The sequence below is a fragment of the Chromatiales bacterium genome, from assembly GCA_014762505.1.
Lineage (GTDB): Bacteria > Pseudomonadota > Gammaproteobacteria > SpSt-1174 > SpSt-1174 > SpSt-1174.
This window is the reverse complement of sequence record JABURS010000041.1, coordinates 107,843-153,855: the sequence shown is the minus strand read 5'-3', so window position 1 is coordinate 153,855 and position 46,013 is coordinate 107,843. Positions and strand designations below refer to the sequence as shown.

44 protein-coding genes and 1 other RNA gene (1 of these 45 cut by a window edge) are annotated in these 46,013 nt (G+C 68.2%); 6 read left to right on the top strand and 39 right to left on the bottom strand.

The window, feature by feature from the left end; all coding sequences use genetic code 11:
- Window positions 1–51 precede the first annotated feature (51 nt).
- The 4 genes from HUJ28_10380 to HUJ28_10365 all read right to left on the bottom strand — a co-directional run bounded on the left by HUJ28_10380 (window position 52) and on the right by HUJ28_10365 (window position 6,243).
- A complete protein-coding gene (locus HUJ28_10380) occupies window positions 52–1,017 on the bottom strand; it encodes a Nudix family hydrolase (protein MBD3619870.1) in 966 nt (321 codons plus the stop codon).
- Between the two features lie 19 nt (window positions 1,018–1,036).
- Window positions 1,037–2,248 carry a bifunctional glutamate N-acetyltransferase/amino-acid acetyltransferase ArgJ gene (gene argJ, locus HUJ28_10375; GenBank protein MBD3619869.1) on the bottom strand — a complete coding sequence of 404 codons (1,212 nt, stop codon included), beginning with the start codon at window positions 2,246–2,248 and terminating at the stop codon, window positions 1,037–1,039.
- A gap of 67 nt (window positions 2,249–2,315) precedes the next feature.
- The gene (secA, locus tag HUJ28_10370) at window positions 2,316–5,030 is read right to left on the bottom strand and encodes a preprotein translocase subunit SecA (protein ID MBD3619868.1); all 2,715 of its coding nucleotides are present in this window, start codon (window positions 5,028–5,030) and stop codon (window positions 2,316–2,318) included.
- Window positions 5,031–5,334: 304 nt separating this feature from the next.
- Window positions 5,335–6,243: a peptidoglycan DD-metalloendopeptidase family protein gene (locus HUJ28_10365; protein ID MBD3619867.1), complete on the bottom strand. Its 909-nt coding sequence runs from the start codon at window positions 6,241–6,243 to the stop codon at window positions 5,335–5,337.
- Between the two features lie 163 nt (window positions 6,244–6,406).
- Here HUJ28_10365 and HUJ28_10360 point away from each other — a divergent pair, with 163 nt between their 5' ends.
- On the top strand, window positions 6,407–6,838 hold the full coding sequence (locus HUJ28_10360; protein MBD3619866.1) for a DUF721 domain-containing protein: 432 nt from the start codon (window positions 6,407–6,409) through the stop codon (window positions 6,836–6,838).
- An 18-nt stretch (window positions 6,839–6,856) separates the two neighbouring features.
- Here HUJ28_10360 and HUJ28_10355 read toward each other — a convergent pair whose 3' ends face one another.
- The 20 genes from HUJ28_10355 to rsmI form a co-directional block, all read right to left on the bottom strand.
- Window positions 6,857–7,777 (bottom strand): UDP-3-O-acyl-N-acetylglucosamine deacetylase, encoded by a 921-nt coding sequence (locus HUJ28_10355; GenBank protein MBD3619865.1) that lies wholly within the window; start codon window positions 7,775–7,777, stop codon window positions 6,857–6,859.
- A 246-nt stretch (window positions 7,778–8,023) separates the two neighbouring features.
- Entirely contained in the window at window positions 8,024–9,187 is a 1,164-nt protein-coding gene (gene ftsZ, locus HUJ28_10350) for a cell division protein FtsZ (protein ID MBD3619864.1), read from the bottom strand.
- A gap of 72 nt (window positions 9,188–9,259) precedes the next feature.
- On the bottom strand, window positions 9,260–10,495 hold the full coding sequence (ftsA, locus tag HUJ28_10345) for a cell division protein FtsA (protein MBD3619863.1): 1,236 nt from the start codon (window positions 10,493–10,495) through the stop codon (window positions 9,260–9,262).
- 20 nt (window positions 10,496–10,515) lie between these two features.
- Window positions 10,516–11,313, bottom strand: a complete 798-nt coding sequence (locus HUJ28_10340) for an FtsQ-type POTRA domain-containing protein (protein MBD3619862.1) — start codon at window positions 11,311–11,313, stop codon at window positions 10,516–10,518.
- Complete coding sequence (locus tag HUJ28_10335; GenBank protein MBD3619861.1) at window positions 11,306–12,238, bottom strand: D-alanine--D-alanine ligase; 933 nt, start codon at window positions 12,236–12,238, stop codon at window positions 11,306–11,308. The genes HUJ28_10340 and HUJ28_10335 overlap by 8 nt, the downstream gene beginning before the upstream one ends.
- On the bottom strand, window positions 12,235–13,140 hold the full coding sequence (gene murB, locus HUJ28_10330) for a UDP-N-acetylmuramate dehydrogenase (protein MBD3619860.1): 906 nt from the start codon (window positions 13,138–13,140) through the stop codon (window positions 12,235–12,237). Before murB ends, HUJ28_10335 begins: the two co-directional genes overlap by 4 nt.
- Window positions 13,140–14,567: a UDP-N-acetylmuramate--L-alanine ligase gene (murC, locus tag HUJ28_10325; protein MBD3619859.1), complete on the bottom strand. Its 1,428-nt coding sequence runs from the start codon at window positions 14,565–14,567 to the stop codon at window positions 13,140–13,142. The genes murB and murC overlap by 1 nt, the downstream gene beginning before the upstream one ends.
- Window positions 14,564–15,661 (bottom strand): undecaprenyldiphospho-muramoylpentapeptide beta-N-acetylglucosaminyltransferase, encoded by a 1,098-nt coding sequence (gene murG, locus HUJ28_10320; protein MBD3619858.1) that lies wholly within the window; start codon window positions 15,659–15,661, stop codon window positions 14,564–14,566. The genes murC and murG overlap by 4 nt, the downstream gene beginning before the upstream one ends.
- Complete coding sequence (ftsW, locus tag HUJ28_10315; GenBank protein ID MBD3619857.1) at window positions 15,661–16,899, bottom strand: putative lipid II flippase FtsW; 1,239 nt, start codon at window positions 16,897–16,899, stop codon at window positions 15,661–15,663. The genes murG and ftsW overlap by 1 nt, the downstream gene beginning before the upstream one ends.
- Window positions 16,896–18,239, bottom strand: coding sequence for a UDP-N-acetylmuramoyl-L-alanine--D-glutamate ligase (locus HUJ28_10310; protein ID MBD3619856.1), 1,344 nt, complete (start codon window positions 18,237–18,239; stop codon window positions 16,896–16,898). Before HUJ28_10310 ends, ftsW begins: the two co-directional genes overlap by 4 nt.
- Before the next feature lie 34 nt (window positions 18,240–18,273).
- Entirely contained in the window at window positions 18,274–19,356 is a 1,083-nt protein-coding gene (locus HUJ28_10305) for a phospho-N-acetylmuramoyl-pentapeptide-transferase (protein ID MBD3619855.1), read from the bottom strand.
- The gene (locus HUJ28_10300; protein ID MBD3619854.1) at window positions 19,346–20,701 is read right to left on the bottom strand and encodes a UDP-N-acetylmuramoyl-tripeptide--D-alanyl-D-alanine ligase; all 1,356 of its coding nucleotides are present in this window, start codon (window positions 20,699–20,701) and stop codon (window positions 19,346–19,348) included. Before HUJ28_10300 ends, HUJ28_10305 begins: the two co-directional genes overlap by 11 nt.
- The gene (locus HUJ28_10295; protein MBD3619853.1) at window positions 20,698–22,203 is read right to left on the bottom strand and encodes a UDP-N-acetylmuramoyl-L-alanyl-D-glutamate--2,6-diaminopimelate ligase; all 1,506 of its coding nucleotides are present in this window, start codon (window positions 22,201–22,203) and stop codon (window positions 20,698–20,700) included. The genes HUJ28_10300 and HUJ28_10295 overlap by 4 nt, the downstream gene beginning before the upstream one ends.
- Window positions 22,200–23,879: a penicillin-binding protein 2 gene (locus HUJ28_10290; GenBank protein MBD3619852.1), complete on the bottom strand. Its 1,680-nt coding sequence runs from the start codon at window positions 23,877–23,879 to the stop codon at window positions 22,200–22,202. Before HUJ28_10290 ends, HUJ28_10295 begins: the two co-directional genes overlap by 4 nt.
- 30 nt (window positions 23,880–23,909) lie before the next feature.
- Window positions 23,910–24,191, bottom strand: a complete 282-nt coding sequence (ftsL, locus tag HUJ28_10285) for a cell division protein FtsL (protein ID MBD3619851.1) — start codon at window positions 24,189–24,191, stop codon at window positions 23,910–23,912.
- Window positions 24,188–25,123: a 16S rRNA (cytosine(1402)-N(4))-methyltransferase RsmH gene (gene rsmH / locus HUJ28_10280; GenBank protein MBD3619850.1), complete on the bottom strand. Its 936-nt coding sequence runs from the start codon at window positions 25,121–25,123 to the stop codon at window positions 24,188–24,190. The genes ftsL and rsmH overlap by 4 nt, the downstream gene beginning before the upstream one ends.
- 1 nt (window position 25,124) lies before the next feature.
- Entirely contained in the window at window positions 25,125–25,577 is a 453-nt protein-coding gene (mraZ, locus tag HUJ28_10275) for a division/cell wall cluster transcriptional repressor MraZ (GenBank protein MBD3619849.1), read from the bottom strand.
- Between the two features lie 323 nt (window positions 25,578–25,900).
- An RNA gene (gene rnpB, locus HUJ28_10270) (RNase P RNA component class A) lies at window positions 25,901–26,249 on the bottom strand.
- A 20-nt stretch (window positions 26,250–26,269) separates the two neighbouring features.
- Window positions 26,270–26,758, bottom strand: a complete 489-nt coding sequence (locus HUJ28_10265) for a hypothetical protein (protein ID MBD3619848.1) — start codon at window positions 26,756–26,758, stop codon at window positions 26,270–26,272.
- Window positions 26,759–26,933: 175 nt separating this feature from the next.
- The gene (rsmI, locus tag HUJ28_10260) at window positions 26,934–27,821 is read right to left on the bottom strand and encodes a 16S rRNA (cytidine(1402)-2'-O)-methyltransferase (protein ID MBD3619847.1); all 888 of its coding nucleotides are present in this window, start codon (window positions 27,819–27,821) and stop codon (window positions 26,934–26,936) included.
- A gap of 80 nt (window positions 27,822–27,901) precedes the next feature.
- On the opposite strand from rsmI, the gene HUJ28_10255 reads away from it, so the two are divergent.
- The 4 genes from HUJ28_10255 (at window position 27,902) to HUJ28_10240 (ending at window position 32,184) form a co-directional block, all read left to right on the top strand.
- Window positions 27,902–29,773, top strand: a complete 1,872-nt coding sequence (locus HUJ28_10255) for a penicillin-binding protein activator (protein MBD3619846.1) — start codon at window positions 27,902–27,904, stop codon at window positions 29,771–29,773.
- A gap of 1 nt (window position 29,774) precedes the next feature.
- Window positions 29,775–30,119: a YraN family protein gene (locus HUJ28_10250; protein MBD3619845.1), complete on the top strand. Its 345-nt coding sequence runs from the start codon at window positions 29,775–29,777 to the stop codon at window positions 30,117–30,119.
- 27 nt (window positions 30,120–30,146) lie between these two features.
- Window positions 30,147–30,734 carry a phosphoheptose isomerase gene (locus HUJ28_10245; protein ID MBD3619844.1) on the top strand — a complete coding sequence of 196 codons (588 nt, stop codon included), beginning with the start codon at window positions 30,147–30,149 and terminating at the stop codon, window positions 30,732–30,734.
- A gap of 70 nt (window positions 30,735–30,804) precedes the next feature.
- A complete protein-coding gene (locus tag HUJ28_10240) occupies window positions 30,805–32,184 on the top strand; it encodes an FAD-binding protein (protein MBD3619843.1) in 1,380 nt (459 codons plus the stop codon).
- A gap of 7 nt (window positions 32,185–32,191) precedes the next feature.
- Here HUJ28_10240 and HUJ28_10235 read toward each other — a convergent pair whose 3' ends face one another.
- The 8 genes from HUJ28_10235 to HUJ28_10200 all read right to left on the bottom strand — a co-directional run bounded on the left by HUJ28_10235 (window position 32,192) and on the right by HUJ28_10200 (window position 38,187).
- The gene (locus HUJ28_10235; GenBank protein ID MBD3619842.1) at window positions 32,192–32,740 is read right to left on the bottom strand and encodes a hypothetical protein; all 549 of its coding nucleotides are present in this window, start codon (window positions 32,738–32,740) and stop codon (window positions 32,192–32,194) included.
- A gap of 5 nt (window positions 32,741–32,745) precedes the next feature.
- On the bottom strand, window positions 32,746–33,237 hold the full coding sequence (locus tag HUJ28_10230; protein ID MBD3619841.1) for an O-acetyl-ADP-ribose deacetylase: 492 nt from the start codon (window positions 33,235–33,237) through the stop codon (window positions 32,746–32,748).
- A gap of 119 nt (window positions 33,238–33,356) precedes the next feature.
- Window positions 33,357–33,746 (bottom strand): ClpXP protease specificity-enhancing factor, encoded by a 390-nt coding sequence (locus HUJ28_10225; protein ID MBD3619840.1) that lies wholly within the window; start codon window positions 33,744–33,746, stop codon window positions 33,357–33,359.
- Between the two features lie 45 nt (window positions 33,747–33,791).
- Window positions 33,792–34,418, bottom strand: a complete 627-nt coding sequence (locus HUJ28_10220) for a glutathione S-transferase N-terminal domain-containing protein (protein ID MBD3619839.1) — start codon at window positions 34,416–34,418, stop codon at window positions 33,792–33,794.
- A gap of 80 nt (window positions 34,419–34,498) precedes the next feature.
- Complete coding sequence (locus tag HUJ28_10215; GenBank protein MBD3619838.1) at window positions 34,499–35,221, bottom strand: cytochrome c1; 723 nt, start codon at window positions 35,219–35,221, stop codon at window positions 34,499–34,501.
- 29 nt (window positions 35,222–35,250) lie between these two features.
- Window positions 35,251–36,645, bottom strand: coding sequence for a cytochrome b N-terminal domain-containing protein (locus HUJ28_10210; GenBank protein ID MBD3619837.1), 1,395 nt, complete (start codon window positions 36,643–36,645; stop codon window positions 35,251–35,253).
- The gene (gene petA, locus HUJ28_10205) at window positions 36,645–37,232 is read right to left on the bottom strand and encodes a ubiquinol-cytochrome c reductase iron-sulfur subunit (protein MBD3619836.1); all 588 of its coding nucleotides are present in this window, start codon (window positions 37,230–37,232) and stop codon (window positions 36,645–36,647) included. Before petA ends, HUJ28_10210 begins: the two co-directional genes overlap by 1 nt.
- A 205-nt stretch (window positions 37,233–37,437) precedes the next feature.
- On the bottom strand, window positions 37,438–38,187 hold the full coding sequence (locus tag HUJ28_10200; protein ID MBD3619835.1) for a Nif3-like dinuclear metal center hexameric protein: 750 nt from the start codon (window positions 38,185–38,187) through the stop codon (window positions 37,438–37,440).
- Window positions 38,188–38,333: 146 nt separating this feature from the next.
- On the opposite strand from HUJ28_10200, the gene HUJ28_10195 reads away from it, so the two are divergent.
- Window positions 38,334–39,479: a Do family serine endopeptidase gene (locus HUJ28_10195; protein MBD3619834.1), complete on the top strand. Its 1,146-nt coding sequence runs from the start codon at window positions 38,334–38,336 to the stop codon at window positions 39,477–39,479.
- 9 nt (window positions 39,480–39,488) lie between these two features.
- Here the strand turns inward: HUJ28_10195 and HUJ28_10190 are convergent, their stop codons facing one another.
- The 7 genes from HUJ28_10190 to HUJ28_10160 form a co-directional block, all read right to left on the bottom strand.
- Window positions 39,489–40,574 (bottom strand): histidinol-phosphate transaminase, encoded by a 1,086-nt coding sequence (locus tag HUJ28_10190; GenBank protein MBD3619833.1) that lies wholly within the window; start codon window positions 40,572–40,574, stop codon window positions 39,489–39,491.
- A 7-nt stretch (window positions 40,575–40,581) separates the two neighbouring features.
- A complete protein-coding gene (gene hisD / locus HUJ28_10185) occupies window positions 40,582–41,883 on the bottom strand; it encodes a histidinol dehydrogenase (GenBank protein ID MBD3619832.1) in 1,302 nt (433 codons plus the stop codon).
- A gap of 97 nt (window positions 41,884–41,980) precedes the next feature.
- Window positions 41,981–43,048 (bottom strand): 3-deoxy-7-phosphoheptulonate synthase AroG, encoded by a 1,068-nt coding sequence (gene aroG, locus HUJ28_10180; protein ID MBD3619831.1) that lies wholly within the window; start codon window positions 43,046–43,048, stop codon window positions 41,981–41,983.
- A 39-nt stretch (window positions 43,049–43,087) separates the two neighbouring features.
- On the bottom strand, window positions 43,088–43,720 hold the full coding sequence (locus HUJ28_10175) for an ATP phosphoribosyltransferase (protein MBD3619830.1): 633 nt from the start codon (window positions 43,718–43,720) through the stop codon (window positions 43,088–43,090).
- 27 nt (window positions 43,721–43,747) lie between these two features.
- Window positions 43,748–45,007 carry a UDP-N-acetylglucosamine 1-carboxyvinyltransferase gene (gene murA, locus HUJ28_10170; GenBank protein ID MBD3619829.1) on the bottom strand — a complete coding sequence of 420 codons (1,260 nt, stop codon included), beginning with the start codon at window positions 45,005–45,007 and terminating at the stop codon, window positions 43,748–43,750.
- A gap of 136 nt (window positions 45,008–45,143) precedes the next feature.
- Window positions 45,144–45,443, bottom strand: a complete 300-nt coding sequence (locus tag HUJ28_10165; GenBank protein MBD3619828.1) for an STAS domain-containing protein — start codon at window positions 45,441–45,443, stop codon at window positions 45,144–45,146.
- Window positions 45,440–46,013 carry the 3' portion of an ABC transporter substrate-binding protein gene (locus HUJ28_10160; protein ID MBD3619827.1) on the bottom strand. Its footprint extends 56 nt past the window's final position, so the window shows 574 of its 630 coding nt (coding positions 57–630); its start codon lies beyond the right edge, outside the window; it ends in the stop codon at window positions 45,440–45,442. The genes HUJ28_10165 and HUJ28_10160 overlap by 4 nt, the downstream gene beginning before the upstream one ends.

Below are 46,013 nucleotides of genomic sequence, written 5' to 3'. Positions count from 1 at the left end.
CCATCATCTGGGAGTCAGGGCGCCCGAAGTGGTGGGTTTTTCAACGGCCTGCTAGACCGCGCCGGGCCACAGCGCCCGGATCGCGGCAATCCCCTGCGCGCCATGCGCCTGCGCTACGGCCAGATCCGCCTCGCCCATGCCGCCCAGGGCATAGACCGGCAGCGGGGTGCCGCGGGCCAGGTCCGCGAAGGCATCCCAGCCCAGCGGGCGGGCCTCCGGATGCGTGCGGGTGGTGGCCACCGGCGCCAGCACGGCGAAGTCGGCACCGATGGCGGCAGCCCGTGCAAGCTCTGCTGCGTCGTGGCAGGACGCGGCGACCAGGAAATCATCCGACCCGGCGCGCAGCGACGACACGGCCTCGGGACCCAGGGAGCGCAACCGGGCCGCGCTCAGGTGGACACCGTCGGCGCCCACCCGCCGGGCCAGTGCCGGGTCGCTGTTCAGCAGCAGGCGGCCGCCATGGCGATGCACCAGCGCGAGTGCGCGTGCGGCAAGCGCTTCCAGCGCGGCCTCCGGCAAGGTGTGGCTGCGCAGCTGTACCAGGTGTATGCCCGTGGCCAGCGCCTGTTCCAGGTGGTCGAGAAACACCGCATCCGCTTCCGGTTCGGGCGTGATCAGGTAACGCGCCGGGAGGGCCAGGGCGGTGAGGATGGGACGATTGGCGGCCGGAAACGCGAGCTGCGACAGCTCGGCCCCTGGCACCCAGCGCATGGGCTGCCCCTCGTGCGGATGCGGCTCGCCGTCGAAGGCCTCCACCAGCCAGACATCAAGAAACACCCGCTTGTCGGCATAGGCATGGGGAATACCGATCAACGGGCGGGCCTGTCGGGGGGCGATGCCCAGCTCTTCCTGCAGCTCCCGCGCTAGAGCGGCCTCGCGCGTCTCGCCGGGCTCGACCTTGCCGCCCGGGAACTCCCACAGGCCACCCTGATGCTGATGGTCGCCGCGCCGGGTGAGCAGGTACTCGCCGGCCGCGTTGCGGATCGCGGCGGCGACGACGTGAAGATGCTCGGGCATCACGGGCGATGCGCCCTGCTCAGCTGCGGTACTCGGCGTTGATGCGCACGTACTCATGGGAAAGGTCCGTCGTCCAGATGCGCGCACAGGCCTCGCCCCGGTTGAGCTCGACACGGATCGGGATCTCGGCCTGCGCCATCACCGACTGCCCCTGGGCCTCGGTGTAGTCCGGGTCGCGCCCGCCGCCGCGCACGATGCGCACCTCGCCCAGGTGGATGTCGATGCGGTTCACGTCCAGGTCGTCCAGGCCGGCCCGGCCCACGGCGGCGAGGATGCGCCCCCAGTTGGGATCGCTGGCGAACAGCGCGGTCTTCACCAGCGGCGAGTGCGCGATGGTAAAGCCCACCTGCCGCGCCTCCGCCTCGCTGGTGGCACCCAGGACGTCGATGGTGACGAACTTGGTCGCCCCCTCGCCATCGCGCACGATGGCCTGGGCCAGCTGCATGCAGACGGCGTCCAGCGCCGCCTGGAAGGCATCCAGCCCAGCCCCCTCGTCGATCGTCACACCCGCCTTGCCGGTGGCGGCGAGCACGCAGGCGTCGTTGGTGGAGGTGTCGCCGTCCACGGTCACGGCATTGAAGGAGCGGTCGGCGGCCAGGCGCAGACACTGCCCGAGCACGTCGGCCGGCAGGGCCGCGTCGGTGGCCACATAGGCCAGCATGGTGGCCATGTCCGGATGGATCATGCCAGAGCCCTTGGCGATCCCGGTGAGGGTCACGGTACGGCCGTCGATCTCGACCTGGCGCGAGACGCCCTTGGGCAGGGTGTCGGTGGTCATGATGCCGCGGGCCGCATCCATCCACGCATCCTCGGCCAGGGCCGCGACCGCCGATGGCAGGGCCTGGGCGATGCGTTCCACCGGCAGGGGTTCGCCGATCACGCCCGTGGAGAACGGCAGCACCTCCTCGGCCCGGCACCCGGCCGCCTCGGCCAGGGCCTGGCAGGAGGCCTTTGCGGCATCCAGCCCCGGCTGGCCGGTGCCGGCATTGGCGTTGCCCGAGTTGATGAGCAGGTAGCGCGGCGCGGCGGCGGCCAGATGCGCCTCGGCCACCAGCACGGGAGCGGCGCGAAAGGCATTGCGCGTGAACACCGCGGCCGCCGTACTCCCCTCGGCCAGTTCCAGCAGCACCAGGTCGCGCCGGTTGCGATAACGGATGCCCGCCTCCACCGCGGCCAGGCGCACGCCGGCCACCGGCAGCAGCGACGGGGGAGCCTCAAGCCCAACTGCCATAGGACACCTCAGAGAACCAGAACAAATAATGCCCGGCCGCGGGCGGCGGCCGGGGCGAACGCTGCGCTCAGCTCAGCTTGCCGTGGCAATGCTTGAACTTCTTGCCCGAGCCGCACCAGCAGGGGTCGTTGCGACCGACCTTGCGGCCCTCGCGGCGATAGGGCTGGTCCGGAGTCTCTTCCTCGCCTCCCGGCCCGCCGGCCAGGGCGCTCTGCGCCTCGGCGTGCTGGAATTCCATCTCGCGAGCCTTCTGGGCCTCGCGCTGGCGCGCCTCATAGGCGGCCAGCTCCTCGGCACTGGGGATGTGAATGCGCATGAGCATGGCGATCACGTCGTGCTTGATGCGCTCCAGCATGGCCTGGAACATCTCGAAGGCCTCGCGCTTGTACTCCTGCTTCGGGTTCTTCTGCGCATAACCGCGCAGACCGATACCCTGGCGCAGGTAGTCCATGGCGGCCAGATGTTCCTTCCAGTGGTTGTCGAGCACCTGCAGCATCAGGTCCTTCTCGATGCGACGCATGGTCTCGGCACCGAGCCGTTCCTCCTTGGCGGACAGCACGCCCTCCGCCTCGGCCTGGATGCGCTCGCGCAGAGCCTCCTCATGCAGGTCGGCCTCCTGGTCCAGCCACTCCTGGATGGGCAGGTCGAGCCCGAAGTCGTCGTTGAGCACCGCGCTCAGGCCCGGGATGTCCCACTGCTCGTCCATGCTGCCCGGGGCGATGTACAGGCTGATGGTCTCGTCGATCACGTCCAGGCGGATGGCGACGATGGCCTCGTGGATATCCTCGGATTCCAGCAGCTCGGCGCGCTGCTGGTAGACCACCTTGCGCTGGTCGTTGGCCACGTCGTCGTATTCGAGCAGCTGCTTGCGGATGTCGAAGTTGTGGGCCTCGACCTTGCGCTGTGCGTTCTCGATCGCCCGGGTCACCCACTTGTTCTCGATCGCCTCGCCTTCCTGCATGCCGAGGCGCTGCATCAGCTGCTTGACGCGATCCGAGGCGAAGATGCGCATCAGGCTGTCTTCCAGCGACAGGTAGAAACGCGAGGAACCCGGATCACCCTGACGGCCGGCACGGCCGCGGAGCTGGTTGTCGATGCGCCGCGACTCGTGACGCTCGGTGCCGATGATGTGCAGACCACCGGCCTCCAGCACCGCATCGTGACGCTTCTGCCACTCGGTCTTCACCGCCTCGACCTTCGCCGGGTCCGGATTCTCGCCCAGTGCCTCCAGCTCGGCCTCCAGACTGCCGCCCAGCACGATGTCGGTACCACGACCGGCCATGTTGGTGGCCAGTGTCACGGCCGACGGGCGCCCGGCCTGGGCCACGATATGCGCCTCGCGCTCGTGCTGCTTGGCGTTGAGCACCTCGTGCTTGATGCCAGCCTTCTTCAGCAGGTTGGAGAGGTATTCGGAGTTCTCGATCGAGGTGGTGCCGACCAGCACCGGCCGACCGTGCTCCACGCACCACTCGATGTCCTTGCGGATGGCCTCGTACTTGTCCTTGAAGTTCAGGAACACGAGGTCGTTCATGTCGTTGCGGACCATGGGCCTGTGGGTGGGGATCACCACCACTTCCAGGGCATAGATCTGCTGGAACTCGAAGGCCTCGGTGTCGGCCGTACCGGTCATCCCGGAGAGCGTCTCGTACAGGCGGAAATAGTTCTGGAAGGTGATCGAGGCGAGCGTCTGGTTCTCGTTCTGGATCTTCACCCCTTCCTTCGCCTCGATGGCCTGGTGCAGGCCCTCGGACCAGCGGCGACCCGGCATGGTGCGGCCGGTGAATTCATCCACGATCACGATCTGGCCGTCACGCACGATGTATTCGACATCGCGGTGATAGAGCGCATGTGCGCGCAGGGCGGCATTGAGGTGATGTATCAGGTTCATATTGCCGGCGTCGTAGAGGCTCTCCCCCTCCCGCAGCAGCCCCGTCTCGGTCATCAGCGCCTCGACGTGCTCGTGACCGTCCTCCGTGAGGTGCACCTGCTTGGTCTTCTCGTCGACGCTGTAATCGCCCGGGCCATCCTCTTCCTCCTGGCGGACGAGCTTGGGCACCAGGGCATTCATGGCCAGGTACAGTTCGGAGTTCTCCCCGGTCGGGCCCGAGATGATGAGCGGAGTACGTGCCTCGTCGATGAGGATGGAGTCGACCTCATCGACCACGGCGTAGTGGAGGCCGCGCTGCACGCGATCATCGGCCGAGAAGGCCATGTTGTCGCGCAGGTAGTCGAAGCCGAATTCGTTGTTGGTGCCGTAGGTGATGTCCGAGGCATAGGCCGCACGCCGCTCGGCCGGGTCCAGTCCGTTCACGATCACCCCCGTGGAGAGCCCGAGGAAGCCGTAGAGCTTGCTCATCCAGGCCGCGTCACGGCGTGCCAGGTAGTCGTTGACCGTGACCACGTGAACGCCCTTGCCGGTGAGCGCATTCAGGTAGGTCGGCAGGGTGGCGACCAGGGTCTTGCCCTCGCCGGTACGCATCTCGGCGATCTTGCCATCGTGCAGCACCATCCCGCCGATGAGCTGCACATCGAAGTGGCGCATGCCGAGCACGCGGCGACTGGCCTCGCGCACGGTGGCGAAGGCCTCGGGCAGCAGGGCGTCCAGATTCTCGCCGCGATCCAGCCGCTCGCGGAACTCCGCGGTCTTGGCCTGCAGCTCGGCGTCACTCAGGGCCTTGAAGCCCTCCTCGAGGGCGTTGATCTGGTTGGCTGTCTTGCGATATCGACGCACCAGCCGTTCATTGCGGCTGCCGAAGACCTTGGTGAAGAGTTGCGCGACCATAAATAAAGTGGCTTCCTGATGCTTGTCTGTGTTTGGTTATGTCTGGGCGGGAAGACGCAGAGGCACCGAATCATCCGCACGGGCGGCCGTGCCAATGGCACCGGCAGCCGTCGCACCCGGGTGGTGGCGGGTGGCCGGCTCGCCCTGCTGCGCGGTGATGGCCGCCAGGGCAGGCGAAGCGCGGACTATTTTACCGGCTTCACCCCCGCTATCAAGGCATGTGGGCTGGCGGTAGGCAGGGCCCCTCCCGGCGCGCAGGCTGGCAGCCCATCGCACCCATCGGGGGAATGTCCGCAACCGGACATCAGTTCAGGAACTTGGCAGGATCGACATGCCGGCCGTTGTGCAGCACCTCGAAGTGCACATGCGGGCCGGTGGAGCGGCCACTGGTGCCCATTCTGGCGACGACCTGCCCCTTCTTCACCGCCTCGCCCACCTCGACCAGGTGTTCGGAATTGTGCGCGTAGCGGGTGACATAGCCGTTACCGTGATTGATCTCGACCAGATTGCCGTAGCCCCAGCGCTTGCCGGACCAGGTCACGACTCCGCCGGCCACTGCGACCACGTCGGAGCCGTGCTTGCCGGCGAAATCCATGCCGTTGTGCATGGCGGGCTTGCCGGTGAAGGGATCGGATCGTACACCGTAGTAGGAGGAGGTCCAGCCCTTCACGATCGGGCGTCCCTTGGGGTAGACCTCTTTCTGCAGCGACCGGGTCATGATGACCTGGTCCAGTACCTGCAACTGCTGCTCGCGGTCCTGGATCTGGGCCGCCAGCTGGTCGATGGCCGCAACGAGGTCCGGGGCATTGAGGCCGCCATCGGCCAGGGCCTCCTCGGGACCGCCCAGCGCCGGCGGGCTGCCGAAGTCGAATTCCGATGCATCGATATCGGCCATCTTCACCAGCTTGCTGCCCAGGGCGTTGAGGCGGGTGACGTGCCCCTGTAGCTGCCCGAGACGCTGGGTGAGCGCATCGATGTTCGCCTGGGTGAGGTTACGGGCCTCCTCGATCTGCAGGCGCTGCTGCTTGAGCTCGACCTCCCAGCGGGCGACCCGCTCGGTCGGGGCCTTGCTGCTACCCAGGTAGTACCCGAGCCCCAGCAGGCCACCGGCAAACAGCGAGACCATCACCACCGGGATCAGGAAATGGGCCCAGTGCGTGAAATGGACGCTGCGCGGCGCGGCCCCCTTCTTGGAGCAGAAAATGATATTCATCGATCCATCCAGTGAAACTGCAGCTTTCTCCGCATGGGGCTAGAATACCCGTATCATCCGCCCGGGGAAACCTTCGGCGGCGCCCCCCTGCGTGATGCAGAACACGATTCTAACCCCGTTTGCGGGCCACCGGCCCGCCTGATCCAGGTCATTCGTCAGCCCGATGCACCCACTCAACCGACTTCTCGCCCCCAGACTGCTCGAGCAGGCCCGCCTGCTGGAACGGCTGAACTTCAGCCTGCGCGGCCTGCTGCCGGCGCCGCTCGGGGAGCATTGCTGGGCGGCCGGCATACGCGATCAGGAACTCACCCTGGTCACCGATGCCAGCACCTGGGCCTCGCAGCTGCGCTATCTGCAGCGCGAGATCCTCAAGCAGATCAACGCCGAATACGGTGCCGAGTACGGCCTGGCCCTGAAAAAATGCCGTGTGCGCATCGCCGCCCCGCGCGTCACCCGCGACCCCCCGCGCCGCCGACTGAGCCTCAGCCGCGAAAGCGGCCGGGCGCTGGAACGCGCCGCCGGCGCCACCGACGACCCGGAACTCCGGGCCGCCCTACAGAAACTCGCCCGCCGCGCCCCGCGCGGCGATGACTGACGGGACTGCCGCCCGGCTTCAGGCCGGGGCCGCCACCCCGATGCCCTGGCGATAGGAACGCGGGGTGTGCCGCACGTCCTCGAAGCTCACCTGCTCCCAGGCCGTTTCATCCGCCAGCAACGTGCGCAGCAACCGGTGGTTGAGGGCACTGCCGGCCTTGTGGCCGCCATAGGCGCCGATCAGGCTGTGTCCCAGCAGATAGAGATCGCCGATGGCATCGAGGATCTTGTGCTTGACGAACTCGTCCTCGTAACGCAGCCCATCCTCGTTGAGCACGCGCTGATCGTCCAGCATCACGGCATTCTCGAGACTGCCACCCAGGGCCAGCTGGCGCTCGCGCAGCTGCTCGATGTCGCGCATGAAACCAAAGGTGCGGGCCCGGCTGATCTCGCGGACGAAGGAGGTGGCGGCAAAATCCAGCTCGGCCTGCTGGCCGCTCTGGCGAAACACCGGATGATCGAAATCGATGGTGAAGCCGACCTTGAAGCCGTCGAAGGGCTCGAGCTGGGCCCAGCAGTCCCCGTCCTCCACCCGCAGGCGACGTTTGATGCGGATGAAATGCTTGGGTGCAGACTGCTCCTGGATGCCGGCGGACTGGATGAGAAAGACGAAGGGGCTGGCGCTGCCGTCCATGATGGGCACCTCCCCCGCGCTGAGATCGACGTAGAGATTGTCGATCCCCAGGCCGGAGAGCGCCGAGAGCAGGTGCTCGACCGTGGAAACCCGGGCGCCGCCCGCCCCCAGGGTGGTGGACAGCGGCGTGTCGCAGACATTGTCGGGATGCGCGGGGATCGCCACCGGCACCTCGAGATCGACGCGCCGGAACACGATACCGGTATCCACCGGTGCCGGCCTCAGGGTCAGGACAATCTGTTCCCCGGTGTGCAGGCCGACGCCGGTCGCCCGGATCGTGTTCTTCAGTGTGCGCTGGCTAATCAATCTCTCGCATCCCGCTGCAGGTGTCTTGGTCTTGTCGCAATAAGCGGGCCAGTCCGCCATGCGGCGAAATGGCGCCATTGTGCGCTGATTGGCCTCGAAACCGCACCATTATGGCACATTCGAGGAGAATCGCATCGGGTTTGTGCAATCCCGCGGCCAATCGCTGTCGCCGGGCCCAGCGCATGCTAGCGCGTTCCCTCGGGCATAACCGGCACCCGCGCACACTTCGCGCACCTGTCTCCCGGGTCAGTCGGCCTGCTTGCGCAGGAAGGCCGGGATGTCCAGGTACTCCATGTCGAACTCGCCGCGGGGGTCGTAGGCCGGGCCGCCGTTCACCGCCTGCTTGCGCATCACGGTGGGGCGTTCGAGGTTCTCGTAGTTGACCTCGCCGTCGGCCTGACGCTCCACCACCTTCATTGCCGGCTTCTCGACCGGGCGCGGCGCACGGGCACCACTGCCCTCCAGGCCGGTGGCCACAAGGGTCACGCGCAGCTCGTCGCTCATCTCCGGATCGATCACGGTACCCACCACCACGGTGGCGTCGTCGGAGGCAAAGGCGCGAACGGCCTCACCCACCTCCTCGAACTCACCGATGGAGAGATCCAGGCCCGCGGTCACGTTCACCAGGATGCCCTTGGCCCCGGCGATGTTCACGTCCTCCAGCAGCGGGCTGGAGATCGCGGCCTCGGCGGCCTCGCGGGCACGGCCCTCGCCACTGGCCGAACCGGTGCCCATCATGGCCATGCCCATCTCGGACATGACGGTGCGCACGTCGGCGAAGTCGACGTTGATCAGGCCCGGGCGGGTGATCAGCTCGGCGATGCCCTGGGTGGCACCCAACAGCACGTCGTTGGCGGCGGAGAAGGCGTCCAGCAGGCTCACGCCCTTGCCCAGCACCGTCAGCAGCTTCTCGTTCGGGATGGTGATGAGCGAGTCCACGTACTTGGACAGCTCCTCCATGCCCTGCTTGGCGATATGCATGCGCTTGGCGCCCTCGAAGGGGAAGGGCTTGGTGACCACGGCCACGGTGAGGATGCCCATCTCCTTGGCGACCTGGGCCACCACCGGCGCCCCGCCGGTGCCGGTACCACCACCCATGCCGGCGGTGATGAAGAGCATGTCCGCCCCCTGGATGCACTCCTGGATGCGCTCGCGATCCTCCAGCGCGGCCTCGCGGCCCACGTTCGGATCGGCACCGGCACCAAGGCCCTTGGTGATGTTGTTGCCCAGTTGCAGCGTGGTGCGGGCCGCCACGTTCTTCAGGGCCTGCGCATCGGTGTTGGCGCAGATGAAATCCACGCCCTCGATGTTGGCCTTGACCATGTGTTGGACGGCGTTGCCACCGCCGCCGCCGACGCCGATGACCTTGATCACGGCGTTCTGTGCGTAGTTGTCCATCAGCTCGAACATGATGATTCTCCTCTTGGTGTCACTCTTGTGCCATTGAAAGAACCCTCCCGCACACCGGGAGGACCCAGACCCTTAAAAATTCCCCTGAAACCAGCTCTTCATGCGGCGCATCACGCCGTTGAAGCCGCCCTCGTGGCGGATATCCACCCCGCCGCTGCCGCGGCACTGGTGGGCAAACAGCAGCAGCCCCACGCCGGTGGCGTAGATCGGGTTGCGGACCACGTCCACCAGCCCGCTCACGCCCTGCGGCACGCCCAGGCGTACCGGCATGTGGAAGACCTCTTCGGCCAGGTCGATCACGCCTTCCATCTTGGCCGAGCCGCCGGTGAGCACGATGCCCGCGGCCACCAGGTCCTCGAAACCGCTGCGGCGCAGCTCGGCCTGCACCAGCGTGAGCAGCTCCTCGTACCGGGGCTCCACCACCTCGGCCAGGGTCTGGCGCGAGAGGCGGCGCGGGGGACGGTCGCCCACGCTGGGCACCTCGATGGTGTCGTCGGGATTGGCGAGCTGGCGCAGCGCACAGGCGTACTTCACCTTGATCTCCTCGGCGTGCTGCGTGGGCGTGCGCAGGGCCACGGCGATGTCGTTGGTCACCTGGTCGCCGGCGATCGGGATCACGGCGGTATGGCGGATCGCGCCTTCGGTGAACACGGCCAGGTCGGTGGTGCCGCCGCCGATGTCCACCAGGCACACGCCCAGTTCCTTCTCGTCCTCGGTGAGCACCGACTGGCTGGAGGCGAGCTGTTCGAGGATGATGTCGTCCACTTCGAGCCCGCAGCGGCGCACGCACTTGACGATGTTCTGCGCCGCGCTAACCGCGCCGGTGACGAGATGCACCTTGGCCTCCAGGCGCACGCCCGACATGCCCACCGGCTCGCGCACGCCTTCCTGTTCGTCGATGATGAATTCCTGCGGCAGGATGTGCAGGATGCGCTGGTCGGCCGGAATGGCCACGGCGCGGGCCGCATCGATCACGCGATCCACGTCGGTGGGCATCACCTCCTTGTCCTTGATCGCCACGATGCCGTGCGAATTGAGGCTCTTCACGTGGCTGCCGGCGATACCCGCATGCACGGCGTGAATCTGGCAGCCGGCCATCAGCTCCGCCTCCTCGATCGCACGCTGGATCGACTGCACGGTGGACTCGATGTTCACCACCACGCCCTTCTTCAGGCCGCGCGACGGGTGCGAACCGATACCGATGATCTCGATCCGGTTCTCGTCGTTCACCTCGCCGACGATGGCCACCACCTTGGAGGTGCCGATATCGAGGCCGACAATCATGCCTTTCTCAGTCTTCTTGGACATCGCGTCTCATCCCCTTCTTCTTACTGCGCGGCCGGCTGGGTCTCTGCCCGCCAGGCCACGGCAAATCCGTTGGTGTAGCGCAGGTCCACACGCTTCAGTGCGTCGGCCCTGCGCTCGAGCGTCTGCGGATAGACCGCGACAAAGCGCTCGAGGCGCGCCAGCGATTCCTCGCGACCGAGCAGCATCTCCACACCGTTGTCCAGCGTGAGCCGCCAGGCGCGGCGCTCGTCCTCGATCAGGGCGCGCGGCTGCAGCCCCGCCGTCTCCAACAACCTGCTGACCTCGATGAAGCGCTCGATCAGCGGGCGCTGCTGGCCGGCCGGGCCATGCAGCTCGGGCAGCCCTTCCGGGAAGCTGGCCGGGGGCGGCGTAAACAGCTCCCCGTAGGGATTGAGCAGGGCGTCCTCGCCCCAGCGGGCGATGGCCACCTGCTCGCTCACGGTCAGCACCAGCGTGCCCGGCCACTCGCGGCGCAGGCTGGCATCGAAGACCCAGGGCAGGGCCTCCACCGCCGTCTCCACCTCGCGCAGGTCGATGGTGAAGAACCCACCGGCGACCAGCGGCGCAGCCACGCGTTCGAGCTCGGCGCGGTCCAGGTGGGCGAACTCGCCCTCGATGCGCACCTGCTGCACCGGCAGGGTCCGCGGGTCGCGCAGCTTCTCGAACCCGGCCCAGGCGGCGGCGATGACGGCGAGCAGCATCACGCCCGCACCCACCCGCCACGACCAGCGGCGCAACCGCGCCGGGTCGATGCGTTGTTGCGGCTTTCGGCGTTTCGCATTGGTTCGCTCCCGTCGCGGCACGCCGCGCTCATCCACGTTCCAGGCTGGTGGCGAGTATCCGCATCACCAGCGCGTTGAAATCGATCCCGGCCTCGCGCGCCGCCATCGGCACCAGCGAGTGATCGGTCATCCCGGGCACGGTGTTCACCTCGATCAGCCAGGGCTGGCCCCCGGCGTCGCGCATGAAGTCCACCCGGCCCCAGCCGCTCGCACCCACCGCATGGAAGGCCTGCATGGCCAGCGCCTGCATCTCGGCCTCCTCGTCCGCGGACAGGCCGCAGGGGCAGTGGTAGCGCGTGTCGTTGGCCTGGTACTTGGCGTCGTAGTCGTAAAAGGCGTGCGGGGTCTCCAGGCGGATCAGCGGCAGGGCCTCGCCGTTGAGGATGGCCGCCGTGTACTCGCCGCCGGTGATCCACTGCTCGACGAACACCCGCTCGCCGTATTCGCGCGCCGTGCGGTAGGCCGGCTCCAGGTCCTCGGCGCGATCCACCCGGCTCATGCCGATGCTCGAGCCCTCGAGCGCGGGCTTGACGATCAGCGGCAGGCCCAGGCGCTCGACGATGGCGGCGAAATCGCTGTCATGGTGCAGCAGCTCGTGACGCGGCGTGGGCAGGCCTACGCCCTGCCAGAGGCGCTTGGTCATGAGCTTGTCCATGCACAGGGCCGAGGCCATCACGCCGCTGCCGGTGTAGGGCAGGTCCAGCACCTCCAGCGCCCCCTGCATCGCGCCGTCCTCGCCACCTCGTCCGTGCATGACGATGAAGACGCGGTCGTAGCCGCCGGCCGGCAGCACCGAGAGGATGTTGCGCCCGGCGTCGATGCCGTGGGCGTCCACGCCGTTTTCCAGCAGCGCGGCCAGGACGGCGCGTCCGCTCTTGAGCGAGACCTCGCGCTCGGCGGACCAGCCGCCCATGAGCACCGCCACCTTGCCGAAGTCGTCTGCCTGCATGGCGCCGTTCATGCGCCCTCCTCCTCGCCGATCACGCGCACCTCGGCGATCAGCTCGATGCCGTGCTCGCGCGCCACCGTGGCCTGCACGTGGGCGATGAGCGCCTCGATGTCCCGCGCGGTGGCATCGCCCGTGTTGATGATGAAGTTCGCGTGCTTTTCCGACACGCAGGCCCCGCCGATGCAGTGGCCCTTGAGCCCGCAGGCCTCGATCAGCCGCCCGGCGTGGTCGCCCGGCGGGTTGCGGAACACCGAGCCGCAGCTCGGCAGGCCGGTGGGCTGGGTCTCGCCGCGACGGTTCAGCAGTTCGCGGATACGGGCCTGCGAGGCCTCGCCGTCACCCGTCGCCAGCACCAGCTCGCAGGCGGTGAACCATTCCTCGGCCGGTCCCTGCACCGAGCGGTAAGCGATGCGGTATTCGTCGGCCATGCGCACGTGGCGCCGGCCCTGGCGGTCCAGGGTCTCGACGCGGGCGATCTTCTCCCAGGTCTCGCCGCCGAAGGCGCCGGCATTCATGGCCAGTGCCCCGCCCATGGTGCCCGGGATGCCGGCCAGGAACTCGCCGCCGACCAGGCCGTTCTTCGCCGCGAAGCGCGCCACCTTGGCGCAGGGCACACCGGCCCCGGCACGGATCACGCCGGGGGCGATCAGCTCCAGCTCGTCGAGCATGCCGTGCAGGGCGATCACGGTGCCGCGCACGCCGCCGTCGCGCACCAGCAGGTTGCTGCCCAGGCCGATCCAGGTCAGCGGCTCGTCGGCCGGCAGCAGGGACAGGAACAGGGCCAGGTCGTCGACATCGGCCGGGCGGTACAGGCGCTCGGCGGGGCCGCCCACGCGCCAGCTCGTCAGGCGCGCCATGGGCACGTCCTCCGTGAGCTCGCCGCGCAGCCGGCGGGTGTCGATCGCCCGGGCCATCACTGCGTCCCCTCCCCCGTCAGCCGCTCGGGCAGGCGCGCGGCCATGGCGCCGATGTTGCCTGCCCCCATGGTGAGCAGCACGTCGCCGTCACGCAGCACGTCACCCAGGGCCTCGGGCAGGGCCTCCACCGATTCGATGAAGATCGGCTCGACCTTGCCGCGCAGGCGCACGGTACGCGCCAGCGCCCGGCCATCGGCACCGGCGATCGGCTCCTCGCCGGCCGGGTAGACGTCGAGCAGCACCAGTACGTCGGGCTCGCCCAGTACCTGGGCGAAGTCCTCGAAGAGATCGCGGGTGCGCGTGTAACGGTGCGGCTGGAAGGCCAGCACCAGGCGGCGCCCCGGGAAGGCGTGGCGCGCGGCATCCAGGGTGGCGGCCATCTCCACCGGGTGGTGGCCATAGTCGTCCACCAGGGTGACCCGGCCCTGCGGGGTATCGATGTCGCCGTACATCTGGAAGCGCCGGCCGATGCCCTGGAATTTCTCCAGCGCGCGCTGGATGACGTGATCCTCGATGCCGAGCTGATGGGCCACCGCGATCGCCGCCAGGGCGTTGAGCACGTTGTGGGTGCCCGGCAGGTTGAGCTTCACCGCCAGCGGCGCGTCGCGTTCGGGCAGGGTCACCTCGAAGTGCGTGGCCGCCCCCTCGTAGCGCAGACTGGTCGCGCGGTAGTCGGCGGCCTGCTCGATGCCGTAGGTCACCGCCGGACGCGTCAGCTCCGGCAGGATGGAACGCACCCCGGGGTTGTCCAGACACAGCACCGCCAGGCCGTAGAACGGCAGGTGGTGCAGGAACTCGACGAAGGTCTCGCGCAGCCGGTTGTAGTCGCCGCCGTAGGTCTCGAGGTGGTCGGCGTCGATGTTGGTGACCACCGAGATCATGGGCTGCAGGTAGAGGAAGGAGGCGTCGCTCTCGTCGGCCTCGGCCACCAGGTACTCGCCGCTGCCCAGGCGCGAGTGGCTGGCCGTGCTGTTCAGGCGCCCGCCGATGACGAAGGTCGGATCGAGATCCGCCTCGGCCAGCAGGCTCGCCACCAGGCTGGTGGTGGTGGTCTTGCCGTTGGTGCCGGCCACCGCGATGCCGTTGCGAAAGCGCATCAGCTCGGCCAGCATCTCGGCGCGCGGCACCACCGGGATACGGTGTTCGCGCGCGGCCTGAACCTCGGGGTTGGATTCCTTCACGGCGCTGGAGATGACGACCACGTCCACGCCTTCCACCTGCGCGGCGGCATGCCCCTTGAAGACCGTCACGCCCAGACCGGCCAGGCGCTGCGTCACGCTGTTCTCGGCGATGTCCGAGCCGCTGACCGCGTAGCCCAGGTTGGCCAGCACCTCGGCGATGCCGCCCATGCCGGAGCCGCCCACGCCGACGAAATGGATGCGGCGGATGCGCCGCTGCTTCATGGTGTTCGGATACTGGCTCATGCGGCCTCCCCCCTCATCACGGCCTCGCAGAGATCGGCCACGTGCCTGACGGCCTCGGGACGCGCCTGGGCACGGGCGGCCATGGCCATGCCCATCACCCGTTCACGGTCACCGTCCAGGGCCGCAAGCTCGCCGGCCAGGCGCTCCGGCGTCAGACTGGCCTGCGGCAGCAGGACGGCGGCGCCCGTGTGCGCCAGGAAGTGGGCATTGGCGCTCTGGTGGTCGTCCACCGCGAAGGGGAACGGCACCAGGATCGCGCCCACCCCCACGGCGGCGAGTTCGGCCACGGTCAGCGCCCCGGCGCGGCAGACCACCACGTCGGCCCAGGCATAGGCCTCGGCCATGTCCTCGATGTAGGCATCCACCCGGCCCTCGACACCGGCCTGGCGGTAGTGCGCACGCGTCTCCTCGAGATTGCGCGGCCCGGTCTGGTGCCAGACCTGCGGGCGACTGTGCTCATCCATCCGCGCCAGCGCCTCGGGCAGGGCCTGGTTGAGTGCCTGGGCGCCCAGGCTGCCGCCCACCACCAGCACCCGCAGGCATTGGCCCCTGCGCCCGGCCAGCCGGAGTTCGGGATGTTCGATGGCGGCGATGTCGGCCCGCACCGGGTTGCCGGTGTAGACCGTCTTGCGCGAGGCAGCGAAGCTGTCCGGGAAGCCCAGCAGCACGCGGCGCGCCAGGTGGGCGAGGATGCGGTTGGTCAGCCCCGCCACGGCGTTCTGTTCGTGGATCACCAGCGGGCGGCCGAGCAGCGCGGCCATGGCCCCGCCCGGGCCGGAGACGAAGCCGCCCATGCCCAGCACCAGCCGCGGGCGGTGACGCAGGACGATGAGGCCGGCCTGCACCAGCGCGTAGGCGAGTCGGAAGGGGGCCAGCAGCCAGGTCAGCACCCCCTTGCCACGCAGTGCGCTCACCGTGCACCAGGCCATGGGAATGCCGGCCGCCGGGATCACGCGCGCCTCGAGCCCCTTGCGGGTACCCATCCACAGCACCGGGATGCCGCGCGCCTCGAGCTCGCGCGCCACGGCCAGCCCCGGGTAGACGTGCCCACCGGTGCCGCCGGCCGCAATCATGACGGGACGCTCGCCGGCCATCACGCCACCTCCTTGAGACTGCGGCGCTCGCGCACCGGCCGGGGCTTGCGCATGGCGGCACTGGAATACACCGCGAGCTGCGCCCCGGCCTGCGCCGTCTCGCGATGAACGCGCAGCAGCAGACCGATGGCCGCGCACATCACCAGCATGCTGCTGCCCCCGGCGCTCATCAGCGGCAGGGTCAGCCCCTTGGTCGGCAGGATGCCCATGTTCACACCCATGTTGATGAAGGCCTGCAAACCGATCCAGATGCCGACGCCGTAGGCGATGTAGGCCCCGAAGGCATGGCCGCAGCGCTCGGCGGCGGCGGCGATGGCGAAACAGCGCCAGATCAGGTAGCCGTAGAGCGCGACCACCACGACCACGCCGATCAGGCCCAGCTCCTCGGCCAGCACGGCGAAGAGGAAGTCGTTGTGCGCCTCCGGCAGGTAGAAGAGCTTCTGGATGCTGGCCCCCAGCCCGAGGCCGGTCCAGGAACCCGAGCCGATGGCGATCAGCGACTGGGTGAGCTGGAAGCCGCTGTTGAAGGGGTCCGCCCAGGGATTGAGGAAGGTGGTCAGGCGCGCCAGGCGATAGGGCGAGGAGACGGCCAGCACCGCCAGGGCGCCGGCCACCACGGCCATCAGCAGGCCGAACTGCCCCAGGCGTACGCCGCCCAGGAACAGCATGCCGAGGCCGGTGGCCATGAGCACGGCGGCGGCGCCGAAGTCCGGCTCCATGAGCATGAGCGCGGCGGCCAGGCCCAGCACGATCACCGGGCGCATGAAGCCGCTGAAGGTCTCGCGCACGTCGCGCCCGTGGCGCACCAGGTAGCCGGCGACATAGATCACGAAACACAGCTTGGCGAGCTCGGAGACCTGCAGGTTGATCACGCCGAGCGGGATCCAGCGCGTGCTGCCGTTCACCGTCTTGCCGATGCCCGGCACCAGCACCAGCATCAGCAGCACGAAGGTGAAGAGCAGCAGCGCAAGGCCCGCCAGCTCCCAGTGGGCCAGGCGCACCCGGTAGATCGCGGCGGCCACCGCGATGCCGGCCAGCACGAACACCAGCTGGCGCTCGAAGAAATACAGCGGGTTGCCGGTCTGCTTCTCCGCCACACCGATGGAGGCGGAGGTGACCATCACCAGACCCAGGCCCAGCAGGGTGGCGACCACGAGCACCAGCCCGACGTCCAGGTGCTGACGCATCTTCACCGCGATCTTTTCCTGCGGGGTGCGGCTGGCCTGCAGCATGCTCATGCCTCACCTCCCAGGGCGTTCACCAGTGCGACGAAGCGCTGACCGCGTTCCTCGTAGCCCGTGAACATGTCGAAACTCGCGCAGGCCGGCGACAGCAGCACCACGTCGCCCGGCTCGACCCGGTCGGCCGCGGCGGCCACGGCCGCCTCCAGCGAATCCACGCGCACCACCGGCACGGCATCGCCCACGGCCTGCGCGAGGAGGCCGGCATCGCGGCCGAACAGCACCAGGGCCCGGCCCTTCTCCGCCAGCGCGGGGCGCAGCGGGGTGAAGTCCTGGTCCTTGCCCAGGCCGCCGGCCAGCAGCACCACCGGCGCGGTCATGCCGTTGAGGGCGGCCAGGGTGGCCCCCACGTTGGTGCCCTTGGAGTCGTTGAACCAGTCGGCACCGCGTACCGTCGCCACCCACTGGCTGCGATGCGGCAGGCCCGGGAACGCGCGCAGCACCTGGCACATGGCCTCCTGCGAGAGCCCCGCGGCCTCGCCGAGCGCCAGGGCCGCCAGGGCATTGGCCACGTTGTGCCGCCCGCGGATGCGCAGGTCGTCCTCGCGCAGTACACGCTCGGTACCGCGCAGCAGCCAGCCCTCGCCGTCGATCTCGGCAAAGCCCCACTGTCCATCGGCCGGGGCGTCCAGGCCGAAGCTCACGCGCCGACCGTCGCCGGTGGCCAGGGCCGCCGCCACCGGGTCGTCACGGTTGATCACCTGCACGGCGGCGTTGGCGTAGATCCGTGCCTTGGCCTGTGCATAGGCCTCGATGGAGTCGTAGCGATCCAGGTGGTCCGCACTCAGGTTGAGCACCGTGGCGGCCGCCGGGGCCAGGCTCCCGGTGGTCTCGAGCTGGAAGCTCGACAGCTCCAGTACGTACAGGTCGGGCGCCGGTCCCTCGAGGAGGTCCAGCGCCGGTGTGCCGAGGTTGCCGCCCACGGCGACGCGCCGCTCGGCCGCGGCCATCTCGCCCACCAGGGTGGTGACGGTGCTCTTGCCGTTGGAACCGGTGATGGCGATCACCGGGGCGGTCACGGCGCGGGCGAAGAGTTCGATGTCGCCGATGACCTCGGCCCCGGCCGCGCGCGCGGCGACGATGGCCGGCTCGGCCACGGCCACCCCCGGGCTCACGATCAGCCGACGGAAACGCGCGAAATAGGCCGCATCGAAGGCCCCGAAGGCCGTCTCGCAGGCGGGGCACAGGGTGGCGAGTTCGGCCGCACCCGGCGGCGTGGCGCGACTGTCGGCCACGGCGAAGGCCTCGCCCTGGCGGGCGAGGAAGCGCGCCACCGACAGGCCGCTCTTGCCGAGCCCGACGATCAGGGTGGCCGCCTGTTCCGGTCTTGCCGTCATCGCGTTGTCTGCCTCTGCCAGCACAAAGTCGTCCCTAGCGCAGTTTCAGCGTGGCCAGCCCGATCAGCACCAGGATGACCGTGACGATCCAGAAGCGCACGATCACCCGGGGCTCGGGCCAGCCCTTGAGTTCGAAGTGGTGGTGCAGCGGCGCCATGCGGAAGATGCGCCGCCCGGTGAGCTTGAAGGAGGCCACCTGCAGGATCACCGAGACGGTCTCCATGACGAACACGCCGCCCATGATCACCAGCACCAGTTCCTGGCGCACCATCACCGCCAGCAGGCCGAGCGCGGCGCCCAGCGCCAGCGCGCCGACGTCGCCCATGAAGACCTGGGCGGGATAGGCGTTGAACCAGAGGAAACCCAGCCCCGCGCCGACCAGTGCGCCGCAGAACACCACGGTCTCGCCGACCCCGGCGACATAGGGGATCTGCAGGTACTGGGAGAAATTCACGTGCCCGGTGGCATAGGCGAAGATGCCGAGCGCCCCGGCCACCAGCACGGTGGGCATGATGGCCAGGCCATCCAGCCCGTCGGTGAGGTTGACCGCGTTGCTCGAGCCGACGATGACGAAATAGGCCAGCGGGACGAACAGCCAGCCGAGCTCCCAGCTCACGTCCTTGAACACCGGCACGTAGAGGGTGGTCTCGGCCGGCGAGGCCGCGGTGAAGTAGAGAAAGAAGGCCGCCCCGAGGCCGAATACCGACTGCCAGAAGTACTTGGCGCGTGCCGACAGGCCCTTCGAATTGCCGAAGCGCAGCTTCTTGTAGTCGTCGATGAAGCCCACGGCGCCAAACAGCAGGGTGACGATGAGCACCGTCCAGACGAAGCGGTTGGCGAGATCCGACCAGAGCAGCGTGGAGATGGCCACGGCCACTAGGATCAGGGCGCCCCCCATGGTCGGCGTGCCAGCCTTGGTCAGGTGGGTCTGCGGGCCGTCGGCGCGCACCTGCTGGCCGATCTTGTAGCGGCTCAGGCGGTGGATCATCCAGGGACCGACCATGAAGGAGATCACCAGGGCGGTGAGTACACCGAGGATGGCGCGGAAGGTCAGGTACTGGAAGACCCGGAATCCGCTGTAGTACTCGCTCAGGGCATCAAACAGGCTAAACAGCATGACCCTTCCCCATGTCCGGTTCTTGTTGTTCGAGTAAGGCGACCACCCGTTCCATGCGCATGGAACGCGAGCCCTTGACCAGCACGGTCACGTTGGCCGCCAGCTCGTCGGCCACCGCCTGGGCCAGGGCCCGCCAGTCGGTGTGGTGTTCGGCGTTCGCGCCGAAGGCCTCGGCGGCGGCACCGCTCAGCGGGCCCAGGGCATGCAGGCGCTCGATGCCGGCGGCGCGGGCATATTCGCCGATGGCCGCGTGCATGGCCGTCGCATCGCCACCCAGCTCGCCCATGTCGCCCATCACGAACACCCGCCGGCCCGGGCGCCCGGCCAGCACGTCGATGGCGGCGCGCATGGAGGCGGGGTTGGCGTTGTAGCTGTCGTCGATGAGCGCCGCGCCGTTGCGGCCCGCGCGGGCCTGCAGACGCCCGCTCACCGGCTGCATGGCCGCCAGTCCGCGACGGATGGCCTCCAGGGGTGCGCCCGCGGCGCTGGCCGCGGCGGCCGCACACAGGGCGTTGAGCAGGTTGTGGCGTCCCTTGAGGGCGAAGCCCAGCGTGAGCTCGCCTTCCGGCGTCTGCATCCGCAGCTGGCCGTCGGCGGCCAGGCTGCCGGTGAAGTCGGCCGCCTGCTCGGCGCCGAAGCCCAGGATGCGACGCCCCGTGTTGAGCCCGCGCCAGTAGTCGGCATAGGTATCGTCGGCATTGATCACCGCCACCCCGTCGGCCGGCAGGCCCTGGAAGATCTCGCCCTTGGCGCGGGACACGCCCTCGATGCTGCCGAAGCCCTCGAGATGGGCCGGGCCGGCATTGGTGATGAGCGCGACGTGCGGCTGGGCGATGGCCGTGAGATAGGCGATCTCGCCCGCGTGGTTCGCCCCCATCTCGATCACCGCGTAGTCGTGCGTATCGCGCAGGGCCAGCAGGGTCAGGGGCACGCCGATGTCGTTGTTCAGGTTGCCGCGGGTGGCATGCACGCTGCCGCATTCCTGCAGGATGGCGGCGATCATCTCCTTGACCGTGGTCTTGCCGTTGCTGCCGGTGAGCCCCACCACCGTGGTGGAGAGCCGCGCGCGCCAGGCACGGGCCAGGCGCCCGAGGGCCAGGCGGGTGTCTTCCACCAGCACCTGCGGCAGCACCGTGTCGCAGAGGTGCTCGACCATGGCGGCGACGGCCGCCTCCAGGTCGGGCACGAAGTCGTGGGCATCGAAACGCGGGCCGCGCAGGGCGATGAAGAGGTCGCCCTCGCGCAGGCTGCGGCTGTCGGTGGATACGCCCTGCACGGCGGTGTCGGCGCCGATCAGCTCGCCGCCGGCCATGGCCGCGATGTCGGAGAGCATCAGCCAGCTCATGCCGCACCCCCGGAGAGGCAACGCGTGGCCACCTCGACATCGCTGAAGGGGATGGCGCGCCCGCCCAGCTGCTGCACGGTCTCGTGGCCCTTGCCCGCGACCACCACCAGGTCGCCGGGCCGCGCGGCGGCGATGGCCGCGCGGATGGCCACCTCGCGGTCGTGTTCCACCGTCACGGCCGCCGGCTCGCGGAAACCGGCGAGGATGTCGGCGACGATCGTGGCCGGGTCCTCGTGGCGGGGATTGTCGTCGGTGACGATCACCGTATCGGCCAGCCGTTCGGCCACCGCCGCCATCAGCGGTCGCTTGCCGGCGTCGCGGTCGCCGCCGCAGCCGAACACGCAGACCAGGCGGCCGGCCGTGTGTTCGCGCGCGGCGCCCAGCACCTGTTCCAGCGCCCCCGGGGTGTGGGCGTAGTCCACCACCACCTGCGGGCGCGTGCCGCCGCCGAGCAGCTGCATGCGGCCCGGCACCGGGCGGATGCGGCGCAGGCGCAGCAGGGCGTCGGGCAGCTCCACGCCGATGGCGAGCAGGGTGGCCAGTACGGCCAGGAGGTTCTGCACGTTGAAGCGGCCGAGCACGGCGGCCTCGAGCTCGCCCCTGCCCCAGGGGGTGACGACCTCGGCGCCGAAGCCGCCGGCATGCAGGTCCAGCCGGCGCACGGCCACGCAGTCGACCGGGTGCCTTACATCCGCCTCCAGGCTGTAGCCGAGCTGACGCACGCCGGCCGGCACGGCGGCGCTCAGCGCGCGGCCGAAGGCGTCGTCGAGGTTGATGATGGCGTAGTCCAGCCCCGGCCAGGTGAAGAGGCGCTGCTTGGCGGCGCCATAGGCCTCGAGGCTGCCGTGGTAATCCAGGTGGTCGCGCCCCAGGTTGGTGAACAGGGCGTAGTCGAAGGCCACGCCGTTCACGCGCCCCTGGTCCAGGGCATGCGAGGAGACCTCCATCGCCAGCCAGCGGGCGCCGGCGTCGCGGATCGCGGCGAGCTCGCGCTGCAGGGTGATGGCGTCTGGCGTGGTGTGGGTACCCGGCTGCAACGCCCCGTGCAGACCGTAACCCAGGGTGCCTACCACGCCGCAGCGGGCACTGCCCTGGTCCAGGGCCTGGGCCAGGAACTGGGTCACCGAGGTCTTGCCGTCGGTGCCGGTCACGCCCATCACGCCCATCTCCTGCGAGGGATGGCCGTAGAACCGGTCCGCGACCACGCCCAGCTTGTGCGTCAGCCGGTCGACGGCGACGAAGGGGACGCGGTCCGCGGCCGGCGTGGCCTGTCCGCGCACCCGTTCCCAGGCCACCGCCACGGCGCCACGCTCGATGGCCTGGGCCGCGTGGCTCAGGCCGTGCTGACGGGTCCCGGCGCAGGCGAGGAAGAGATCGCCGGCGTGCACGCGCCGGCTGTCCAGGGCCAGGCCGCCCACCGGCAGCCGCGCGGCCGTGCCCGGCACCTCGGCGAGACCGCGCAGCAGCGGACCCAGGGCCCAGTCGGTGGCCACGGCGTTCATGCCGCACCTCCCCTGCCGGGCTGCCGCGCCTGCAGGGCGGGCAGATCATCCGGCGGGATGTTGAGCAGGCGCAGGGCACCGGTCATCACCTCGCGGAACACCGGCGCGGCCACGTGCCCGCCGTAATACTCCTCGCGTGCCGGCTCGTTGATCATCACCACCACCACCAGGCGCGGATTGCTGGCCGGGGCCATGCCGGCAAACACGGCGATGTAACGGTCTTCGGCGTAACCGCCCACCGTGGACTTGCGCGCCGTACCGGTCTTGCCGGCCACGCGGTAGCCCTCGATGGCGGCACGCAGGCCCGTCCCCTCGCCGCTCACCACGCCCTCGAGCATGGCGCGCACCTGGCGCGCCGTCTCCGCCCGCATGGCGCGGCGCCCGGGGGCAGCGCCCTCGCGGCGCAGGAAGGTCGCCTCGTACAGCATGCCGTCGGCGGCGATGGCGCTGTAGGCCTGGGCGAGCTGCAGGGGAGTGACCGAGAGGCCGTAGCCGAAGGCCAGCGTGGCCCGCTCGACCTCGTTCCAGCGGCTGTAGTCGCCCATCACCCCGGCGGCCTCGCCCGGGAAGCCCGCGCCGGTGATCCGCCCGAACCCCACTTGGCTGTAGAGCGACCAGAGGGCCTCCGGCTCGAGCGACAGGGCGATCTTGCTCGCCCCCACGTTGCTCGACTTGCGGATCACGGTCGCCAGATCGATGCGCCCGTAGTTGCGCACGTCGCGGATGGTGTGACCGCCCACCCGCACGAAGCCCGGCCCGGTGTCGATCTGGCTGGCGGGGCCATACACGCCCGCCTCCAGCGCCGCGGCGATGGTGAACGGCTTGATGGTCGAACCCGGCTCGAAGACGTCGGTGACGCCACGGTTGCGATACAGCTCGCCGCGCAGGTTGCGACGGGTGTTGGGGTTGAAGGCCGGCTGGTTGGCCATGGCCAGCACCTCGCCGGTACGCGGGTCCATCACCACGATCGAGCCGGAGCGCGCGCCCTCGGCCTGCACGGCCTGCTTGAGCTCGCGATAGGCGAGATACTGGATGCGGCGATCGACGGACAGGGTCAGCGGCTTGCCGGCACGCGGCGGGCGCAGCGCCTCGACGTTCTCGATCACCCGACCCAGGCGATCCTTGATCACGCGCTTGGCACCGGGCACGCCAGCCAGCCACTCGTCGTAGGCGAGTTCCAGCCCCTCCTGGCCGCGATCGTCGATATTGGTAAAGCCGACCACGTGGGCCATCACCTCGCCCATGGGGTAGTAGCGGCGATACTCGCGCTCCAGGGCCACGCCCGGCAGCTCCAGGGCCTGCACCCGGGCAGAGAGTTCCGGGCTGACGTGACGGCGCAGGTAGACGAACTCGCGGGTCTCGCGCGCCGCCAGACGCCGCAGCATGTCGTCCTGGTCCAGCTCCAGCAACCGGGCCAGCTGTGGCAGCCGCGGGTCGGCGAGCGACAGCTCGCGCGGGTTGGCCCAGACCGAGTCCACCGGTGTGCTGATGGCCAGCGGCTCGCCGTTGCGGTCGGTGATCATGCCGCGGTGGGCCGGCATGCCCACCACGCGCAGGTGGCGGGCATCGCCCTGCCCGCGCAGGAAGTCCTGCTTGAGGACCTGCAGGTCGATGGCGCGACCGACGAGCACCAGCATGCCCAGGGCGAATACCCCGAGCACCAGCACGCGTCGCATCTTATAGAAAGGTGTCTTTTCCACGCCTTCTCACCGCCCCGAATCGGGCACCACGATCCTGATCTCCGCCGCCCCTGGCAGGCGCATCTGCAACCGCTCATGCGCCACCTGCTCGATGCGTCCATGCGTGGACCAGGTGCTCTGCTCCAGCTGCAGCCGCCCCCAGTCGATATTCAACTCGTCGCGCTCCACCGTGAGCCGCTCCAGCTCGACGAAGAGCTTGCGGCTCTGGTGCTTGGTCGCCACCACGCCCACGGCCGAGGCCAGCACCAGCAGGGCCAGCAGCGACGGCAGCATCACCCGCCAGGTCATGCCAGCCGCTCCGCCACGCGCAGCACGGCGCTTCGTGCCCGCGGATTCGCCGCCACCTCGGCCTCGCCCGGGCGCTGCGCCTTGCCGACCAGGCGCAGCGTGCGCCCCTCAGGGCCACCCATCACCGGCAGCCCCTTCGGCAGGGGCCGGCCCTGGGACTCGTTGCGCATGAAGCGCTTCACGAGGCGGTCTTCCAGCGAGTGGAAGCTGATCACCACCAGGCGCCCGCCGGGCGCCAGCATTCGCGGTACGCGAACAAGCAGGTCTTCCAGATCAGCCAATTCGCGATTCACGAATATGCGGACAGCCTGAAAGCTGCGCGTGGCCGGATGCTTGTGCTTCTCGCGTCGGGGCACTGCCTGCTCGATGAGCCGCACGAAGTCCTGCGTGGTGCGCAGCGGCGCCTCGGCGCGGGTCGCGACCACGGCCCGCGCGATGCGGCGCGAGAACCTCTCTTCGCCGTAGTGCCAGAGCACGTCGGCGATCTCCTTTTCCTCGGCATGCGCCAGCCAGTCGGCGGCCGATTCACCCGCCTCCGGGTTCATGCGCATGTCCAGCGGGCCTTCCCGCATGAAGCTGAAGCCGCGGCCGGCATCGTCGAGCTGCGGCGAGGAGACCCCCAGGTCGAGGAGCACCCCGTCGACCCGGCCCGTCAGTCCTGCCTGCTCCACCACGTCCGCCATCATCACGAAAGACCCGTGTGTGATCGAAAACCGTGCATCCTGCCCGAAACGCTCCCGGGCGGCGGCCACGGCCGCCGGGTCCTTGTCGAACCCGAACAACCGCCCCTGCGGCCCCAGGCACTCGAGTATCGCGGCGCTGTGCCCGCCGCGGCCGAAGGTCCCATCCACATAGACCCCGTCGGCCCGGATATTCAGACCCTCGATGGCTGCATCCAGCAGCACCGAGCGATGATCGTGTCGGGCGCCCATGTCAGAGCGACAGCGACTCGAGCGCCGCACTGAGCTCGCCGGATTCCTCTTCCTCCCTGAGCCAGGCGTCACGCTGCCCGACCCAGGTGTCCTCGTCCCAGAGCTCGAACTTGTTGCCCTGCCCGACGAGTACCGCCTTCTTATCGAGACGGGCAAACTCGCGCAGCGGGGTGGGCAGCAGGATACGCCCCTGGGAGTCCAGCTCGCACTCGGTGGCATGACCCAGCAGCAGGCGCTGCAGGCGTCGCACCTGCTTGTCCATGTTGGGGCGCGCCATCAGGGCCTGCTCGATGCGCTCCCATTCGGGGAAGGGATAGAGAAGGAGACAACCGTCGCGGTCCACCGTGACCACGAGACGACCATCGGCCGCCTCGGTCAGGCGGTCGCGATAGCGTGCCGGGATCGCGACGCGACCCTTGGCATCCAGGTTCAGGTTGTTGACCCCTCGGAACAACACGTCCTCCAGCGGAGGGAGAAAAACCACTCTCCCCCACGTTCCCCCACTTTCCTACACTATGGTCGCCAGACTGGGTATTGTCAAGGGAAAACGCGTCTTGCCGCCCCATAAAACCGTTTATGTGACAACGACTTAGGAGCAGCTTGCGAAGGTGGGGAACAGTTCACATTCACGCCCGGGAAGAACCCGCAGGGATTCATGAGATTGGGCATTCATGCTGAGAAGTTACTTTAAGTTCAGACCTGAACCCGGCAGGCCACGGGCGGCGGATGCGCGCCCGGGTGGGGAACGGTGGAGGGTGATCGCTGGAAACAGGAATTAGGGGGAGCCGGCCTGTAAGCCGGGTTCTGTCGAGGACGATCATTCATCTGCGACGCGCGTCGCCGCGCGCCTGTAGCGGCCTACCCGGGTGCGATGCGGGCCACACCAATGCACCCCTATTTGGCCTTGCTCCGGGTGGGGTTTACCCTGCCACGGCGTGTTGCCACCCGCGCGGTGCGCTCTTACCGCACCTTTTCACCCTTACCTGTGCCCGTAGGCCATCGGCGGTATGTTTTCTGTGGCACTTTCCGTCGGCTTTCGCCGCCCAGGCGTTACCTGGCACCCTGCCCTATGGAGCCCGGACTTTCCTCCACACGCGAAGCGTGCAGCGATCATCCGGCCGACTCCCGGCGGCGATTCTAGCAGAATCAGGACTCCGAGGCGGGGGTTTTCTTCGGCTCGCGGCGGCGCTGCAGCTCGTAGGTGGCCCGGCCGATCAGCCGGTTGAGGACGTTGTTGCGCGGCAGGAAGGGGATGGCCGGCTTGCGGCGGCGGTCGAGTCGCTCGATCAGCTCACCGATCTCGGGGATATGCGGGTTGATCTTGCGGGCCATGTACAGCGCATCCAGGGCCTTGGCCCGGTTGCGCTGAGTGAGTTCGGCCTTGGCCAGATTCACCAGCACCTCCGGATCGCGGGCCTCTTCCTTGGCCGCCACGCGGCAGAGGACCACGCCGCCCATGTCCCCGGCAAAGGCCTGGGCCATGCCCAGCCAGGAGCGGTAACGATTGTAGTAGGTGTCGCCGGGCCCGACGCTCTCGCTGCATTCACGGAAGAATTCCACCGCGATGTCGTAGTTGCGGATCTTGAAGAAACGCTTCCCTTCGCTGAAGTTGTATTCGAGTTCACGGTCGGACATGGGGGTTTCCTCGGGCGGAGTCGCTGATATTCGGATGCAGAAGGCCGCTACAAGCCCCTGCCTACCGTGCAATCTATCGCCTTCGAGCGGGCGATTTTGTGATGGTCTGCCGCTTCCGTGAAAGGCGGGAGTTCCCCCCCTCGCGAGAGCGGAGGCCACGCCCCGGGCAGGCTCCCTACCGACCCGATTCCTTCAGGCTAAGAGCCAGAGCATAGAGCGCGTTGCGCGGCTGGTCCAGCAGCTCGGCGGCCAGGCGCGCCGCCGCCTTCACCGGCAACTCCTCGAGCAGCAGGCCCAGCACCCGTCGGGCCTCTGCCTCGTCGACCTCGCCCGCCGCGACCCGGTGCCCCGCGACCATGATGACGAATTCGCCGCGCTCGCGGTTGGCGTCGGCGGCCAGCCAGTCCACCAGCTCGGCCAGCGTGCCGGCCTGCACCTGCTCGTAGGCCTTGGTCAGCTCGCGGGCGATCACTGCCTCGCGCGCAGCGCCGAAGGCCGCACGCATGTCCTCCAGGCTGGCAGCCACGCGATGACTGGATTCATAGAAGACCAGGGTACGCGGCTCCTCGCGCAGCGCCTCGAACTGCCGGCGCCGGGCCGCAGCCTTGGGCGCCGGGAAGCCCTCGAAGGCAAAGCGGTCGGTCGGCAGCCCGCTCACCGACAGGGCGGCGATGAGGGCACTGGGGCCCGGCACCGGCACCACGGCCAGCCCCGCCCCCCGCACCTCGCGCACCAGGCGATAGCCGGGATCGCTGATCAGCGGCGTGCCGGCATCCGACACCAGCGCCACCGATTCGCCCGCCTGCAGACGCCGCCGCAGCTCGGCGCTGCGTTCTTCCTCGTTGTGCTCGTGCAGGGAGACCTGCGGCGTACCGATGCCGAAGTGCCCCAGCAGGCGCGCCGTGTGCCGCGTGTCCTCCGCGGCGATGCAGTCGACACCCGCCAGGACCGCCAGCGCGCGCTGGCTGATGTCGCCCAGATTGCCGATGGGCGTGGCCACCACGTAAAGCGTGCCGGGCTCAATTGACACGTCTGCCCCCAGCCAAGATACTGGCACGCTCATTCAGGACAGGCCCGGCGTGAGCGCCCCATATGGAATTGCATTCATCTGATCGCATGATTTCTGCCCGACTGATATCCCGCTTGCTCCTGCTGCTGGTGCTCGCCTTCGCCGTGACCGGCTGCGAGACCATGCCCCAGCGCGGCGCCGATCCCGAGACCGCCCGCGAGGAGGGCGATCGCCTGCTGGCCCTCGGTGAATACGAACGCGCCGCCCGCCACTATGCACGGCTGGCCGAAGGCAGCCGCTCGCCACAGCGCGAGGAATACCTGATGCTGGCCGCCGATGCGGCCGCCACCCCCGAGCTGCTCGCCCAGGCCAGAGCATACCTGAGCCAGGTGGACGAGCGGAAACTCGATGCCGCCGGCCTCGCCCGCCTGCGCCTCATCGAGGCACGCCTGCTGCTGGTGGAGCGCCGTCCCCACGAGGCCCTGGAAAAACTGCCGGGCGCCATCGACGCCCTGCCCAGCCGGCTGCAGATCGACATCCTCGGCACCCGCGCCGACGCCCTGTTTGCCGCCGGCCAGGGCATCGAGGCCACCCGCACCCGCCTGACGCTGCAGGAGCGCCTGACCACCCCCGAGCAGCAGCAGGCAAACCTCGAACTGCTGTGGGAAGACCTCAACCTGGCCTCGAGCTTCGATCTCTACAACTGGGCCAACGAGACCGACGACCGCGCCATCCGCGGCTGGCTGCACCTCGCCTACATCTCCCGCACCACGCCGCCCAAACCCGCCGCCCTGGAGGCACAGCTGCTGCGCTGGCAGGCCGCCTACCCCGGGCATGCGGCACTGGGCGCCATCCTGCCGGGGCTGCGTACCCAGTGGCAGGAATACGCCACCTACCCGAAACAGATCGCCCTGGTGCTACCCCTGTCCGGGCGCTTCGAGGTCGTCGGCCAGACCCTGCTGCAGGGGGTGCTCGCGGCCTGGTACCAGGAAGAAAATCCCGAGGAACGCCCGCTGCTACGGGTCTATGACATCGCCGAACGCGGCGACGAGGCCATGGCCTTCTACGACCTGGCCATCGAACAGGGCGCGGAATTCGTCATCGGCCCCTTCGACAAGGCGGCACTGACCGCCATCGGCCGCAACCGGCGACTGCCCGTGCCGGTGCTCGGCCTCAATTACGTCGACGAGCAGCTGCCCACCGCCGAGAACTTCTACCAGTTCGGCCTGCTGCCGGAGGACGAGGCCCGCCAGGCCGCCGAACGCGCCTCGCTGGACGGACACGTCAACGCCATCAGCCTGGTGCCCCAGGGCGAATGGGGCGAGCGCCTGCAGCAGGCCTTTGGCGAGCGCCTGGAAGAGCTCGGCGGCACCGTGCTCGCGGCCGAGACCTACCTGCCCAGCGAGGCCGACTTCCAGCCCGCCATCAAACGGGCGCTGCGGCTCAACGAGAGCCAGGCGCGCTACCGCGCCGTGCGCAACGTGATCAAGCGCGACGTGCACTTCGAGCCGCGCCGCCGCCGCGACGTGGACATGGTCTTCATCGCCGCCACGCCGCGCGAGGCCCGGCTGCTGCGCCCGCAGCTCGACTTCCTGCGCGCCTCGGATCTGCCCGTCTATGCCACCTCGCACAGCTTCTCCGGCCGCGTCGACCCGCGTGCCGACAGCGACCTCAACGGCGTGATCTTCAGCGACATCCCCTGGCTGCTCGACAACCTGGAGCAGCCCTCGGAACGCTACCAGGCCATCCAGGCGGCCGTGCCCGCCTATGCCGCCCGGCAGCCGCGTCTCCTCGCGCTGGGCATCGATGCCTACCGCATCGTCCCCTACCTGCGCCGCCTCAAGGAGCGCGACTACGAGCGCTACGAGGGCCTGACCGGCAACCTCTACATCGACGCCCAGGGGCGCATGCACCGCGAACTCAAGTGGGCCCAGTTCAGCAAGGGCCGCCCCCGCACGCTGGCCGCCAGCGAGGCGCCGGAAGAGACAAAACCCGTCGACGAATAGCATGACCGGGACACGCGGCACGGAGGCCGAGCAGGCGGCACGGACCTTCCTCGCCGGCGAGGGGCTGAGGTTCGTCACGGCCAACTACCAGTGCCGTCGCGGCGAGATCGACCTCGTGATGCGCGACGGCGAGACCCTGGTCTTCGTCGAGGTGCGCCTGCGGCAGAACGCGCGCTACGGCGGTGCGGCGGCCAGCATCGACTGGCGCAAGCAGCAGAAGCTCATCGCCGCGGCCCAGCACTACCTGCAACGGCACCCGCACGACGGCCCCGCCCGTTTCGACGTCATCGCCATGGCGGGCGGCTCTGCGATAGACTGGATACGCAATGCCTTCGACGCCGCCTGAGACGGCGCCCGCGAACCGACAGCGAGCATGATTCCGCAAGACCGCATCCGCCAGCACTTCGCTGCCAGCATCGAGGCCCAGCAGGCCGCCGCCGACGCCCTGCCGGAGGCCATCGAATGCGCCGCCCGGCTCATCCTCGACGCCCTGCTCAACGGTCGCAAGGTCATCAGCTGCGGCAACGGCGGCTCGGCCGGCGACGCCCAGCACTTCTCCTCGCGCATGCTCAACCGCTTCGAGCGCGACCGCCCGGGCCTGCCGGCCATCGCCCTCACCCCGGACGCCGCCACGCTGACCTCCATCGCCAACGCCCACGACTACACTCAGGTCTTCTCCCGCCAGGTGCGCGCCCTGGGCCAGGCCGGCGACGTCCTGCTGGCCATCTCCACCTCGGGCAACTCCGCCAACGTGGTGGCCGCCATCCAGGCCGCCCACGACCGTGACTGCACGGTCATCGCCCTCACCGGCCGCGGCGGCGGCCGCATGCGCGGCGCCCTGCATGCCTGCGACGTGGAGATCTGTGCCCCTGCCGATTCCGCCGCCCGCGTGCAGGAAGTGCACCTGCTGGTCATCCACTGCCTCTGCGACCTGATCGACGCCCAGCTGCTGGGCGAATAGCCCCGCGTGCCCCGTCGCGTGGCAGGCGTTACACTGGTCGGCCAACAAGCCCCGCTTCGAGACATCCACCATGCTCAGCCCCGCCTTTCTCGACGCCATTCGCGCCCTGGTCGGTGACGACGCCCTGCTCACCGACCCCGCCGACTGCTGGCCCTACGGCTACGACAACTCGCGCCAGCACCGGCCCCCCGAGGCCGTGGCCTTTGCCACCAGCCACGAACAGGTGCGCGAGATCACTCGCCTGTGCAACACGCACCGGGTGCCACTCACCCCGCGCGGCCGCGGCACCGGCACCACCGGTGCCACCGTACCCACGCACGGCGGCCTGGTGCTCTCGCTGGAACGCATGGACCGGATCCTGCGTGTCGACCCGGACAACCGGCTGATGGTGGTTGAGCCCGGCGTGACCAACCAGGCCGTGCAGGACGCCGCCGGCGAGCACGGCTTCTTCTGGCCGCCCGACCCGACCAGCGCCGCCTTCTGCCCCGTCGGCGGCAACCTCGCCTACAACTCGGCCGGCCCGCGTGCAGTGAAGTACGGCACGCCGCGCGACAACACGCTGGGCCTGCGCGCCGTCACCGGCGCGGGCGAGGAGATCAAGACGGGGGTAATGACCACCAAGGGCGTGGTCGGCTACGACTTCACGCGCCTGCTCATTGGCTCGGAAGGCACGCTCGCCATCATCACCGAGGCGACGCTCAGGCTCACGCCGCTCGCCGAGGGCAGGCGCACGCTACAGGCGGTGTACCGGGACATGGGCGCGGCCGCGCGCGCCGTCTCCGCCATCATGTCCCAGCCCGTCATCCCCTGCGCGCTGGAATTCATCGACGGCACCGCCATCGAGATGATCCGCAGCTACTCGGAGGCGACGTTGCCCGAAAACGCCGGCGGCATGTTGATGATCGAGGTCGACGGCCCCGAGTCCTGCCTCGACTCGGCCGCCGGAGCGGTGCAGCAGGCCGCGGAGGTCGACGGCTGCCTGAGCTGTGTGCTGGCAAAGACGCAGGAGGAAGTCCAGGCGCTCTGGCGGACCCGCAAGGCCCTATCCCCCGCCCTGCGCAATGTCGCCCCGAAGAAGATCAACGAGGACGTGGTCGCCCCCGTCTCGCGCATCCCGGAGCTCATCGAGGGGCTGCAGCAACTGGCGAAGGACCACGGCATCACCATCGTCAACTTCGGCCACGCCGGCAACGGCAACATCCACGTCAACCTGCTGGTCGATCCGGATGACCCGCTGCAGCTGGAAGCGGCCGAAAACTGCCTGGACGAGGTATTCAAGCTCGTACTCGAGCTCGAGGGCACGATCTCGGGGGAACATGGGGTGGGACTGGTGAAACGCGAGTTCGTCGCGCGCGAGATCGACCCGGTGACGCTCGATCTCATGCGGCGGATCAAACAGCAGTTCGATCCGCTGGGCCTGCTCAATGCAGGAAAGGGCCTGCCGGACTAACGCCGATTCACACCGGCCCCAGCCAGGGGAAGGCGCACCAGCCGATCCAGGCGAACAGCAGGCCGTGATAGGCGAGGCTGATGCCGAACTTCGGTTCGGCCCGGTGGAGCCGGTAGAACAGCAACAGCAGCGATGCGATCAGGACGTTGTAGCCCTGCATCATGATCACATGGAACAGGCCCTGCACCTTCACCCCGGCCTGTCCGACGAACATCAGCCAGAGCACCGAAAGGACGAAGATGGCGATGGCGAGGTTGCGACTGCGCTTCGGAATGCCGGCCTCGCCGCGCCACAGGGGCAGGGACCAGAGCAGGAAGGCGACGGCAATCAGCAGGGTGCCGAAGAACACGGCCACGGGCAAGGCGAGACCGAGGTTGTTGAGGGCGATGGCCACGGGGGCGAATACGGCCATGGAGAACGGCGCGCCGACATGCGGTGCGGGGGCGGCGATCGAGAGATAGCAGACCAGCCAGACCAGGGCGACGACGGCGGACAGATACAGTCGCTGTATCAGCAGGGCCTCGGCTGTCTTTCTCGTGGTCGATTCTTTTTGCATGCAACTCAGCCCTCGAGCAGTTCCTGGTAAATGGCGGCGTCCGCCTCGCTGTAGCAGCAGGCGATGATGCGGTCGAAACGCGCCGCGTATTCGCGCATCACGCGCAGGGCGATGGCCGCCGCCTCGCGTTTGGGATAGCCGTACACGCCGGTGCTGATGGCGGGAAAGGCGATGCGCTTCACCCCGTTCTCCAGCGCCAGCTCAAGCGAACGACGGTAGGCCGATTCCAGCAGCTGCGGCTCACCGGCCTCGCCTCCCTGCCAGACAGGCCCCACCGTGGAGATCACGTAGCGTGCCGGCAGATCGAAACCGGGAGAAATACGCGCCTCCCCGGTAGGGCAACCGCCCAGTCGCCGATTGTATTCAAGCAGCCCTGGTCCTGCCGCCCGGTGGATGGCGCCGTCCACGCCGCCACCGCCGAGCAGCGACTCGTTGGCGGCATTGACGATGGCATCGACTGCCAGCCCGGTGATGTCGCCGACACAGACCTCGATCATGCTCCGTCCCCGTTTCGCACCGCAGCCAAGCATAACAGGCGTGGCTTGTTGCTGGCGACCCGGCAGACACCGTAAACGACAACGGGCCCGGCATTGCCGGGCCCGTTGTATTTCTTCGCTTACTTCACGACCTTGAGATGCGGGCGTGACGACCCGGACTCATCGCCGCCCGTGTCGTCCGGCGGCGGCTCATCACCGTCCTCTTCCTCGCCGAACATCATCCCCTGGCCATTCTCGCGGGCATAGATGGCCAGCACCCGGCCCATTGGCACGTAGATGTCCATGGGTGTGCCGCCGAAGCGTGCATTGAAGGTCACGTCCTCGTTGCCGAGCGTCAGACCATGCACGGCCATCGGCGCGATATTGAGGATGATCTTGCCCTGCTCCACGTACTGGCGCGGCACCTGCACCTGCTCGTCTTCCGCGTTGACGAGGATGTGCGGGGTCAGGCCGTTGTCCACGATCCACTGGTAGATGGCCCGCAACAGATAAGGACGGCTTGAGGTCATGCCTTGCGCCATGGGCTGTCGGTGTGCCGAAACAGATGCGGGGCCTCAGCCCCGCATCTCCAGTTCGGCCTCGGTGAGGCTTTGCTGGAAGGACGGACGCTCGAACATGCGCGCCATGTAGCCCTGCACGGCCTTGGCCGTCTTCGGCAGGTCGATGCCCCAGCGCGGCAGACGCCACAGGACCGGCGCAACGGTGCAGTCCACAAGCGTGAACTCCTCGCTGAGGAAGTACGGGAAGGCACCGAACAGCGGGTCGGCCGCGATGATGCTTTCACGCAGCAGCTTGGCCGCCTTGTTCATGCGCTTGTCGTTGCCCGACTCCAGCTCGCCCAGCAGCGAGTACCAGTCGGTCTCGATGCGATGCAGGGCCATGCGCGACTTGGCGCGCGAGACCGGGTCCACCGGCATCAGCGGCGGGTGCGGGAAGCGCTCGTCCAGATACTCCATGATGACGCGCGGATCGTAGAGCGTGAGCTCGCGATCGACCAGCGTCGGCACGGTGTTATAGGGATTCAGGTCGGAAAGGTCTTCCGGCAGGTTGTCCGGATCCACATCGATGATATCGACGGTAATGTCCTTCTCTGCAAGGACGATCCGGGTACGATGGCTCTGCGCATCAGCAGGCGCAGAGAACAGAGTCATGACGGATCTTCTATTGGCGACCAACGCCATACGTCCACTCCGTTCGTTGAATCATGAAAAAGGAATAATGCGGCTGCGGGGCGTCCATGCCCCGATCATACCGCAACCTGTCAGTGTACGTCTTTCCAGTATTCCTTCTTCAGGAAATACGCAAACACGAAGAGGACAAACAGGAAGATCAGTACCCACACACCGAGCACCTTGCGATCGGTCTGGGCCGGTTCGCCCAGGTAGACCAGGAAGGTGACCAGGTCCAGCACGGCTTGGTTGTACTCGGCCGGCGTCATGGTGCCGGATTCGACCAGCTTGAGCTCGGTGACCTCGTGCTCGTGACCGTGCGCATCCACCTCGGTGCGCACGACCTTCTCCTGACGACCCTGCAACTGCCACAGAACGTGCGGCATGCCGACGTTGGGGAACACGGTGTTGTTCACACCGAAGGGACGCGAATCGTCCTTGTAGAAGGAACGCAGATAGGTGTAGAGCCAGTCCGCACCACGCACGCGAGCGACCAGGGTGAGATCCGGCGCGGCGGCGCCGAAGGCCTCGCTACCGTATTCCTTGGTCATGGCAATCTTCATCAGCTCACCGATCTTGGTCGGTTCGCCGTCGGCGCCGGTGGTGTTGATCAGGTACTTCTGCACCTGTTCGTCGGTCAGCCCGAGATCACGCCCCACGCGGTTGTAACGCGCGAAACCGGCCGAATGGCAGCTCAGACAGTAGTTGGTGAACAGCTTGGCACCACGCTGCAGCGAGGCCTCGTTGGTCACGTCCACATGCGCCTCGTCGAGCGGGACCGAGGCACCGGCGGCCAGCGCCGCACCCGGGACCATCAGCGCAAAAACAACGGCAATCAGTTTCTTCATGACGTCACCCTTTCCGGAACGGGCTTTTCATTGTTCAGTTTGGTGAAGATGGGCAGCAGGTTCATGAGGAACATGTAACCGGCCGGGAACACCCACATCCACATGAAGTCCTTCTCGTCACCCAGCGAACCGACACGGCTGATGTCATAGAGGGTGACAGCACCCACCGTGATCACGAACCAGATGATGTTGTACTTCGCCGACCGCGCCTTGCTGTGGAACCACAGGACGAAGAAGAACAGGAAGTACATCTCGGTCATGCGCAGGCCGAGCTCGGCCAGGGCCGGCTGTACCGGCTTCACGCCGAGGTAGCCCAGGATGACGAAAGCGACCACGAACAGCAGCAGGTTCAGCTTGTGCAGGAAGCTGCGATAGCGCCAGGACTTGATCGGGTTACGGTCGATCCACGGCAGGAAGAACAGGATCACCACCGCAAGGCCCATGGCCACCACGCCCAGGAACGGATCCGGCACTGCACGCAGCACGGTGTAGAACGGCGTGAAGTACCACACCGGGGCGATGTGCTCGGGCGTCTTCAGCGGATCGGCCGGGATGAAGTTGGCGTGCTCCAGGAAGTAACCGCCCATCTCCGGGATGAAGAACATGACCACGGAGAACAGCATCAGGAAGACCACCACGCCGACGATGTCCTTGACGGTGTAGTAGGGATGGAACGGGATGCCGTCCAGCGGGATACCGTTCTCGTCCTTCTTCTTCTTGATTTCCACGCCGTCCGGGTTGTTGGAACCCACTTCGTGCAGCGCGATGATATGGGCGACCACCAGGCCGACCAGTACCAGCGGCAGCGCGATGACGTGCAGGGCAAAGAAGCGGTTCAGGGTGGCGTCGGAGATGACGTAGTCACCACGGATCCACACCGACAGGGCCTCGCCGATGCCCGGGATGGCGGCGAACAGGTTGACGATAACCTGGGCACCCCAGAAGGACATCTGACCCCAGGGCAGCAGGTAGCCCATGAAGGCCTCGGCCATGAGCACCAGGTAGATGGTCATGCCGAAGATCCAGATGAGCTCGCGCGGGCCCTTGTAGGAACCGTACATGAGCGCACGGAACATGTGCAGGTACACCACGATGAAGAACGCGGACGCGCCGGTGGAATGGATGTAACGGATCAGCCACCCCATGTCGACGTCGCGCATGATGTACTCGACGGAGGCGAAGGCGAGCGTCGCATCCGGCTTGTAGTTCATGGTGAGGAAGATGCCGCTGACGATCTGGATGACCAGAACGAGCAGCGCGAGGGAGCCGAAGAAGTACCAGAAGTTGAAGTTCTTCGGCGCGTAGTACTTGGACAGGTGCTCTTCCCACATCTTGGTCAGCGGGAAACGGGCATCCACCCAGCCGAGCAGGCCAGTCAACAGCTTATTCATCAGGCAGCTCCTTCATCGACACCGACGAGGATGCGGTTGTCGCTCAGGTAGGTGTACGGCGGAACCACGAGGTTCTTGGCAGCCGGGACGTTCTTGTAAACACGGCCGGCCATGTCGAAACGGGACCCGTGGCAGGGGCAGAAGAAACCACCCTTCCAGTCCTGGCCGAGGTCGGCCGGGGCGACTTCCGGACGGAAGGTCGGCGAACAACCCAGGTGGGTGCAGATGCCGACGAGCACCAGGAACTCCGGCTTGATCGCACGGGTGTCGTTCTGGGCATAGGCCGGCTGCTGGGTCACGACTTCGGACTTCGGATCGCGCAGACGATCCTCGATCACGGCCAGATCATCGATCATCTGCTCGGTGCGGCGCACCACCCACACCGGCTTGCCACGCCATTCCACGTTGACCTTCTGACCAGGCTCCAGCTGGCTCAGATCGACTTCCACCGGCGCGCCCGCGGCCTTGGCGCGTTCGCTCGGATTCATCGACCTGACGAAGGGCACGAGGACGGCTGCAGTACCCACGGCTCCGACCACCGAGGTGGCGCCGACAAGGAAGCGGCGTCGACTCTTATCTACTGCCATCTTCACTCTCCCAAATGGACTTGAAGAAAAAATGCGTTACGCGCTGTAAGAACCGCGTATTCGTGCGCCCGACCTCTCCCCCGAATGGTCGACGCTGGCGGAACTCTGCCCGACAAAAAAGGGGCCGTAAAAATCCGCGTACTTTGGCGTAACTCGCCAAAAAGGTCAACCCGAAAGGGGATTTTTCCAATGAAATCCGAGTCTTTCAGACGGGATTCGGGTCATCCACGAAACGGTGCTCGAGACCGAAATGCGCGGCCAGGTGTGTACCCAGCGCCTGTACGCCCCCGCGCTCGGTGGCGTGGTGGCCGGCCGCGAAGTAATGGATGCCCGCCTCCCGCGCGGTGTGGGTGGTACGCTCTGAGATCTCCCCGGAGACAAAGGCGTGCAGGCCCAGGGCGACGGCCTGCTCGATGTAGTCCTGCGCAGCGCCGGTACACCAGCCGACACGCTGGATGACCTCGGGGCCGCCCGGGATATGCAGCGGCGCGTGTCGCAGCACCCGTCGCAGGCGCTCGGCGAACAGCCCGGGTTCCAGCGCCTCGGCCAGCCGTCCGTGCAGGCCGATGCCCTCGGCATTCAGCGGACCATCCACCTCGAGTTCCAGCTCGCGCGCCAGCACGGCGTTGTTGCCGAGCTCGGGGTGGGCGTCCAGCGGCAGGTGATAGGCGATGAGGCTGATGCCGTGCTCCAGCAGCAGGGCGATGCGCGCCCGCTTCATGCCGGTGAGACAGGGGTCCTCCCCCTTCCAGAAATAGCCGTGGTGCACCAGAATGGCGTCGGCCTCAAGGGCAATGGCCTGCTCGATCAGTGCCCGGGAGGCGGTCACACCGCTGACGATGCGCGTCACCCGGTCGCGACCCTGCACCTGCAGCCCATTGGGGGCATAGTCACGAAAGCGTCCGGCCTCCAGCAGCCGGTTGCAGTAGTCGACGAGCTTATCGAGCGAGACCATGGCGATACCCCCGGTAGGCGTTTTCTTTGCCCGCGGCCACGCCGCCGGGCGATAATGCGGCACGAACTCCGTGCGAGTGTATGCGAGGGGCGGCGCATGCCGCGCCACCCGGAGCGCAACACTACACGACTGGGGAGCCAATGAAAATTTCCAAGCTTTCGCGTTTCATCCTGCAGGTGGTCGCAGTGGGCATCGCGGCCGCGGTGGTGATCCTGCTCATCCAGCCGGCGGGCCTCAATGGCAAGCTGCCGGTGGTGGAGGTGCGCCAGGCCCCCGTCAACGCGCAGCCACCGACCAACGGCCCCGTCTCCTATGCCGACGCCGTCGACCAGGCCGCCCCGGCGGTGGTGAACATCTTCACCGCACGCACCGTGGTGGAGCGCACACCCCTGCAGTCCGATCCCTTCTTCGGCCAGTTCCAGGAGCGCGGCGAGACGCTGCGCCGCCGCACCCAGACCAGTCTGGGCTCGGGCGTCATCCTCAGCGCCCAGGGCTACCTGCTCACCAACAATCACGTGATTGCCGGGGCCGAGGCCATTGCCGTACTGCTGGCCGACGGCCGCAGCTTCGAGGCCAGCGTGGTGGGCACCGACCCGGACACCGATCTCGCGGTGCTCAAGATCGCCGCCCGCGACGACCTGCCGACCCTGACCGTGGGGCGCTCCAGCGACCTGCGCGTCGGTGACGTGGTGCTGGCCATCGGCAACCCCTTCGGCGTTGGCCAGACCGTCACCCAGGGCATCGTCAGCGCCACCGGCCGGCATTCGCTCGGCATCAACACCTACGAGGACTTCATCCAGACCGACGCGGCCATCAATCCGGGCAACTCCGGTGGCGCACTGGTGAATGCGCATGGCGACCTGGTGGCGATCAACACCGCCATCTTCAGCCAGTCCGGCGGCTCGCACGGTATCGGTTTCGCCATCCCGGTGGACCTCGCCCGCGACGTGATGACCCAGATCATCGAGCATGGCGAGGTAATCCGCGGCTGGCTGGGGGTGGAGGCGCAGGACGTGACGCCACAGCTGGCCGAGTCCTTCGGCCTGCCGGACACGCACGGGGTGCTCATCGCCGGCATCTACCCGGACGGCCCCGCCGACCGGGCCGGCATGCGTCCCGGGGACGTGATCATCGAGGTGGACGGCGAGGTGATCGAGCAGGCCTACGAGGCCCTGAACCTCATCGCCCTGGCGCAGCCGGGCGAGACGGTGACCATCACGCTGTGGCGCGACGGCCGGCGCGTGGAGGCGAAGACGACGGTGGCCAAGCGGCCGACGGCGCGGGCCGAGTAGGAGGCCTGCTCAGGCCCCGGCCAGGGCCCGCCCGAGTGCCGCCAGGAAGGCCGCATTCTCCTCGGGCGTGCCCACGGTGACGCGCAGGCAGTCTTCGAGCATGCCGCCGGAAGCGCTCAGGTTCTTGATCAGCACCCCGTCACGCTTCAGCGACTCGAACAGGGCCGTGGCCCGACCGGCCGGGGCACGGAACAGGATGAAGTTGGCCGCACTCGGGTAGACCGTGAGGCCATCCAGGGCACGCAGGCCGGCATCGAGCGCGGCACGTGCCGCGCGGATCTGCGCGGCCTGGGCGTCGAAGACCTCGTGATGGTCCAGCGCGAAGGCGGCGCTGGCCTGGGTGAGGATGTTGATGTTGTACGGCAGGCGCAGCTTGTCGAACTCCGCAAGCCAGTCCGCCGGCCCGCAGAGATACCCCAGCCGCAGGCCGGCCAGCCCCATCTTCGAGACGGTGCGCATCACCAGCAGGTTGTCCCAGCGCCCGAGATCCGGGAGGAAGCTGTCGTCGGCGAACGGCGCATAGGCCTCGTCCACCACCACCAGTCCCGGCGCGGCCTCGATGATGGCCTCCAGGGCCTGACGATCCCAGAGGTTGCCGGTGGGGTTGTTCGGATAGGCCAGGAACACCAGGGCCGGCTGGTGCGCCTCGATGGCCGCGAGCATGACCTCTGCATCCAGCGAGAAGTCCGCCGGGCTCACCGGCACCCCCACGTACTCCATGCCGACGAAGGTGGCGATCATGCGGTACATGACGAAGCCCGGCTCCGGGGCCAGGATCGTGCGCCCCGCCCCGCCGACGGCCATGGCCAGGATCTGGATGAGCTCGTCGGAGCCGTTGCCGAGCAGGATCTCCTGCCCCGCCGGCACGCCCATCCCCCGGCGCAGACGCTCCTTGATGATGCGCGCACCCGGATCGGGGTAGCGGTTCATGTCGACGCCGCGCAGGGCGTCGAGCCAGCCCTCGACGAGGTCCTCCGGCAGGGTATACGGGTTTTCCATGGCGTCCAGCTTGATCAGCCTGCCCGGGTCCGGGACGTGATAGGCGGACAGCGCCCGGATCTCCGGGCGCACCCATTGTGCGATGCGTGAGGCCATCCCGACCTCAGTCCTTGATGCGGTATTCGGCGGAACGCGCGTGCGCGGTCAGGCCCTCGCCATGGGCGAGCTCGGCGGCGATCTTCCCCAATTCCGAGGCCCCGTCGGCCGAGCAGCCGATGAGGCTCGAGCGCTTCTGGAAGTCGTACACGCCGAGTGGCGAGGAGAAGCGCGCCGTGCGCGAGGTGGGCAGCACGTGGTTGGGGCCGGCGCAGTAGTCGCCCAGGGCCTCGGCCGTGTAGCGGCCCATGAAGATGGCCCCGGCGTGGCGAATACGCTTGGCCATCGCCTCGGCGTCCTCCACCGAGAGCTCCAGGTGCTCGGGGGCGATGTGGTTGGCGACCTCCACGGCCTGGTCCATGTCGGCGACCTGGATCAGGGCGCCGCGGTCCTTCAGCGAGGTGCGGATGATCTCGGCGCGCGGCATGTCGTGCAGCAGCCTCTCGATGCTGGCCTCGACCTGGTCGAGATAGCCGGCGTCCGGGCAGACCAGGATGGACTGCGCATCCTCGTCGTGCTCGGCCTGGGAGAAGAGGTCCATGGCGATCCAGTCCGGGTCGGTCTTGCCGTCGCAGACCACCAGGATCTCGGAGGGGCCGGCGATCATGTCGATGCCCACGGCGCCGAACACCATGCGCTTGGCGGTGGCCACATAGATGTTGCCGGGACCGACGATCTTGTCCACCTGCGGCACCGTCTCGGTGCCGTAGGCCAGGGCGGCCACGGCCTGGGCGCCGCCGACGGCGAAGACGCGGTCCACGCCTGCGATGTGGGCGGCGGCCAGCACCAGCTCGTTCACCTCGCCGTCCGGGGTGGGCACCACCATGATGAGCTCGGGCACGCCGGCGACCTTGGCGGGGATGGCGTTCATCAGCACCGAGGACGGATACGCCGCCTTGCCGCCCGGCACGTACAGCCCGGCCCGGTCCAGCGGGGTGACCTGCTGGCCCAGCACCGTGCCGTCGGCCTCGGTGTAGCTCCAGGACTCCATGCGCTGACGCTCGTGGTAGGCGCGGATGCGCGCGGCGGCCTGTTCCAGCGCCTGGCGGCGGGCCGGCGACAGCCCTTCGGCCGCCTGGGCCAGCCGCGCGAGCGGGATCTCGAGCTCCGCCATGGAGGCCACGCTCATGCGGTCGAAGCGGTTGGTGTACTCGACGACGGCGGCGTCACCCCGCGTCTTCACCGCGTGCAGGATCTCCATCACGGCCTTGAAGACGTGATCGTCGGACACGCTCTCCCAGGCCAGCAGGGCGTCCAGGCGGGCGCGGAAATCGGCATCGGCGGCATTCAGACGGGTGATCAGCGACATGTCGACTCTCTCTCGTTCAAAGACAGGTCAGGGCGCAGCGGCGCCCTGACGACAGCTATCCATTCTACACGGGAACGGGCCCGGGGCCCGGCCCGGCTCAGGCGCTGGCGGCCAGCACTTCCCGGCGCTGGCGCACGCCCTCGGCGAGTTCGCGCAGCAGCGGCGTGGTGTCGTCCCAGGCGAGGCAGGCGTCGGTGATGCTCTGCCCGTAGACGCGCTCGGGCGCCTCCGCGGGCTGGTTCCCGCCCACCAGGTGGCTCTCGATCATCACGCCGATGATGTGGCGCTCGCCGGCGGCCAGCTGGTCGGCGACGTCCTCGCCCACCTCGATCTGGCGCATGTGCTGCTTGCGGCTGTTGGCGTGGCTGCAGTCCACCATCACGCGCGGCGGCAGGCCGGCCTGCTCCAGCTTGGCGGCGGCCTCCTTCACGTGCTTGCTGTCGTAGTTGGGCTCGCGGCCGCCACGCAGGATGATGTGGCAGTCCTCGTTGCCCGTGGTGGAGAAGATGGCCGAGTGCCCCGCCTTGGTCAGCGACATGAAGTGATGCGGCATGGAGGCGGCGCGGATGGCGTCGATGGCGATCTGCAGCCCGCCGTCGGTGCCGTTCTTGAAGCCCACCGGACAGGACAGACCCGAGGCCAGCTCGCGGTGCACCTGGCTCTCGGTGGTGCGTGCGCCGATGGCGCCCCAGCTCACCAGGTCCGAGATGTACTGCGGGCTGATGAGGTCGAGGTACTCCGTGCCCGCCGGGATACCCATGTCGGCCAGGTCCAGCAACAGACTGCGCGCGAGCTGCAGGCCATGGTTGATCTGGTAGGTGCCGTCGATGTTCGGGTCGTTGATCAGCCCCTTCCAGCCCACCGTGGTGCGCGGCTTCTCGAAGTAGACGCGCATGACGATCTCCAGCGCGTCGCCCAGCTCCTCGCGCATGGTCAGCAGGCGCGAGGCGTACTCGCGGGCGGCCTGCGGGTCGTGGATCGAGCAGGGGCCGACGATCACCAGCAGGCGGTCATCCGCCAGGGTCAGGATGTCGTGTATGGCGCTGCGGGCGTCGTGCACGGTGGCCGCCGCCCGCTCGGTGATCGGGAAGGCCTCGTGCACCTGGACGGGCGGGAGCACCTCCTGGATGCCGGCGATACGCAGGTCGTCTGTCTGATAGGTCATCGGCTGTCTTTTTAGATTCAGTCTAAAAACTGCATTAAACTACTTTTCCACCGCGCTTTTCAATTGCTCGATCAGCGCCTTCACGCGGGCGTGCTTCATCTTCATCGCCGCCTTGTTCACGATCAGCCGCGAGCTGATGTGGGCGATGTGCTCCAGCGGCTCCAGGCCGTTGGCCCGGAGCGTGTTGCCGGTATCGACCAGATCCACAATATAGTCGGCCAGGCCGACGATGGGCGCCAGCTCCATGGAGCCGTAGAGCTTGATGATCTCCACCTGCTTGCCCTGCGCGGCGTAGAAGCGGCGGGTGCTGTCCACGAACTTGGTGGCGATACGCAGGCGCCCGCCGCGCGGCTTCGCATCGGGGCGCCCGGCCACCATCAGCCGGCACTGGGCGATCTTCAGGTCCAGCGGCTCGTAGATCCCGGCCCCGCCGTGCTCCATCAGCACGTCCTTGCCCGCCACGCCGATGTCGGCCGCCCCGTACTGCACATAGGTCGGCACGTCGGAGGCGCGGATGATGACGAGCTTCACGTCCTCGCGGTTGGTGTCGAGGATGAGCTTGCGGCTCTTCTCCGGATCGTCCAGCGGCTCGATGCCGGCGGCCGCCAGCAGCGGCACGGTTTCCTTGAAGATGCGCCCCTTGGACAGGGCGATGGTCAATGTCTCGGTCATGGTCTGCCTCTGTTCTGTTCGCCGGCCCTAGCCCCGCACGCGACGGATGCGGCCGCCCAGGGCGGAGAGCTTTTCCTCGATGCACTCGTAGCCGCGGTCGAGGTGGTAGATACGATCCACCTGGGTTTCCCCTTCCGCCACCAGCCCGGCCAGGATCAGGCTGGCCGAGGCACGCAGGTCGGTGGCCATCACCGGTGCACCGCGCAGCCGCGGGATGCCGGTGGTGATGCAGGTCTTGCCCTCCACGCGGATGTCGGCGCCCAGACGCTGCAGCTCCTGCACGTGCATGAAGCGGTTCTCGAACACGGTCTCGGTGATGGCCCCGGTGCCTTCGGCCACGCAGTTGAGCGCGGTGAACTGCGCCTGCATGTCGGTGGGAAAGGCCGGGTACGGCGCGGTATGCACCTTCACCGCCTTCGGCCGGTTGCCCTGCATGTCGAGCTCCACCCAGTCCGCCCCCGTGCTGATGTGGGCACCGGCCTCTTCCAGCTTGGCCAGCACGGCATCCAGCAGGGTCGGGTCGGTGTCGCGCAGCCGGACCCGCCCGCCGCTGATCGCACCGGCCACCAGGAAGGTGCCGGTCTCGATGCGGTCGGGCAGGATGCGGTAGTCGCAGCCCGAGAGCGTCTTCACGCCGTGGATCTCGATGGTGGAGGTGCCGGCCCCGCGGATGTCGGCGCCCATGGCGATCAGGCAGTTGGCCAGGTCCACCACCTCGGGCTCGCGCGCGGCATTCTCGATCAGGGTCACGCCCTCGGCCAGGGCCGCGGCCATCATCAGGTTCTCGGTGCCGGTGACGGAGACGATGTCCATGACGATGCGCGCCCCGCGCAGGCGGTCGGCACGGGCACGGATGTAGCCGTTCTCCATGCTGATCTCCGCCCCCATGGCGGCCAGCCCCTCGATGTGCAGGTTCACCGGGCGCGAGCCGATGGCGCAGCCGCCGGGCAGCGAGACCTCGGCCTGGCCGAAGCGCGCCACCAGCGGCCCCAGCACCAGGATGGAGGCGCGCATGGTCTTCACCAGGTCATAGGGGGCGACGAAGCGCTCGATGCTGCCCGCATCCACCTCCACGACCATGCGCTCGTCCACCGTGAGCGACACGCCCATGCGGCCGAGCAGCTCCATGGTGGTGGTCACGTCGTGCAGGTGCGGCACGTTGCTCAGGCGCATGGGCGTGTCGGCCAGCAGCGTGGCGCAGAGGATGGGCAACACGGCATTCTTGGCGCCGGAGATGCGCGCCTCGCCATTCAGCGGCTCGCCGCCGGTAATGATCAGCTTTTCCATTGCGTGGGGACACCCTCGGGCCCGCGGCGGAGAGACAGGACGACCCCGGCGCGCGCATGACTGGCGGAAAAAGGGGGAATCATAGCGAAAAACGCCGCCAAACGGCAGCGCCCGGGGGAGAAAACCTCACCGTCGTTCAGTGCGCGAGGGGGATGACCTCGTCGAGGTCGCTGAGTGCGACGATGGCACGCAGGCGTTCGGGCATGTCACGAAACACGACCTGGCCACCGGCGGCCTCGGCCTGGCGCAGCCACTCCAGCATCAGCGCCACGGCGGCACTGTCGGCATGCTCGATGCCGGCGCAGTCGATCTCCGCCTGCCCGGCCCCGAGCATGCCGGTCGAGGCCGCGAGCAGGGCCGGCACCGACTCGACCGTGAGCGAGCCGATCAGCCGGTAACGACCCTCGGCCGTACGTTCCAGACGCGGCGCGGTCATTGGACCGGGTCGACCTCGCCATCGCGGTTGGCCTGGGCCAGGCGATCGATGAGGGCCTGCAGGCCGGTCTGGGCGATCTCCTCGTTGAAACTGGTGCGGTAGTTCTTCACCAGGCTCAGTCCGTCGATGGTCACGTCGTAGACCAGCCACTCCTCGCCGACCTGGCGCAGGCTGTAGTTGACGGGCACGCGCGGCTTGCCGCCGCCCACGTCCACCTCGGTGTATACCGTGGTACGCCCGCTGCTGGCGTCACCGCGGGCCGGCAGATAGATGACACTGGCGCCGGTATAGTCGACCAGCGAACGGGTGTAGGTGCGCACCAGCATCACCTTGAACTCGTTCATGAAGCGCTCGCGTTGCGCCGGCGTGGCATCGCGCCAGTGCCGCCCGAGGGTGAGCTTGCTGATGGCGTCGAAATCGATCAGCGGCATGATGATCTCGTCGACCAGCTTGAGCGCATACTCCGGGTCGTTGGCGATGCGCTGGCTGTCCTCGTCGAGGATCTTCATCACGCGTTCGGAGGCGTCGCGGATCATGTCTTCCGGCGACTGCGCGGCCACCGCCACGGCC

Coding starts and splice junctions, on each gene's coding strand:
- HUJ28_10380 (MBD3619870.1), bottom strand. CDS start 1,017: ATGCCCGAGCATCTTCACGTCGTCGCCGCCGCGATCCGCAACGCGGCC.
- argJ (MBD3619869.1), bottom strand. CDS start 2,248: ATGGCAGTTGGGCTTGAGGCTCCCCCGTCGCTGCTGCCGGTGGCCGGC.
- secA (MBD3619868.1), bottom strand. CDS start 5,030: ATGGTCGCGCAACTCTTCACCAAGGTCTTCGGCAGCCGCAATGAACGG.
- HUJ28_10365 (MBD3619867.1), bottom strand. CDS start 6,243: ATGAATATCATTTTCTGCTCCAAGAAGGGGGCCGCGCCGCGCAGCGTC.
- HUJ28_10360 (MBD3619866.1), top strand. CDS start 6,407: ATGCACCCACTCAACCGACTTCTCGCCCCCAGACTGCTCGAGCAGGCC.
- ftsZ (MBD3619864.1), bottom strand. CDS start 9,187: ATGTTCGAGCTGATGGACAACTACGCACAGAACGCCGTGATCAAGGTC.
- ftsA (MBD3619863.1), bottom strand. CDS start 10,495: ATGTCCAAGAAGACTGAGAAAGGCATGATTGTCGGCCTCGATATCGGC.
- HUJ28_10335 (MBD3619861.1), bottom strand. CDS start 12,238: ATGAACGGCGCCATGCAGGCAGACGACTTCGGCAAGGTGGCGGTGCTC.
- murB (MBD3619860.1), bottom strand. CDS start 13,140: ATGGCCCGGGCGATCGACACCCGCCGGCTGCGCGGCGAGCTCACGGAG.
- murC (MBD3619859.1), bottom strand. CDS start 14,567: ATGAGCCAGTATCCGAACACCATGAAGCAGCGGCGCATCCGCCGCATC.
- murG (MBD3619858.1), bottom strand. CDS start 15,661: ATGGCCGGCGAGCGTCCCGTCATGATTGCGGCCGGCGGCACCGGTGGG.
- ftsW (MBD3619857.1), bottom strand. CDS start 16,899: ATGAGCATGCTGCAGGCCAGCCGCACCCCGCAGGAAAAGATCGCGGTG.
- HUJ28_10310 (MBD3619856.1), bottom strand. CDS start 18,239: ATGACGGCAAGACCGGAACAGGCGGCCACCCTGATCGTCGGGCTCGGC.
- HUJ28_10305 (MBD3619855.1), bottom strand. CDS start 19,356: ATGCTGTTTAGCCTGTTTGATGCCCTGAGCGAGTACTACAGCGGATTC.
- HUJ28_10300 (MBD3619854.1), bottom strand. CDS start 20,701: ATGAGCTGGCTGATGCTCTCCGACATCGCGGCCATGGCCGGCGGCGAG.
- HUJ28_10295 (MBD3619853.1), bottom strand. CDS start 22,203: ATGAACGCCGTGGCCACCGACTGGGCCCTGGGTCCGCTGCTGCGCGGT.
- HUJ28_10290 (MBD3619852.1), bottom strand. CDS start 23,879: ATGCGACGCGTGCTGGTGCTCGGGGTATTCGCCCTGGGCATGCTGGTG.
- ftsL (MBD3619851.1), bottom strand. CDS start 24,191: ATGACCTGGCGGGTGATGCTGCCGTCGCTGCTGGCCCTGCTGGTGCTG.
- rsmH (MBD3619850.1), bottom strand. CDS start 25,123: ATGGGCGCCCGACACGATCATCGCTCGGTGCTGCTGGATGCAGCCATC.
- HUJ28_10265 (MBD3619848.1), bottom strand. CDS start 26,758: ATGTCCGACCGTGAACTCGAATACAACTTCAGCGAAGGGAAGCGTTTC.
- rsmI (MBD3619847.1), bottom strand. CDS start 27,821: ATGAGCGTGCCAGTATCTTGGCTGGGGGCAGACGTGTCAATTGAGCCC.
- HUJ28_10250 (MBD3619845.1), top strand. CDS start 29,775: ATGACCGGGACACGCGGCACGGAGGCCGAGCAGGCGGCACGGACCTTC.
- HUJ28_10245 (MBD3619844.1), top strand. CDS start 30,147: ATGATTCCGCAAGACCGCATCCGCCAGCACTTCGCTGCCAGCATCGAG.
- HUJ28_10240 (MBD3619843.1), top strand. CDS start 30,805: ATGCTCAGCCCCGCCTTTCTCGACGCCATTCGCGCCCTGGTCGGTGAC.
- HUJ28_10235 (MBD3619842.1), bottom strand. CDS start 32,740: ATGCAAAAAGAATCGACCACGAGAAAGACAGCCGAGGCCCTGCTGATA.
- HUJ28_10230 (MBD3619841.1), bottom strand. CDS start 33,237: ATGATCGAGGTCTGTGTCGGCGACATCACCGGGCTGGCAGTCGATGCC.
- HUJ28_10225 (MBD3619840.1), bottom strand. CDS start 33,746: ATGACCTCAAGCCGTCCTTATCTGTTGCGGGCCATCTACCAGTGGATC.
- HUJ28_10220 (MBD3619839.1), bottom strand. CDS start 34,418: ATGGCGTTGGTCGCCAATAGAAGATCCGTCATGACTCTGTTCTCTGCG.
- HUJ28_10215 (MBD3619838.1), bottom strand. CDS start 35,221: ATGGTCCCGGGTGCGGCGCTGGCCGCCGGTGCCTCGGTCCCGCTCGAC.
- HUJ28_10210 (MBD3619837.1), bottom strand. CDS start 36,645: ATGAATAAGCTGTTGACTGGCCTGCTCGGCTGGGTGGATGCCCGTTTC.
- petA (MBD3619836.1), bottom strand. CDS start 37,232: ATGGCAGTAGATAAGAGTCGACGCCGCTTCCTTGTCGGCGCCACCTCG.
- HUJ28_10200 (MBD3619835.1), bottom strand. CDS start 38,187: ATGGTCTCGCTCGATAAGCTCGTCGACTACTGCAACCGGCTGCTGGAG.
- HUJ28_10190 (MBD3619833.1), bottom strand. CDS start 40,574: ATGGCCTCACGCATCGCACAATGGGTGCGCCCGGAGATCCGGGCGCTG.
- hisD (MBD3619832.1), bottom strand. CDS start 41,883: ATGTCGCTGATCACCCGTCTGAATGCCGCCGATGCCGATTTCCGCGCC.
- aroG (MBD3619831.1), bottom strand. CDS start 43,048: ATGACCTATCAGACAGACGACCTGCGTATCGCCGGCATCCAGGAGGTG.
- HUJ28_10175 (MBD3619830.1), bottom strand. CDS start 43,720: ATGACCGAGACATTGACCATCGCCCTGTCCAAGGGGCGCATCTTCAAG.
- murA (MBD3619829.1), bottom strand. CDS start 45,007: ATGGAAAAGCTGATCATTACCGGCGGCGAGCCGCTGAATGGCGAGGCG.
- HUJ28_10165 (MBD3619828.1), bottom strand. CDS start 45,443: ATGACCGCGCCGCGTCTGGAACGTACGGCCGAGGGTCGTTACCGGCTG.